Here is a 57,671-nt window from a genome sequence, read left to right on the forward strand (position 1 = left end):
CAAAGAAGTGCTTATTAATGCTGCAAAATCGTTATCTAGCCGTTTTAGCGAAAAAGTTGGAAGTATAAAATCGTGGGATTCTAAAAATCCAGATGATTTTTTGGTAATTATTGATAACATGATGAACCTAGAACTGCTTTTTTGGGCAACTAAAGAAACTGGTGATTCTAGTTATTATAAAATTGCCGTTGCACACGCAAATACCGCCATGAAAAATCATTTTCGCCCCGATTATAGCAGTTACCATGTGGTAAACTATAATCCTAAAACTGGCGAAGTTGTTCAAAAGCGTACCGCACAAGGTTATTCTGATTCCTCTGCATGGGCACGGGGCCAAGCGTGGGGGCTTTACGGTTATACCATGGTTTACCGCGAAACAAAAGATAAAAAGTATTTAGATCAAGCAAATCACATTGCCGAATTTATGCTCAATAACCCAAATATGCCGAAAGATTACATCCCCTATTGGGATTTTAACGCACCTAATATTCCAAATGCATATCGCGATGCATCGGCCGCTGCCGTTATGGCTTCGGGCTTGTTAGAACTTTACAAGTACAACACTGGCGCAAAAGCTAAAAAGTACTATACAGTAGCCGAAACGGTGATAAAAAACCTTTCTAGCCCAACCTACAAAGCAGAAATAGGTACAAACGGTGGTTTCATTTTAAAACACAGCGTAGGGCATTTCCCCGGAAATGGCCAAGTTGATGTACCACTTACGTATGCCGATTACTATTTTATTGAAGCCATGATGAGGTACAAAAATTAACAGCAAAAACACTATTAAAATGCTCGTGTTTTGGTGTGTGGTTGAATTTTTTGGCTAAAGCCTCTTTCATGTTCGATATAATCCCTTGGCTAATGTCAAGAGCTATGAGTTTTAATACTGCCGTCGGTTTTAACCGACGGTTTTTGTTAAAAATATTGGTGGCTTTAGCCAAATTTTTAAAATCGTTTTGTCTTAAAAATTAATAATTTACATCAAGCTTGTGTATATTTCCATAAAGTAGTTCGCTAAAGAGTCGAGTTAGTTTCTCGGATGTTGTTGTTGACACTTAAACATTTAAGAAACCCGATTATTTCTGATTGCGCACCATCCTGTTTCATCTGCCATAGAAGATTTTATTAAACCTTCTTCATCTACTATGCAGGACAGAGCAGGTTGCCCAATTTAAAACAGTTCATTACGTTTAGGCTTTAATGAAATGAGAAATTGTTCATGCTAAATTTTTCTCATTCAATAAAAACACTAACCATTTATCAATTGCGCAACATGATGCTTAAACAGTCTCTAAAACAACCTAAAAGCCGTTATTTTGGCAAATGCCGTAAAAATAGGTTAGTTTTTTATACTACAAATAAATAATTTAATCATTTAGGTAAAAGCGCTCAACGTACTACTTTAACAATATATCATTCAATATTTTCTAATTATGATAGTCAAATCCATCCGCAAAATCACTCCATTTCTTATAATACCTGTGTTAATATGTGGTTTAATTTCATGTAGCAAAAAAATTACGCCCGTTAAATTAGAAAACATTGCACAACTTTCTCCGTTAGAACGGGGTTTTGTAAACGTGCCAGATTCTATACAAACAAGTGTTTACTGGTATTGGATGTCTGATAATATTTCGAAAGAAGGCGTCGTAAAAGATTTACATGCAATGAAAAGTCAGGGCATAAACAGGGCTTTTATTGGCAACATTGGCTATCCAAGTACACCTTATGGAAAAGTTAAACTGTTTTCGGCAGAATGGTGGGATATTTTACACACGGCTTTAAAAACTGCTACCGAATTAAATATCGAGATTGGTATTTTCAACAGTCCGGGTTGGAGCCAATCTGGTGGGCCATGGATAAAACCTTCGCAGTCTATGCGCTACCTTGCTTCGTCAGAAACGCTGGTTAAAGGCGGTAAAAAAGTAACTATAAATTTGAACAAGCCAAATGGCGATTTTCAAGATGTACGCGTTACTGCTTTTAAAGCGCCTAAAAATTATGCACAGGATATCAACAGTTTAAAGCCTAAGTTAGTATCAAGCGTAGCGATTAATGATCTTAATAAATTAATTGATGGCGACCAAAATACCGAAATTGCTATTCCTGCTACTAAGCAATTGGATCTTGATTTTATTACGCAGAAAGATTATACAGCTAGAAGTTTAGTTATTTATCCGGCGCATAAAGAGGGTATGGCAAATGCCGAATTACAGGTGAAAGAAAAAGATGGCTATAGAACCATTAAGTCTTTTAAAATTGATAGGAGCAGGGCAAATTTAAATGTCGGTTTCGATCCTTATGGGCCAGTTGCAATTTCTTTTCCAGCTACATCTGGTACAAATTTTAGATTGGTTTTTACAAAAGCAACCGCAAATTTCGGTATAGCAGAAATAGTATTAAGTGCAACCCCACGTGTAGAAAGTTTTACCGAAAAAACTTTGGCTAAAATGTTTCAAACGCCACTTCCTTATTGGAACGAATATCAATGGAAACCTCAAGCAGTGGTAGATGAAAAAGATTTGATTATCGATCCAACTACAATGGTTGATATTTCCGACAAAATGAATGCCGATGGTACTTTAAATTGGGATGCGCCAAAAGGCGATTGGATTGTTTTGCGTTCGGGCATGTTGCCAACCAAGGTAGAAAACGGACCTGCATCGCCTGAAGGTGTGGGTTTAGAGGTAGATAAAATGAGTAAAGAACACGTTGCAAGTCATTTTGATGCATTTTTAGGTGAAATTATGCGACGTATTCCGGCAGAAGACCGCAAAACTTGGAAGGTTACTGTTGAGGATAGTTACGAAACCGGTGGGCAAAATTGGACAGATGGAATGCTAGCTAAGTTTAAAGCAAATTATGGTTATGATGCTTTGCCATATCTTCCTGTTATACGCGGTGAAGTTGTAGGTAGCCAAGAAATGTCCGATCGTTTTCTCTGGGATTTGAGAAGGTTTATCGCGGATAGGGTGGCTTATGATTATGTTGGAGGCTTGAGAGATATTAGCCATAAATACGGTTTGCATACTTGGTTAGAAAATTATGGCCATTGGGGTTTTCCGGGTGAGTTTTTACAATATGGAGGACAATCAGACGAAATTGCTGGCGAGTTTTGGAGTGAAGGTGAGTTGGGGAATATCGAAAATAGAGCGGCTTCGTCTGCAGCGCATATCTACGGAAAAAATAAGGTTTCTGCAGAATCTTTTACCGCAGGTGGCAAACCTTACATCCGCTATCCATATATGATGAAACAGCGTGGCGATCGCTTTTTTACCGAGGGGATAAACAATACGCTGCTACATGTTTATATAGAGCAACCATCTGATGATAAAGTGCCGGGAATTAATGCAAATTTTGGTAACGAATTTAATCGTCACAATACGTATTTTAATTATCTAAATTTATTTACAACGTATTTAAAACGCAGTAATTTTATGTTGCAACAAGGCAAATACATTGCCGATGCTGCTTATTTTATAGGTGAAGATGCACCAAAAATGACTGGCGTAACTGATCCGGCTTTGCCGAAAGGTTATTCGTTCGATTATATAAATGGCGAGGTAATTAAAGGTAGAGTTAAAGTTGTTAATGGTAAATTAGTATTGCCCGATGGAATGACTTACAGCGTTTTAGTACTACCGAAATTGGAAACAATGCGCCCAGAACTTTTGCAAAAAATAACGGAATTAGTGGCGCAAGGTGCTACAGTTTTAGGCCCTGCACCTTCCCGTTCGCCGAGTTTGGAAAATTATCCGCAAGCTGATGCAGAAATTAAAAAAATGGCTAAAAATTTATGGGGTGATGTTGATGGTGTAAATGTAAAATCAAGAGTTTACGGCAAGGGCAATATTATGTCTGGAATGGATATGCAACAGGTGTTTGATAAATTGAACGTCCTGCCAGATTTTAAAACGGAGAAAAATGATCCGGTTTTATACATCCATAGAAAAAGCGCAGAAGCCGATATTTATTTCGTGAGTAACCAATCTGAAGAAACAATAGCATTAAATCCTACATTTAATGTGGAAGGCAAACAACCAGAAATTTGGGATCCAGTTACTGGAACCACAAGAAACTTAACACAGTTTTCTATGTCAAATAAAGGCACGGCTATTCCATTAAAATTGGCGCCACTTCAAAGTGCTTTTATCGTTTTCAGAAAACCAATTTCTGCTACATCTGGTATGGGCGAAAACTTTCCCGAAGCAAAAACAATTGCAACAATTAGTTTGCCATGGTCGGTAACTTTTGATCAGAAAATGAGAGGTCCAAAAAATCCTGTTATTTTTAATGAGTTGATCGACTGGACTAAAAGTGCCAACGATAGCATTAAATATTATTCGGGAACTGCTGTTTATCAAAATACATTTAATGTGAGTGAAAGAAAAACCGATGAGCGTGTTTATCTTAATTTAACTGATGTTAAAGTAATGGCGAAACTAAAAGTTAATGGTGTAGATGTTGGTGGTGTTTGGACAGCGCCATGGCGTGTCGATATTACAAACGCAGTTAAAAAAGGGAAGAATACCGTAGAAATTTCGGTTGTTAATACATGGGTAAACAGATTAATCGGTGATAGTAAGTTGCCAGAAGCTGAAAGAAAAACATGGACAAGTTATCCATTATACAGTCCTGATAGTCCGCTACAGCCTGCAGGTTTAACGGGGCCTGTTACCGTTACAACAATAAAATATTAAAATGATGAGATTAAAAAAGCAATTAATTATAGTTTCTGCTTTAATGCTAACGCAAAGTGCATTTGTTTCAGCTCAAGCTGTTTTGCCTCCGGTTTTTAAAGCGGGCGATTATCATACCGAAAAAGATAACCGTGCTAAAGTTTACCTTACGCCTACGCGTATCGTTTGGCAATCAGATGAGAGTGGAAAGTATGTAAACAATGCGAAGAGACTTTTGCAAGCAGGTAACGGACAAGCAGAATTGGTAAATAAAGATTTAGTTGTTTTAAAAAACGATAAAGATCATAAAGCTAGTTTTTTATTAGATTTTGGCAAAGAAATACACGGTGGCTTACAGTTGGTTACTGGCATGATGAAAAAAAATGCACCAGTAAAAATACGGGTGCGTTTTGGCGAATCGGTAAGTGAAGCAATGGCTGAAATTGATACTTTAAAAGGTGCTACCAACGACCATGCGATAAGAGATTTTACGCTAAATGTGCCTTGGTTGGGCGAGCTTGAAATTGGAAATACAGGTTATAGGTTTGTACGAATCGATTTGGTTGATGACGATGCCGAACTCCTTTTAAAAGAAGTGCGGGCAATGTTTATTTTTCGCGATATTCCTTATTTAGGGTCTTTTAAAAGTAGCGATGAAAGGCTAAATAAAATTTGGCTAACCGGTGCCTACACCGTACAATTAAATATGCAACAATACCTTTGGGATGGCCCAAAAAGAGACCGTTTGGTTTGGGTAGGCGATATGCACCCTGAAGTAATGACCATTAATAATGTTTTCGGCTATAACGATGTGGTACCAAAAAGCTTAAACTTAATAAAAGATGTAACGCCTCTACCCGCTTGGATGAACGGAATTAGCTCGTATTCGATGTGGTGGGTGCGTATTCAACGAGAATTGTATCAATACCAAGGCAACCTCACTTACCTAAAACAGCAAAAGGATTATTTAGTACCGCTGTTAAACTTATTAATGAGCAAAGTTAAAAATGGCAGCGAAGATTTAGATGGCATGCGCTTTATGGATTGGCCAACTTTTGCGAATAAACCAGCTGTACACGCAGGCTTGCAAGCCATGATGGTGATGACACTTAACGATGGTGCACAATTATGTCGTGTTCTGGGCGAAATAAAAACTGCCGAGAAATGCGAAGTAACCGTTGCCGAAATGAGAAAACACATACCTGATGCTGTTGGCAATAAACAGGCGGCATCTTTATTGGCTTTGGCTAATTTATTGCCTGCAAAACAAGCCGATGAAATTATTTCTGTTGGCGATACCAAAGACTTTTCTACTTTTTATGGCTATTACATGCTCGAAGCAAAAGCAAAAGCGGGTAACTATCAGGGTGCAATAAATAATATTAGGGATTATTGGGGCGGAATGTTGGATATGGGTGCTACTACTTTTTGGGAAGATTTTGATTTGAACTGGATGAAAAATGCTGGTAGAATTGATGAATTACTTCCTGAAGGTAAAATAGATATTCACGCCAGCTACGGTGCGTACAGTTACAAAAAACTTCGCCATAGCTTATCGCACGGTTGGGCATCTGGGCCAACATCGTGGCTTACCGCACACGTTTTAGGCGTAGAAGTGATGGAGCCAGGCTGTAAAGTTTTAAAAATTGTGCCTCACTTGGGCGATTTAAAATTTGTTGAAGGTACTTTTCCAACGCCTTATGGTGTAGTCAAAATTAAACACACCAAACTTGCAAATGGTAAAATAGAATCAAAAATTGATGCACCAAAAGGCGTAAAAATTATTAGAGGATAAAATGAAAAGATTTTTGAGCGTATTTTTTTTGCTATTTGCTTGTTCAATACATTTACCGGTAAAATTATACGCTCAACAAACCTCTAAAAATATTATTTCATCGTCTGCTGCGGATACATGGATAGCGACCGACCAACTTGGCAGAACAACGCCAACTGGCAACGGAGTTAAAAAAGACAAATATGTAGGCATATTTTATTTCGTTTGGCAGGGCGCGCACGGTTACGATTTTGCAGGAAAAGGTTTACGGAAAGATGAAGGCGTAATTCAAAAATCGGGGCAGGATAGCATTAGTCCGTACGATATTAGCAAAATGTTGAAAGAAAACCCAACTAATCCTCAATATGGGCCAATCAACAGTTTTCATTATTGGGGCGAACCTTACTTTGGATATTATCTTCCAGATGATGAATGGATTATTAGAAAACATGCTCAAATGCTATCCGATGCTGGTGTAGATGTGATTATTATTGATGTTACAAATTCGTTTATCTACCTCCCACAGGTTACAAAAATAGCAACTATTTACAATAAAATGAGGGATGAAGGACTATCAACACCAAATATTGCTTTTATCGTTAACAGTAATCCACAAAAAACCGTAGAGCGGTTGTATAATAATATTTATGCCAAGGGCTTATTTAAAAACCTTTGGTTTTATTGGAAAGGTAAGCCTTTAATACTCGCACCGCCCGATAAGCAAACCCCAGAAATTAGAAGTTTTTTTAACATCCGCCAATCTTGGGCTTGGAGTAAAGGGCAAAAATGGTTTGGCGATGGGCAAGATAAGTGGACTTGGCTGGATCATACGCCACAAGCTTACGGTTGGCATGAAAATAAAGATAAGCCAGAAGAGATTAGTGTGAGCGTTGCAGAGCATCCTACAGCAAATATTGGGCGGAGTTTTAATAATGGTAAAGAGCCAGAAATTAAGCAGCCAGCCTTGGGCTTACATTTTGCCGAACAATGGAAACGTGCTTTAGAAGTTGACCCCGAATTTATTTTTGTTACCGGTTGGAATGAGTGGGTTGCCATGCGTTTTGACAACGGAAATGCTAAAACTTTTTTAGGAAAGCCAATAAAAAAAGGAGATACTTATTTTGTTGACTTATACAGCGATGAATACAGCAGAGATATCGAACCGATGATGGGTGGATTTGGAGACAACTATTATTATCAATTGGTTGATAACATCCGAAAATTTAAGGGAACTAGTGCAATTCCAATTTATAATCAGGTTGATGAAATTACTATCGATGGAGATTTTAAAGATTGGGATAAAGTTACAGCCACTTTCTATGATGATTTGGGAGATACCATTCATCGTAAACATCCAGGTTTTGGCCGAATTGAGGAGTATGTAAACAATACGGGTAGAAATGATATTGTATTGGCTAAAGTTGCTACCGATGCGAAATACATCTCATTTTATGTAGAAACGGCACAGCCGATTAAGGGTTATCGCACTCAAAATTGGATGAATTTATTTATTAGTGTTGATGGTAAGAATATGCCCAATTGGGAAGGCTATCAATATTTAGTAAATGGAAAACCGATTAATGATCGCTTAACTACAATGGCTAAAAGCTTGGGTGGTTGGAAATGGGGGGATTTAGAAAACGTATCCTTCAATTTTTCGGGTAATAAAATGGAAATAAAAATCCCTAGAAGCGCCTTAAACATTACTTCAAATAATTTTACTTTAGATTTTAAGTGGGCAGATAATGTGCCTGCAGAGAATGGTGCAATCAACTTTTTAGATAAAGGTGATGCTGCGCCAAATGCCCGATTCAATTATCGTTATATTCATCAATAAGTTAAAAACCATTAATTTTTATAAAGAAATGCATTTAAAAATATCGAAAAATTTATTGGCTATCGCCTTAATTTTATGTGGTTTAACCAGTGCAAATGCCCAATTAAAAGGCATTAATGGCGCTAAAATTATCCCTGCCGGCAATGCATGGGCAAAAAACTCGGTAAACACCGTAATTTTTAGAAGAAATTCTCTAGTAACTTTTAAAGAAACCCAATACATTGCTTATTACGATGAAAATAAGAATGTGGTTTTAGGTAAAAGAAACATCCATGATAAAAATTGGGAACTCAAAGTTACGCCATATAAAGGCGATGCAACTGATGCGCACAAATCCATTAGCATTATGGTTGATGGAGATGGCTATTTACACATGTCGTGGGGGTTACACGGTGGGCCATTTAATTACTGTAAAAGTGTAAGTCCGGGATCGTTGGAGCTTACACCGAAAATGAGCATGACAGGGTTTAAAGAAAAAAGCGTTACCTACCCAGAATTTTACCGTTTAGCAAATGGAAATTTGTTGTTTTTGTATAGAGATGGAGGCTCTGGTAACGGCAGTTTAATGTTAAACAGTTACGATCTTAAAACGAAAAAATGGTCAACAATTCAGGATGGGTGGATCAATGGGGAAGGCGCTCGGAGTCCGTATTGGCAAATGGTTATAGACCATAAAGGCGCAATTCAAATTTCGTGGGTGTGGAGAGAATCTGGCGATGTAGCAACCAACCACGATATGTGCTATGCAAAATCGGAAGATGAAGGCGTAACGTGGAAAAAAAGTACCGGAGAAAACTATAAATTGCCAATTACGGCAGCAACTGCTGAATATGCTTTAATTATCCCTCAAAAATCTGATTTAATAAATTCTACAGCAATTGCCGTTGATGAAAATAATAGCCCCTACACGGTAAGTTATTGGAAAAACAAAGATGATAGCATTCCACAGTATCGATTAATTTATAAAAAGGACAACGAGTGGAAAACACAGCAAATTTCGCAAAGAAAAATGCCTTTTAGTTTATCTGGTGGTGGTACAAAGCGGATTCCAATTTCAAGACCGCTGTTAATTGTAACTGAAAAGAATAATAAAAAACAAGTATATGTGTTTTTTAGAGATGAAGAGCGAGGCAATAAAGTGAGTGTAGCTTACAGTAAGGATGTTGATAGCGGAAAATGGAAATTTGAAAATTTGACCTGCACATCAGTAGGTTTATGGGAGCCAACTTACGATACAGAGTTGTGGAAAGACAAAAAAATACTAAATTTATTTGTAGAAAACGTAGAGCAGGGCGATGGCGAAACTACCAAAGAGCTAACGGGGCAAAAAGCCGCGGTTTTGGAATGGAAAATTAAATAATATGTTTAGAAGGAAATTTTTATCGTTTATGCCCGTAACATTGGCCACGAGTTTATTGTTGCCAAAGCATTTAATGGCGGGCGGAGCCGATGATAAAATGCAATCTGCTTTGAAATATAATTCTAGAGCATATTGGGTGGCCACGATGGTAAAAATTGCAGATCCTGTTTTAAATAATTTATCCCAAGGCACATTGAGGCAGAATATGCCCATTGAATTAAATCCTAATAATAAAGAAGATAGAGCTAAAACAACGCATTTAGAAGCCTTTGGCAGATTAATGGCAGGTATTGCACCTTGGTTAAACCTCGGTGCAGATGATACAGAAGAAGGTAAGTTAAGAGCTAAATACATCAAACTTACACACAAATGCCTTTCAGTTGCAACCGATCCTAAATCGCCCGATTTTATGGTTTTTACAGGAGGCAGTTACGACCAAGCTTTGGTTGACACAGCTTTTTTAGCACATGGTTTACTAAGAGGACGCAAACAATTATGGGATCCTTTGGCAAACGAAGTGAAGCAAAATATCATCACAGCGCTGAAATCTGCCAAAAAGATTATGCCCGGATATAACAATTGGTTGCTTTTTATGGCAATGGTTGAGGCTTTTTTAGTAGAAGTTGGCGCCGATGGCGATTTGATAAGAATCGATCTTGCCGTAAAAAAGCATATAGAATGGTATAAAGGTGATGGAATTTACGGCGACGGCGAGAATTTTCATTTCGATTATTACAATAGTTTTGTAATTCATCCCATGCTTTTGCAGGTGGTAGAAATATTGGTGAAGCATAAGGTACAAAATGATGCGTTTTACAAGCTAATTTTAAGTAGGGCTGTAAGATATGCTGCAATAGAAGAACGTTTAATTTCGCCCGAAGGAACTTTCCCTGCAATTGGCCGATCATTAACTTACCGTTTCGGTGCTATGCAATGTTTAAGCATGGTGGCGTTAATGAAACAACTGCCTGAAATGATTAAACCTGCCCAAGTAAGAAGTGCATTATCATTGGTAATTTCGAATATGATAGAGCCAACAGGTACATTTGATAAAAATGGTTGGTTGCAGATTGGTTTCGCGGGCCATCAGCCAGATATGGCCGAAAATTATATTTCAACAGGAAGTTTATATTTATGTAGCGTAGGTTTACTACCATTAGGCCTGCCAGAAACTGATTCCTTTTGGGTAGATGCACCTGCCGATTGGACTTCGAAAAAAGCTTGGTCGGGTGTTAATATCCCTACCGATCATTCTATTTAAGCTACCAGCAAACTTTGCAATTGTAGCTGCTTAACTAGTTTTCAATTATTTTTTGAAACTCATAAAGCCAATGTTTCGAAACAATTTGTTTCAATCTTCTATTTCTTATAAACCAAGTAACTTATATTTGGTTATAATCGATGCTATAAACGATACAAATAATGAAAATACTGCTAACGGGATCAACAGGGTATATTGCACAACGTTTATTGGTTGTTTTGCTCGAGCAAAAACATCAAATCATTTGTTGTGTAAGGGATAAAACCCGTTTCGATAAAACTAAATATGCAGGTTTTGATTTAGAAGTTATAGAAGTTGATTTTTTAAATAAAGAAAGCTTAAAAATTATCCCAAGTGATATAGATGTAGCCTATTATTTAATGCATTCTATGTCATCTTCCGAACAGGATTTTTTAGAAGCTGAAATTTCGACTGCCGATAACTTCAAAAATATTATAGAGCAAACCACCACCAAGCAGGTTATATTTTTAAGTGGAATTGTAAACAGCGAAAATCTATCTAAGCATTTACAATCGCGCTCCAATGTAGAAAATCGCTTAAAATCTGATAAATATGCGTTAACAACCCTGCGAGCCGGAATTATCGTAGGCTCTGGAAGCGCCAGTTTCGAAATTATTAGAGATATAGTTGAAAAATTGCCCGTTATGGTTGCGCCAAAATGGTTAAACACTAAATGCCAACCCATTGGGATAAGGGATGTACTCAGCTTCTTAAACGGCGTGCTTTTAAAAGAATTCACCTACAATAAAGCTTTCGATATTGGCGGGCCCGAAGTACTTAGTTATAAGGAAATGTTGTTGCGCTTTGCAAAAGTTCGTGGGTTAAAAAGATGGATTTTGATTGTACCAGTTATGACTCCAAAATTATCGTCATATTGGCTGTATTTTGTTACCTCAACATCTTTTACCTTAGCTAGTAATTTGGTTGAAAGTATGAAAATTGATGTAATTGCCGAGCCAAATAATTTGCAGGAAAAACTTGGTATTACGCCCATGGATTATGAACAAGCAATTAAATTAGCTTTTGGAAAAATCGAACAAAATCAGGTTATTTCGAGCTGGCGCGATGCCATGAATACGAGTGCATACCCCGATCACTTTACCAAATTAATTGAGGTGCCACAAGAAGGTTGTTTTAAAGATAAAAGATCAATGCAGGTAGAGAATCCAGAACGGGTTTTAAATAATATTTGGTCTATTGGTGGCGACACAGGTTGGTATTATGCCGATTGGTTATGGTCTATAAGAGGCTTGCTTGATAAATTTGTTGGCGGCGTGGGTTTACAACGTGGCCGAACCAATTCTAATTCGTTACAAACAGGCAGCGTGATCGATTTTTGGAGAGTTATTTTGGCAGATAAAAATGAAGGCCGACTTTTACTGTATGCAGAAATGAAATTACCAGGAGAAGCTTGGTTAGAATTTAAGGTTGACAAGGATAATGTATTAACGCAAACGGCTACTTTTAGACCATTAGGAATATCTGGCAGGTTATATTGGTATGCAGTTTTGCCTTTTCACGCTTTTATTTTTAATGGAATGATGCGGAATATTGCAAAGAATTAGAGGCATTTTCATCTATACCAAGTTTCTGAAGTTGAATCTAATTGTGAGCTTAAACTTAAAACGAATTCTCATATTTTTATATGAACGTACAAGAGTATCAAATTTTGATACTTATCAAATTTTGATAAGTTAATTTTATTATTTACTTTTTTAGCGCATTGGGGATACACTAATTATACATCCTTTAAACTCTAATTATGAATAAGACAAAGATACTAATTATTTAGGCTATGAAGATTAGGATTGTTGACGAGTATCTAGTTTTACTTGCGGAGAACAAAAATACTGGGGAAAAAAAAGTATCCAGAAGAAGTTGAGATTGGGTTCAGAAAGAGGATAGCTCAGATTAAGTATGCCAATGGTTCTACCGATTTAAGACAAATTAAATCTTTACATTTTGAAAAACTTAGAGAAAAAAGATACTTGGGAAAATATTTTATTAGAATAAATAAGGCATATAGAATCATATTTATAATAGCAAAGGAAGAGCGCCTAGAGGTAATGCAAATTGAAGAAATCAACAACCATTACAGTTAAATTAACGCCCGCTTCGCATTCAGTGTAGCGGTTTAACCAATTTATAAATGAATAATCAAATTTTTAATTTTAAAGGTGTTGAAATTGAGATTGAAGCCTTTCATCCGGGAGAGTTTTTATTGGAAGAAATCGAAGAAAGAGGAATTTTAAAAAAAGATTTGGCATTCGCTTTAGAAATTCTTCCGAATAACTTAAGCTTGCTTTTTGCGGGAAAAAGGAATATTTCAGCACAACTTGCACTAAAAATTAGTAAATTTTTGGGGACGAGTGCAGAATATTGGTACGGTATGCAGACTGCGTATGATTTACAAAAAGCAAGGTTGGAAGAAAAACAGAAAGAATATGCATAACGGCTGTTACAGTTTTTTTCTACAAACTGGTTCTATGTAATCAACATTAAAGTCGATAACATTAAACTTCTAAAAATTAAGCTTTTTATAATTCACCATTACCTCATCAAAACAGATTTTTAACCAAGGCGTATAATTATGCTCGTGTATAATTAAATCATTTTTTAAGTCTTCCATATTGATGTATTTAAACGAAGCTACTTCTTGCGTATTAATATTTGGCAAATCATCCGACAGGCCAAAAAACACATGGTCGTACTCGTTTTCAATTAATCCATTATCGAACTTTGCAAAGTATGAAAAACTAAAAATTGGTTTTAAATCGGCAACTAAATCCATTTCTTCTTTCAACCTTCTATTGGCAGCCTCGGTGTTTAATTCACCTGGGCGGGGATGACTGCAACAGCTATTTGTCCATTTTCCAGGCGAGTGATATTTATCTAAAGCCCGTTGTTGTAATAACAATTCGCCTTTGCTGTTAAAAATGAAAACCGAAAATGCCCTATGAAGTTTACCTTCTAAATGTGCACTCATTTTAGGCATAGTACCTATTGGCTCATCTTTTTCATTTACAATAATTACCTCTTCCTCTACCATAAGCTAACTTTTATTGTTTTTACCGATTTTTAAGCTGGTTAGTATTGAATTTTTATTTCTTTTAACTTATTTTACTTAAATGGTATTTGTTTTATACCTAATTATAGAATCAAACATCAGTGCAAATTTACGCGGATTGGATATTCTAATCCTTTCTGCCATCACTTTCTCGGCAGAACTACCCTTAATTTTGTTGAATAACTTTTTGTAATAAACATAAGCTAAATAAACGCCATTTTTTGCTGATGGAGGTAACTTTCTTATGCCAACTAGTGCTTGTCTAAATTCATCTTCGATTTCTTCTTCAATAATTCTCTTTTCAGTGTTAGAGAAACTCGATAAGTTTACATTTGGGAAATAGGTGCGACTAAGACTGTAAAAATCTGCGTTAACATCTCTCAAAAAGTTTACCTTTTGGAAAGCCGATCCTAATTGCATGGCCGAATCCTTTAGCTCATCGTATTGTTTTTTATTTCCATCGGTGAAAACCCTCAAACACATCAATCCAACTACTTGCGCCGAACCTAAAATATATTTATTGTATTTTTCTGGCGTGTATTCTTCTTGTTTTAAATCCATTTCCATACTGTCTAAAAACAATTCTATAAGTTCTCTTTCAATATGATACTTATTTACGACATGCTGAAAAGCATTTAAAACAGGATTAAGGCTAATTCCATCTTCTATGGCTTCAAAACAATCTCTTCGAAACCTAGAAAGTAAAAGTTCTTTGTTAAAATTATGAAAGCTATCTACAATTTCATCTGCCACCCTTACAAACCCGTATATGGAATAAATGGGTTGGCGCAGTTTTGGGTTTAAAAAATAAATGCCCAACGAAAAACTTGTGCTGTAGCGTTTTGTAATCATTTCGCTACATTGCGTAGATAACTTATCAAATATCTCTTTCATAATGTCTGGAAGTTAAATAGGTTGTTCATGTTGTAAATAATAGAAGTTTAAAATGATAGAAATCAGCTTCTTATAGTTTTTTTAATTTTGGTTGTTAATGGAGAATAAGTTAAGCATTTTCTGCTTTAATTATATACAAAACCACTTGAATTTAGTTTGTGAAAATCTTCCAGTTTAAGTAATAATCTAATCAAATCTATTTTTTCAGTCTCATTAAGTGGTTCAGTTACGTTGTTAGAGGCTTGCCTTATATTTGGAATGCTTTCTTCTAAAAGGCGTCTGCCTTTATCTGTAATGCTTATTATTCTATTTCTTTTATCCGCGTCTGTTGTTGCCTGTTCTGCCCAACCATTGTGGATTAATCTATTTACAATCTGTATTCCAGCCGATTTTTCGTGAATATTCAACTTAATTAATGCAGTTTTAGTCATGCTGCCTAAAGATGCCAAACTAATCAAATAGATAAAATCATCAGGCGTAGAAAACTCAGTTCCCGAAATGGCATCTTTTGCGTGCAGTTTTGCATACCTGTATAAATGTACAAGTGAAGTATTAATTACACTATCTGGCGATCTTCCATCAGATTTTCCACCCCAATCGGGTTCTGGAAGAGTAGGATGCCCTTTCTGCTTAAAATATTCATTCATCCATTGGGTAAAAGAATATACATCGGTGGTTCCACTATGCTTTTCGGCATCGTAAATTTTAATTAAATCAATTACTTCTTTAGTTAAATCGTAATACATAATTAATATTATTTATACAAATCTAATACATTATAGTATATTATTGTACTAATTAATGAAATTAAAATATATTACCTTGTAATAAAAGTGTTATAAAATACATTTTTGGGATTTATTGGTGTATTTAAGTACTTAAATTATACATATATGAAAAATCAAAATTTTATTCGCATATATTTGTACCTATTCTTATCCTCTAAATTTAATTCACTTGAAAATTCGCTACCCTCTAATTTTTGCATTTTTATTGATTTGCAATTTTGCAATTGCTCAACAAACTGGTGTAATTACCGGCACGGTACAAAATATAAATACCTCGGAAGTTATCTCTGGCGCTACTATTTCGTTAAATGGAATATCGGCTACGGCTTTAAGCGATAGTTCTGGCCGATTTAAACTAACCGTTCCTGTTGGTACCTACAAAGTCTCTGCGGGCTATATTGGGTATTCAACACAAATTAAATATAATATTGTGGTGGGCAGTGGTAGTCCACAAATTGTAAATTTCGAGCTGAGTACCGAATCCACAACGCTGAACGATGTTAGTGTAAGCTTTAGTAAAGGTAAATCTGCAATCGCTACCGATATGGTTACACCCTTATCTGTTCAACAACTTACTACGGAAGAAATAAAAAGGAGTCCGGGTGGTAATTTTGATGTATCGAAAGTAGTACAAACTTTGCCTGGTGTTGGGGTAAGTAATGGGGTAGGAGAGCGCAATGATATTATTATTAGAGGTGGCGCACCGAATGAAAACGTTTATTATTTAGATGGTATAGAAATTCCCGTGCTTAACCATTTTCAAACTCAAGGAAGCTCTGGCGGTGCACAAGGAATACTCAACGTATCTTTTATCGAGAGTTTAAAATTAAGTTCATCCGCTTTCGATGCCCGGTACGATAATCCGTTAGCATCTACATTTGTAATTAAGCAACGAGAAGGCAACCCCGATCGAATTGCGGGTAATGCTCGTGTAAGTTTTACAGAAACTGCATTAACTTTAGAAGGTCCAATATCAAAAAATACCACTTTCTTGGCATCTGCCAGAAAATCATATCTAAGCTTTTTGTTTAAGTTGATCGATTTGCCAATAAGACCAGATTTCGACGATTTTCAATATAAAATTACCCATAAATTTAATGCAAAAACGAAACTTACTGCAATTGGTTTAGGCGCAATAGATCGTTTTAGCTTTGCGCCAACAAAAAAATCGACGCTAGAAAATACGTATGTTTTACGCTCAACGCCTTACATAAACCAATGGAATTATACCGTAGGTTTTAATTTAAACCACCAAATTGAAAACGGTTTTTACAACTTTACATTAAGTAGAAATGTGTTTGATAACAGTTTAAATAAGTTTGAGGATGACAACCAAGACGAAAGTAAAAGAACACTAAAAGTTCAATCGCAAGAGATAGAGAATAAGTTTAGGTTTGATATTAACAAATTTGTAAACGGCTGGAAATTATCTACCGGCGTAATGGCTCAACTTGTTGATTATAAAGCCGAATTTTACAACAAAATTTCTGCTGAAGTGAAAGATGGAATGGGCAATGTGGTTGCGCCTCTAAAAGAGATCAGTTTTAATAACGATCAAAGTTTCTGGAAATATGGGGCATTTCTTCAGGCATCAAAAAATCTTTTTAATGAGAAATTGTTGCTTTCAGCTGGCATCCGTACTGATTTGAATACTTTTACAAATTCTGGTGATAACCCGTTTAAAACACTTTCCCCTCGTGTATCGCTAGCTTATCACATTAATCCAAAATGGGATATTAGTGCTTCGGTTGGCACCTATTTTAAAATTCCACCCTACACAATTTTAGGCTATTTGAATAATGCGGGTGTTGCAGTGAACAAAAACACCGAATATATTCAATCTACCCATTATGTTTTGGGCACGCAATTTTTGCCGAGAAATGATTTGAGATTTACTTTCGAAACCTATTACAAAAGGTACAATAATTATCCAGTTTCTTTGGCTAACGGAACATCTTTGGCCAATCAAGGTGCAGAATATGCCTCAGTTGGTAGCGAGCAAGTAGTTAGTACAGGAAATGGAGAAACCTACGGTTTTGAATTATTTGTACAACAAAAGTTGATTAAGAATTTTTTCTACGTAGCAAGTTACTCTTTCGTCGTAAGTAAATTCTCAGGCTTAAATCAACAGCTAATATCTTCCTCATGGGATAATAGAAATTTATTATCGCTTACGTTGGGTTACAAGTTAAAGCGAAACTGGGATTTGGGCTTGAAATACCGTTACTCAGGTGGTTCGCCTTACACACCGTTCGATTTACAGCTTTCGCAACAAAATTACGTGACAATTGGAACAGGCGTAGCCGATTATGGCAGATTAAATAGCGAGCGCTTAGCACCGTTTAGTCAGTTAGATTTTCGTGTTGATAAACGCATAAATTTTAGAAAAACTGCCTTAAATTTTTATGTAGATTTACAAAACATATTAAAAAATGAGAATGAAAATATGCCTAAATATACCTTTAAAAGAACGGATGATAATTCGGGCTTTTTAACAACCGATGGCATGCCTCTGCAAACAAATGGATCAAATGGAATACCCTTTATTTTGAATACGAAATCGGGTAATCTTATTCCTTCGTTTGGCGTGATATTTGAATTTTAAGGCCGAATATATTTAGGGGCTATTTTTAAAACAAAATGCAACTTGAATTCCTTTTTTAGGTGTTTGGTTTGTCTTATCGAATTTTAGAAACAATTAAATCATTATTATGAAAAAGATCTTTGCTATTTGTAATTTGTTAGCCTTAATTGCCACAATTGTAATTAATTATCTTTCTAACACGGGGGTTTTTAATGGCAATACCATGAAAACGGTTTCGGATAAATACTTTAATTATTTTACGCCTGCTGGTTACGCTTTTTCTATCTGGGGATTAATTTACCTACTATTAATTTGTTTCGTAGTTTATACGGGGCGTGTTTTGTTTAATAAAACTGCCGATGAAACGCTAAGCAAAATAGGATGGTGGTTCGTGCTTTCTTGTTTAGGAAACTCGCTTTGGGTTGTGGCTTGGCTGTATGATTATACAGGTTTATCGGTATTGATTATGTTGGTAATGCTCGTTGCGTTAGTTAAAATCGTTACTAATATTAGTGTTCAAACAGCAAGTTTAAAGCATTATGTGTTCGTGTATTTACCTTTTGCAATTTATCTAGGATGGATTTCTGTCGCTTTGGTTGCTTGCGTATCTGCTTACCTAACCAAAATTAACTGGGCAGGTTTTGGCATTTCAAAGATAGATTGGGCGATTGTAATGGTGCTTATAGCAGGTTTGATAAACATATTGATGATTTCTTGCAAAAATATAAAGGAGTTTGGAATGGTGGGAATTTGGGCGTTAATAGCTATTGGAGTTTCCAACACGCAGGAGCGTGCACCAATTGCTTTTGTTTATCTCTGTTATCTTGTTGCAGGTATTTTAGCTTTAGCTATTATTATTGGTTTTTTTAAGAGAAAGAGGGTCGATATTTAATTTGTGTTTACTGGCTTATATCCTCGTTTAGATAATTAGCTGTCTCAAATTGGTATTCTATCAATGTTTTTAAAAAATAGCTGGTGTTAACGATTGCAGTGGCATCCTTTTTTTCTTCAAAAAAAGATAAAACGTAAAGCGTGCCTGCCTATCGGCAGATAGGTTAAAACGCACAAATAAAAAATTAAATTATCAAAATTAGGTTGGTAAAGGCATTGGTACCTCTGTAAATAATGTTTTTAAATAGTCTGAGATAAAAAACCTGCTGAACTTTTTAGGCGCACAGCAGGTTTAAAATATTTAATGGCAAATACAGTTAATTAGAAAGCAAACTAAACTCAGCGCCGGTTGCAAAATCTCTTCCATTTTGCGAACTCAATGCTGTAAATCTTACAAATCTTGCCTTTACAGGTGTTGTTAGTTTTACAGTTTTGGCTTTAGCATTGTCTTCAAAATTTCCTGATGCGATACTTTCGCCCCAAGTTTTTCCATCCATACTCACTTGCAACTTATAGCCTTTTATGTTTCCATTGTTGCTATCTTGGCGAGGCGTATAGCTAAACCCAGCGATGGTTTTTATTTCGCCAGCATCAAAATCTATAAAATGTGGATATTTAGCCACTGTTACTGAGTACATGGTATGCCAAAATGTTGTTAAATCGTGATCTAGCAAATTCGTAGCTTCACCCTCATCGGTTTCTTCGCTAGAAGCAAAAACAACTTTTAATGGAATGGTTGTTATTTTGTTAAAGCTATTGTTAAACTTTAACTTTTTGTTATTTGCGTACCAAGCAGTAACAATACCACCGTCTTTTAATAAAAAAGGTTTCAAATATTCTTGTGTTTTACTTAAGCCGACTGTATAATAAATTTTGGCATCGGCATTTTCACTGCTGATGTTTACGGTTCCACTTTCATTTTGAGTTATTGCGATAGGTGCATCTCCCGAAGTACTAACATTTACCTTATTAGTTAGATCGTTATTTAGAATTGGCCTAATAATAAAACCTAAAGAATATGTGGTTGCTCTAACCCTATCTTTTTCTAATGGAGGACCTTGCCCACAGCTATTTCCACCTAAACCAGTAACAGCTGCATTCAAATATAAATGTGTACCCGTACTTTTTGGCAATTGATACGGATGCGGTGCCAAAGTAAGTGCCAATTCATCCCAAGGTAATGCAGAGGCGGCAAAATCATTTTTAGCAATAAATGCAACGCCGTTTCCACTTGCATTGGTAAGTGAACACCAACGTACTTCTTCTCTGTTGCCCGTACTTTGCGGTTTTGGCCAAGGTTCGAACATATTTGCCACTTTGCTTGTATATACTTCTATATTTTGCGCCGTTTTACGATCTGCATAGTTGTTTATCGGTCCTCTTCCATAGTAGCTGTAATTATCGTACGCCGCCGGTAGTTCCATTTTGTAGCCTATATGCGCCAATGCTAACCGTGGATTATTGGAGGATATGCTCGCAGAAAGTTCAATCGACCCATCTTTATAAATAGACCAAATTTGATTGGTTGTAAATTTGAAGTCATCAGTGCCAAATGGCTTATCTTTCTTCTCCTCTATAACGTAATGCCCAGATGAACCACCGCTGATGGTTGCGCCATTAGGTGCTTGCGATACCACAGTGAACGATAATACGACTGTTCCATCGGGTTTGGTATAATTAGTTGTTGAGGTTACCTTGTGTTTTAAATTATGAAGTCCGTTTAGGAACCATTGTTGGTATGCCCAGTTATCATTATCAACAGGTGCACGCAGTGCATCAAGTTTTGGTCCTTCACCATCTCTAATAATTATGTTTTCGCCATATTTAAGCGCATATAAACTTCCTGTTTTATTGTCGAATTTGGCTTCATAGCCATCGCCCTTAATAGCACTAAAATCGCCATCTTTCGTCAGTGTTGCTTTATCGCCTTGCGCAACCGATGCAATAGCAGGTTTGTTTGATGCTGATTTTACTTTCAACTGCTCTTCCATTTGGGAATAACCTTTTTTAGCCCAAGGCATATCCTCTTTTAATAAAAATTGAATCTTTACAAAATACTCTGATTGAGGATTAAGTGCCTTAGCATCAAATGGTAGCGTGTAATTAAATCTTTCGCGTGGCGCTACATCGTTTGATGCGCTGATATTGCCACTAATACGCTGTACGGCTTTTCCGTTTTCAAAAAGTGTCCATTTTATGTCGTAATTAGATAGCGAAGAAAAATAGTTTTTATTGAAAATTTCTATTTTCCTGTTAGCGCTGTCTGCCCATTTTACGCCAACATTTTGATACACTTTTTTAACTTCATAATATTGAGGTTTTGGTGTAAGATCGGCGAAAATTAAGCCATTCATCACAAACATACCGTCGTTGGGTTTGTCGCCAAAATCGCCACCGTAAGCTAAATATTTTTCGCCAGTGGTTTTATCGTACGAATACATTGCCTGGTCGATCCAATCCCAAATTGCACCGCCCATAAAGAAATTTGTAGATTCGATAGCTTTCCAATAGTCTATTAAATTTCCTGAGGCATTACCCATAGAATGTGCATATTCTGAAACATGAAAAGGATATTTTAATCCGGGAATTCCCTTAACTGCATCATTAATCCAGCCGATTGATGGATATTGATTGGAACCCATATCAACAATATCGTTATTTCTTTCATATTGTACAGGGCGAGAAAGATCTACTTTTTTAATAGCGTCGTAAGCGGCCACAAAGTTTTTTCCTGGGCCGGCTTCATTACCTAACGACCATATTACAATAGAAGGATGGTTAATGTGTGCATAAACCATTTCTAAATTTCTGGCTACGTGCGCATCTTTAAATTCTGGTACGTGAGAGAGTGACTCATCGCCATAATAGTATTCATGACTTTCGATATTGGCTTCATCCTCCAAATAAATACCATATTTATCGCATAAATAATACCAATAAGGGTCGTTAGAGTAGTGAGAAGTTCTAACGTGATTGATGTTGGCACGTTTCATTAAATTAATCTCTGCTTCCATTTGCGTGTGCGATACCACTTTCCCTGTAGTTGGATTAGTTTCGTGTCTGTTTACGCCTTTTAGTTTTACAGTTTTTCCATTAATGTAATAATATCTTCCAGCCAATCCAAACTCATCATCAGCAGCCTTTGTGTCTTTTATTTCTACTTTTCTAAAGCCAACTGGTGTAGAAATGATTTCGACGGTTTTACCCTTATTGTCTTTTAACGTAGCAACTAAAGTGTACATGTATGGCATCTCTGCCGACCATTTTTTCGGATTATTTATCGATACCTTTGCAGTTGCTGTAGATGCCGTATTTGCACTAACGTTTACGATACCTGAGCTAGAAGTGCTCTCAACTGGAGAATTCTCATCGCTAAATAATTTATTTTCGAATAGTGAATAACTTACTTTATAGCCTTTAACTTGTTTACCGCTCGTATTTAAAATCTCTGCGTTGATGTTTAGTGAACCGTTTTTATATGTTGCATCTAAATCAGGTATTGCAATGATGTTTCTGATGCTCACTTTCGGTTTTGATGTTAAATAAACAGACCTAAAAATCCCAGGTAGTCTAAACATATCCTGAGCCTCTAAAAACGAACCATCGGAGTTTCTGTAAACTTCTACTGCAATTTCGTTTTTACTGTTTTTATTTAAGTATTTAGAGATGTTGAATGCCGCTAAGTTTCTCGAGTTTTTAGAAAAACCAACATATTTTCCATTAACCCATAAATAAAAAAATGAGTCCACACCATCGAAATTTAAAAACACGTCTCGCCCATCCCAATTTGATGGAACCTCGAACGATTTGCGAAATGAACCTACTTCGTTTCTGTAAATATAGGTTGTCCAATCCTTTGGTGGGGTACGCATTACGCCACCTTTCCAATCGCCCACCTTTACGGTATGCTGAAAAATAACTCTTTGGTTTACATAAATTGGAACCCCATATTTTAGCGATCCATCTTTTTGAATGCCTAAAATATTCCAACTCATTGGCACCGGAACATCATCCCATTTGGAAACATCAAAAGTTGGATTGTAAAAATCTTTCGGCCGTTCATCAGGTGTTTTTACCCAATTAAATTTCCAAGTGCCATCAAGCGATTTATAATAATCACTACTGGTTGGCAATACTTTTCTAGCTTGATCGGTACTGCTAAAAGAAAAGAAGTAAGCGTGCGGAACCTCTTTGTTGAGCGATAAATCTTGAGGAGATTCCCACTCTTTGCCGGTTGGAGATTTCTCATCGCCATATTTAAAGCCACCTAAAGAAACGGTGCTCAGATTTTTTTGAGCAAATGTTTTAGTGCCTACCACTAAACAGATAAATACCGATAAGATTAAATATTTCTTAAACTTCATATTATTTGCGTGTTTGAACACGCAAAGTACAAAATTTAGTTTTAAATAGTTATAAGATTTTAGTTACGAAACACTTACCTGAAATTTATATAAATACGTAGGGTATGAAAATTTACCTATTGTTAAATGTATAGCGTGTTTTAGAAAATTTGATTTATAGTGATTTAAGAATCTCTTCTGCTACAGATTTTCCGCTTTTCATTGCTGCATTAATTGATCCATTAAGCGAATGATCGCCACAAATAAAACAATGGTCAGCAATTTTCATTTTATCAACGTTTATGCTGTTAACTACTGATTGATTATTTGGGAGTGCATAAGGTATGTTATATTTTGCGATCAACTTCCAATCTTTTGATTCAGGAAACCATTGTGCAAGTTCATTTCGAACAGTTGTTTCCAAATCAATTTGTGCGTCGATAGTGCCATCTTTAATGGAAACAGAAATTAAGGATTTACCAATCGGTGAATAATTTGGTGCAATATCATCCAAAAAAGCGATGTTATTAATAATTTGATCCGCATTTGCGTTAAGTGCGATTCTATCTGTATTTTCCTGCCTTTTTTCAACACTAAAATACAAAGTTAACGCACTTTTGCTTTTGGTAACCGAGGCCGTTAATTGATGAGGTTGAGGAATATTTACAGCATCCGTGGCGATTAAAATCGTTTTTGCGTCAAAAGTCTCTCCTAAATCAGTCAGCACTGATGTACCTTCTATTTTGGTAACACGCGTGTTGAGGAGTAATTCGTCTTTTGTTAAGTTTTCGCCCAATTGTTTGCTAATCATCCCCATGCCATAAACAGGTACTGCAGCGTCTCCTTCTCCAAACATTTTAAAAAGAAATTCAAACATTCGACTAGAGGTTTGCAATTTGCGCTCTAGAAATATACCTGTAAAAAACGGAGTAAAAAATTGCGCAATAAAATTTTCGCTAAAACCAAAATTTTTGAGGTAGGTTATTGTCTCAATTTCCTTTTTTAGAAAAATCTGATCTATGGATGTTAGCGATAACTTCACCTTCAAAAAAAGCAGTAGAAATTTGTCTTTTAAACTTCCAACAGGAGAAAATAGTGTAGTAAATAGAAGTTTCGGCTCTCTCAGCGGATCGCCGATTTTATAAATGGAATTTTTATTTAAAATTAAAGCGCCCGGTTTAAAGCGTTTTAAATCTAGTTTTTTATAATCCAACAGTTCTTTTGCTTCTGGATAAGCCGTTAGCAATACTTGGAAACCTCTATCTAAAATAAATCCATCTTTATAATCTGTTCTTACACGTCCGCCAACATCGTCAGAGGCTTCGATGAGCAGAATTTTTTTTCCCGCTTTTTTAAGAATTTTTGTTGCCGTTAAACCTGCTATTCCTGCACCAATAATGATTACGTCTAAATCGTTGGGTTTCATGCCTATCTTTTAAATTTTTCCATAATGGAGGGCTCCAAATTTGGTTTGGCATAATGCAGCCGTGCCACCAAATCTGCATTAAAATAAGCATCTAAGCCGGCAACGGTAACGGTTTTGGCTTTTTGATGATCAATATATCCATCGTTGCCAATTAAATTTTCACTCAATAAAATGTGGGCAATTTCACCTATAACCATAGTAGTGTTGTTCGCCTTTATTGGAATAACTTCGCAAAGTTTTAGGACAATTTTAACTGTAGATTCTGCTACAAAAGGCACTTCAAACTCGGGGATAAAAAACTCCGTTAAGCCACATTCTACAAATTCTGAACAGCCACTTGGGTAACGAGCACTTGTTTGGTGGGCTTTTTGATAAAAACTTTCGGTTACATTATTAAAGGTGTAAAGCCCTGTTCGCTCAATGTTTTTTAAGGTATCATGATGTGCTGAGTCTGGCCTAAAAATCATGCCCAATAATGCAGGCGATGCACCTAAATGAAATATAGAATTAAATATTCCTAAATTGCTATGGCCATTTTCGCTCATGGTGCCCACCAATTGCAAGCACTTAAAACCAGGCAAAGAATTGATCATCGTTGCACGATAACCTTTTTCCATTTCGCCTAATTCCTTATCCGAAATGTTCATCATTACATATTAGTTCTTAAAGTACTCATTCCGCCATCAACGCCAATCACTTGACCAGTAATCCAACTGCTTTCATCCGATAGGAGGAACGAAATTGCATTGCTTACATCTGCAGGTGTTCCAAATCTTCCAATTGGATGTCTTTTCGCTGCAGCTTCCTTTTTTTCTGGAGTATTTAAAAACTTTTCTGCCAAAGGCGTTTCTGTTAACGATGGCGCAACTACATTTACGCGAATTTTACTACTTGCCAACTCTGCTGCTAATGAAACTGCAAACCCTTCCAGCGCACTTTTGGCGGCTGCGGTACTGGCGTGAAAACCCATTCCGGTTTTTGCAGCTACAGAACTGATTAAGACAATGGATGCTCCGCCTGCGTTTTTGAGCGCTTTTAGCGCTTTTTGAATTACCATTGCAGCGCCAATTACGTTAAGTTTAAAATCTTCAGCCATTTCTTCTGCGGTAATTCTTGCAAAAGGCTTTAGGTTGATATTCCCAACCGAATACACTAAACCATGCAATTCATCGGGAAGAAATGAAGCCAATTCGTCTGTATTTTCCATTACGTCCAATGGCTGATATCGCACAGTTGACGGCCAATCCAAGCCCGCATTTCTAGATGCTGCATAAATATTGGCATTTTCACTTGTCAATAGTGTAGTCAGTTCAGCTCCAATACCAGAACTTGCACCAATTATCAAGATATTCTTATCTACGAAACTCATATTCCAACGTATCTTAAAAATTCATTTTTGGTTTCCATATTCAAAAACTTACCGCCAAAAGCAGTGGTTATGGTCGAACTATTTGCATCTCTAATGCCTCTCGATGATACACAGTGATGATTTGCGTCAATCATAACCGCAACATCTTCTGTGCCCATTACTTCTTTAATTTCTTCGCAAATTTGAATGGTTAATCTTTCTTGTACTTGTGGCCTCTGCGAGTAATATTGCACAATTCTATTTAATTTTGATAAGCCAATCACCGTTCCATTACTGATATACGCAACGTGTGCCTTGCCAGTAATTGGCACAAAATGATGCTCGCAATTGCTAAAAACGGCAATATTTTTTTCAACCAACATTTCATTGTATTGGTACTGATTTTCGAAAAGCGTAGGTTCTGGTTTATTATTGGGGTTTAACCCGCTGAAAATTTCCGTAACATACATTTTTGCAATTCTTTTTGGCGTGCCTTTCAAACTATCGCCAGTAAGATCTAAACCTAAAATATTTAAAATGCTAGTAAAATGATCTGTAATTAATGAAATCTTTGTTTCATCATCAATATCGAATGCGCTACTTTTTAAGGGTGTAGCAAAATCTTCAATTCTCAATTTTTTCTCGAAAATAGGAGGTTCCTGAATCATATATTTTTTTAGTATTATTTTGTATTAAAAAAGTATATAAATGTATAAAATATACTAATAATAAGAATTGCAGAAATTCATCTTAAAGTAATGTTTGTTAAAACGCAGAAAGTCGGCAAATTGCCGACTTTCTGTTTTGTTTTGATTGATCGAGAAAACTAATTTCCCCTGTATGTACTGTACCCAAACGGCGATAAAGTGATTGGCACATGGTAATGTTTTTCATTTTTAATTTCGAAAACAACTTCTATAAAAGGATAAAAGCTTTCTGTTTTTTTGGATTTAAAGTAATCAGCAACTAAAAAAGTCAACTTATAAATTCCTTTTTCCGATTTATTTTCTTCTAAAAAGTCTGGAATTCTTCCATTTTTATCTGTTTTCTTTTCGTCGATCATTGTCCATAAATTACTGGTTTTATCTAGTTTTTCTAATTTAACATTTACGCCAGGTGCAGGTAAACCCGTAGAAATATCGAGGATATGGCTAGATAATAAATACTTTGGGGTTTGCGCATAAGTGGTAAATGCTGCAAGTGTTACTAAAAGACTTAAAATTATTTTTTTCATGATGGTATTTTTTAATTTTGATTATTTTGTGGTAATTCCTGCTTCGGTAATAAATGCTGATCGGGCGATAAGATCATCGTTTTCTGCGCCACCACCACCAGACACACCTATTGCGCCAATTACAGTTTGATTATGGTAAATTGGTACGCCACCGCCCAATAGTAGTAATTCGGGTAAGTTGGCCAAGTTTTGCGTATCTGGATTCGCTTTTGCATTTCTACCCAATATTAAAGTTGCTGTTTTTGTAGAGGATGCTGTAAATGCCTTTCTGCGAGATGCCTCCGTATTATGCACACCAACCCCATCGCTTCTTAGCAAAACAATTGTTTGTCCGTTTGCGTCTAAAACGGCTACGCTAACCAATTTTTCCATCGATTTAGCTTTTTCAATTGCCAAATCTGCAAGTTTTAAGGCAGCTTTAAGCGTAAGTTGTTCCTTTTTTACAAGGAAAGTATCTGCCTTTAAATTAAGTTTTTCGTTATAGTCTGTTGAATTGATGTTTCCATAAGACAGAAATGGAAGAAATACCAAACACAGTAAGTTATATTTTAGTTTCATGTTTTTTTTTTAACAAAGGTAATGGGTGTAAAGTTTCAAAACGTTGACATAGGGCAGCGTTATCACAATTTTGCTTTAATTCTGCTTAATGTAGATGGAGAAATACCTAAATAAGATGCTGCCATTTTGTTCGAAATTCTCAATAACAATTTAGGTTGATTGTTGATTACCCACTTAACTTTCTCCATCGCATCAAACCCCTGAAAACCGTAAATCCTTTTCTGTGCCGTAATAAAACCCAGTTCTAAAATTTCCAAATAAATCCGGGCAAAAAAGCCATGTTTATCCACCATTTTAAAAAAATCGGCTCTGCTAATGGCAAGTAAATCACATTTTTCTAAAGATTGCAGGTATTCCATTGCAGGTTGCTGATCTATAAAGCTAGGTAGTGCAGTGCAAAAATTCCCTTCGAAACCAAAGTATCTTGATGATTCTTTGCCTTCAACATTTAATGTGTATAAGCGTAGCGAACCTTTTTCGATAAAATAATAGTATTTGCAAGTTTCTTCAAAATCGATAATGATTTGGTTTCTTTTGGTTTTAACGGGTTTAAAGCATGCCAATACTTCCTCAATAGCCATATCACTAGCGCCAATACAATTCTTCAATTTATCTTTTAATGTTCGCTTCATATTGTGTCATAACCAGTAATACAACCCTAATTTATCAATCCGATACATAAAAATAATTTATAGATAACATTTAATATATAAATAAAAATATATGATTCAATTTCTTCAAGTTTGCACGTCGATAAAAATATCTAAAATTTAAAATAATAAACTCATGAAACCCACAGCACACCCGTTAACAAATGCCTTGCCATCAAAGCAAAATTCGTTAGGTTATTTAAGCAAAATAATCAATATTACATTATGGTTATTATTTCTGGTCAATTTTATTTTTTTAGTAATTGATTACAATCATGCAGAAAAAGTTGATTTAAATTACTTCCATATTAACGGTTTTACACTTTTAATTTGGACTGTTGTAACCTTTTTTGGTGCAATAATTAGCAGTTTCAGCAAAAAATACCTAACAGGGTTTAGGTATGCAGAGCGATTTAGCATTTTAACTTTAGGTTTTATATTCTCGGTAATGGTTTTTGTAGCCAGCGACCATGTTTTGCCATTCATTCTTTCGTGGTTTGTGATGGGCTTTTTTATCTCTAGTTTAATTGGCATAGATAAAGAATGGGCCGAAGCGAAGCAAGCAGCTAAATTTGCGCAAAAATATTTTACGGCAAGTTCGTTGCTTTTAGCTATTGGGGTGTTGGCTTTAGCATACTCAAGTAACAATTATCGCATAAGTGGTATTTTGCCAGCGCTTCAAAATATGTCCTTTCCGGTACTTTTAATAGCAGCACTCTGCATTTTTGTAGCAGGTATTATTCAATCGGCAATTTATCCTTTTCACCGTTGGTTACTTTCTGCTATGACGGCGCCAACACCTGCATCTGCTTTAATGCACGCAGGTTTTGTTAACGGCGCTGGTATTTTGTTAACCATATTTGCTACACTGTTTTATGCAACCGGCACGCTTAATTTATTGTTCATTTTAGGTGGTATAACGGCAATAATTGCACAGTTTACAAAGTTGCTTCAAGTAGGGGTAAAGCAAAAATTGGCTTGTTCTACCATCGCCCAAATGGGTTTTATGATTATGCAATGCGGCTTAGGCTTTTTTAACGCAGCGGTGGTTCATTTAATTCTACATGGTTTTTATAAAGCATATCTTTTCTTATCGTCTGGCGAAAGTGTAGAAGCATCTGCACCTAAAGATTCGTTATCGCTAAGAATAAAACCTTTACAACTGGTATCGGTTATCGTTGCCGGAGTTTTAGGTGCTTGGTTATTTGTAGTGCTAACTGGCAAAGGTTTCGAGTTGAATAGCAGTATTTTTTTAACACTAATTGTAGCCATAACAGTAGGGCAAGCAACATATAATATTGTTAAAGAAAGCGCACTATCTAGCGTTCAAAAAATCTTTCTGCCCGCAATACTATTTTTTGTAGGGATTGGTTGCTACGCCTTGATGTACAATGCTGTAACTAAAGTAATGAGCGATATGCCAATGGTACATACCGCATCGCCACTTTCTTTTATCCAAATTCTTTTCGGAGTAATTTTCCTAATCGGCTTTTTTATCATGAAACTGGGCATTTACCGCAAAGTGTCTTGGGTTTATGTTAAGCTTTTAAATGATTCTCAACCAAATAAAAAAACAGTGCTAACTTATAATAATAACTAAATATGATCACTCAAGATTTTGTAAGCAAAATTGAGGAAGCATCCTCAATCATTGGAAAAACTTGGCCTCTTTATGGTTTTGTTACCTCCAACCCTTTGTCTGGATACGAACATCTATCTTTTCAGGAAGCTTTATTAGAAGCGAAAAACCATTTAGGATTTTCGGCTTTGCCACAAACTTATATGTTTCGCCAAGCTTGGGATAATGGTGAGATAGACCAAAACATTTTGAAAGATTTATTATTGTTAGCGAATTACAAGGAAGAACCAGCATTCTATTTGCAAAAAATGGATGTGGAAGTTGTTAAGCCTTCAAAAAATAAAAATCAAAAGCTAGATAGAATTTTATCTAAATGGTTGGGTGTTTTTTTAGATGAAGGAATGGCAGAGTGGGAAATGCCAAATAAACAGGATGGTTTTTTTAACGCGTGGAGAAAGTTAGCTTTATACGATAAGGAAATTGGATTAGCATCTATAAATCAAATCCCTAAAACAGCAAAAGATGCGCTTGATTCAGTGCTTGAAAAATATAAGGATCAAGATCATTTGGACATATTTAAGTTTCATTTGGCTGCTTTACCAGGATGGACAGGCTACATAAAATATCGTGTAGCAGAAAACACAGTTTGGCAACAAAAATACCCGATATCGTTAGAAGAGTATTTAGCAGTTCGTTTATTTATTGCAAAGCAAATTGATGCCGATATTTTTTCTGCAAAGCTTAAAATTGATCAAAATTTAGAGGTTGAAAATCTGAAATACATTTGGTTAGAAGCTTGGGAAAAAAGTTATCAAGGTAAATTAAGTGCCGATTTAGCTAAAAACTTAAAAAATATTGCCATTAAAACTGCTGATGAAAAATTAACAACTGCTCAATTGGTTTTCTGTATTGATACAAGATCCGAATTGCTAAGAAGACACATAGAGCAAAAAGGGAATTACGAAACTTTTGGATATGCTGGCTTTTTTGGCCTCGCCGCCGATTATCAAGATCTAAAAACGGGTATTGTCAGAAAATCTTGTCCACCAATTGTACCATCAGCCTATAAAATTTCTGAAAATGCAATTAAAGGTCAATCTGCATCGCTACAAAAGCTTCAACAAAAAAATGCAGATGCAAAATTTTTCTCTTTCCTTTCACAACGTTTAAAAAATATGTTGCCATCTGCATTTGGATATGTAGAAGGTACAGGCCTTTTTTACGGCATCTCAATGGTTTGGAGAACGTTAATGTCGTCTAAATTAAGCGATAAATTGGTCAGCAATGAAGGAATGGAAAATATATGTGAAACGCATATCGACTATCATAACAAACCTAAAAGCGAACAAGAATCTATCGCAATTGATGAAAAAGTGGGGATTGTAAAATCAGCTTTCGACCTTTTAGGCTGGAATAAATTTGCGCCATTAGTTGTTTTCGCTGGTCATGGTAGCCACTCTGCAAATAATCCATTTGGTTCTAGCTTAGATTGTGGCGCTTGTGCAGCTAGTCCGGGCAGACACAACGCAAGGATGCTGGCAAAACTGGCCAACTTACCCGAAGTAAGGGTTGCATTGAAAACGAAATTTAACATTAACATTCCTGCTGAAACACATTTTATTGGTGCTGAGCACAACACCACAACAGATGAAGTTACCTTGTTCGATGCGCAAAGTCCGGCAAGTCATAAATTACATATTGAGTTGTTAAAAACAGATTTATTAGCCGTGCAACATTCGGCAATTAGCGAGCGTTTAGGCTTAGAAAATGGTTTAGAAACGGCCGTTAAAAAATCGGGTAACTGGGCAGAAACCAGACCAGAGTGGGGCTTAGCTAAAAATGCAGGTTTTATTGTTGCGCCACGTAGCCTTACCAAAGATATGGACTTAGGAAATAGATGTTTTCTACATTCTTATAACTGGGAATTGGATGAAGGCGGGAAATTTTTAGAAGGTATTATGCAGGGGCCAATGGTGGTAACGCAGTGGATTAATAACCACTATTACTTCTCTACGGTAAACAACAACAAGTTTGGTGGAGGTTCTAAAATATCGCATAATGTGGCCGGTAAATTTGGCGTTTTTCAAGGCAATGGTGGCGATATTAAAATGGGATTACCGCTCCAATCTGTAAATATGCAAGATGAAGAAATGTTTCACCAACCGCTTAGGTTGTCGGTTGTTATTCAATCTCCGTTGGATAGAATTGATGAAATATTAAACAAGAATAGCAATTTAAGAGGTTTATTAGATAACAAGTGGATTTACTTAATGGTGATGGATCCATTATCGAACAATAGACTGCAAAAATATGAAAATAAAAATTGGGTGTTAACAGAAGATTACAGCGAGAATTTGGCAACAGCTGTTTAATCGACCAATAATGTATAAAAATTTTTTGGAGCTATTTAATGGGCGCAAGTTGGTTGTTGCAACAATGCACGGTAAGGAGCAAGTAATTGCGCCCATTTTAAAACAAGGCTTAGGTGTAGAAGTTATTGTGCCGAAGAATTTTAATACAGATATTTACGGCACTTTTTCAGGTGAAATTGAACGTAGTTTAAAGCCGTTGGAAGCAGCTAAAATTAAATGTATTGATGCTTGTAAACTTACAGGTTGTACTTTAGCCGTAGCCAGCGAAGGCTCTTTTGGGCAACACCCAGCTATGTTTTTTATGCCAGCCGATGATGAATTTATGGTTCTGTTGGATTTAGAAAACGACATTGTTATTAAAACAAGGTTGTTGAGTACAGAAACAAATTTTGCTGGAGATACATTTAACAATTGGGAAAGTATTGTAGAATTTGCCACCAATGCAAAATTCCCTTCCCATGGCTTAATTGTAAGAAAAGCTGCGCGTGAAAATGCTGATTTGGTGAAAGGAATTACAAAGTGGATTGATTTGGAAAAGCACTGTAAAAGCTTTTTGGCAACCTACGGAGAAGTATTTTTGGAAACCGATATGCGGGCAATGTTCAATCCATCCAGAATGGAAGTAATAGAAAAACTGACTTATAAATTGCTTAAAACCATTGCAAAACAATGCCCTAGTTGCAATTTACCCGGTTACGATGTTAAAAAAGCAATCGGCGGATTGAAATGTAGCAATTGTGGTTTGCCCACTAAAAGTATATTGGCTCATCAATATGAATGTGAAAAATGCGCGCATAAACATTTAGAATATTTTCCTAACGGAAATGAGGTGGAAGATCCACAATTTTGCGATTTTTGTAATCCGTAGTTTACAATAGTCAAAGTTTGTTAAAGTTAAAAATTAAATAAAATTGAACACAAATAAAGTAGAATTATCTAAAGGAATAGAAATTTTAAATAGCGATGGAATTATTGCTATTCCAACAGAAACTGTTTATGGTTTAGCCGGAAACGCATTTTCGGAAGTTGCTGTTTCTAAAATATTTGCGCTTAAAAAGCGTCCGCATAATAATCCTTTAATCGTACATATTGGTTCAATTATCGATTTAGATAACGTTGCTTTGGAAATACCAAAAAAAGCGTATGCACTGATGGAAGCTTTTTGGCCTGGACCTTTAACTTTAGTTTTAAAAAAACACCCAAATATTCCACATATAGTTACAGCAGGCAATGAAACTGTAGCCGTTAGGATGCCAAACCATGCAGTTGCCCTTGAGGTTTTAAATCAGCTAGATTTTCCTCTAGCAGCACCCAGCGCCAATAGGTTTGGAGGAATTAGCCCGACCAGTGCAGCGCATGTTGCAAACTCATTTGGTTTTGATGCGCCATTTATTTTAGATGGAGGAGAATGTGAACGTGGGTTAGAATCGACAATTGTAGGCTTCGATGGCGAAGAGCCAATTCTTTATCGCTATGGAAGCGTTTCGGCAGAAGATATTGAAAAAATTTGCGGCAAACTAAAAGTGCATAACAATGAAGAAGTAGCGCCACAAGCTTCAGGAATGCTATCTAAACATTATGCCCCAAAAACAAAAACTTTTTTGACCGATAAGTTAACCGAATTAGCAATTTCTTTCAAAGGTAAAAAAATAGGGCTATTGTTGTTTAGCAAAAAAATGGATCATATTAATTGCGAACATCAAGAGGTGCTTTCTGATCAAGGAGATTTGGCGGAAGCTGCTAAAAATTTATACGCTGCAATGCATAGGTTAGATAGTTTGGGTTTAGATTTTATTCTTGCAGAAGAATTTCCGAATGTAGGCATGGGCAAAACCATAAATGATCGATTACAACGGGCATCAAAATAGGATGTGGCGGAAAAACAATCACTTTGCTATATAATCTAAGTACCAACCGAATTTCTCATTAATAATTTTTGTTTTTTCTTGTTTTACATGTGCTAAAAACGCTGTTGCTACAGGCGAGAAACCTTTATTCTTTAACCAAATAAGGTTCCAAATAGAACTTAAAGGGAAGCCTTTTACGGGTATTATAACAAGTTCTCCGTTTAGTAATTCGTTTTTTATACCGATAAGAGGCATAATTGAATAACCTAAACCAGCTACAACGGCCTGCTTAACGGCTTCGTTTGATGTAAGCTCCATTTTCTTCTTCACATTTAGTTGATGCAGCGAAATAAATTTTTCCATAGTGTAACGCGTTCCTGAGCCTTCTTCGCGATAAATGATGGGCAATTCTTCTAAAATTGAATTTGGACTCTCATTCAGATTGTTGTCAATTTTTTCGCTTCCAATAAGGTAAAGTTTGTTTGGCATAAGTTCAATGCCTTCAACTTGTAGTTTTTCTGGTAAAACAGATACAAAAGCGAAATCTACCTCGTTTTTTTCCATACTTTCTATAACCTTAGTTTTGTTCGTTACATCCAATATAAGCTCAATGGATTGGTGTTTCTTCAAAAAATCCGACAGAAAATATGGAATAACATATTTTCCGGTAGAAACTACAGATAATTTTAATTTGCCACTCAATTGCCCTTTGTAAGCTTGTGTTTTATAATTTATGGCGTGTACTTCTGCAAGTATTTTTTCGGCAGCGATAGCAATTTCTCGTCCAAAATCAGTTACATATAGCTGTCTGCCAATTACTTCTGTAAGTGGAATTTCAAATTGATCTTGAAAGTTTTTTAGCTGAATGGAAACTGCTGGTTGCGTTAAGTGCAACTCTTCAGAGGCTTTAGTAATGCTTTTAGTTTGGGTAATTTTAACAAAAATATGGAGCTGATGTAAAGTGTAATTCATAAAAATAATTTATGGTTTCTATATCAAATATAAATGAAAATATATGAATTAAGTGATGCAAATTTGAACATTAAGATAACGGTTTGATTGGCGTTGTGGCTGCATCGTTTTACAACAAATTTATCAACTATTTAAAAAATGGAAAATATCAACAACTTCACCTTAATTCATGGAGATTTTAGCGTAAATGATGCAAAATCTTTGGTTTTAAGTTTCTACAATACTAAAATACTTTTTCACAATCAACAGCTGTCGAGAATTGCTTTAGGTATGCCAGGAGACGAAAAAGCGATAGAATTGAAAATTTTGGCACTTAAAAAAACAAGAGAAGATATTAAATTATTGCTTAACGATTCAAACTTGGAAAATCAATTTTTCGAAATCGATGGACACATCTCAATTAAAAAAATGAGCAAATAACCCTGCGCAATTTGCTAAGTTGTTCCTATCAAATAAATTAATAAAAATACACTCATCATAAAAATAAGTAGCGTGATTATTTTTATAAAAACTGTAGAGTTGTAATATACGCCTTGATCGAGTTGATTTTTTGTTTTATTGTATCGCAAAAATGAAAAAAGAATGGTTAATGCGCCTAAGCAAACCAACATAATTCCTATTTTTTGTGAATTTCCGGTTTGATGGACATTTGCTTTTGTGCCAAGTGCAAGCGCAATTTGTTTAATAAAAAGAGAAAACTTCACCACCACAAAACCGAAGCCCATAATGCCGATACTGGTCCTAATCCATGCCAAAAAGGTGCGTTCATTGGCCAAATGATCGGTTGCATTTGTTTTTTTAGGCAATAATTGAGAATCGTTTTCCATTAGGGTTTTGTAAATATAGGTTCGGGCCTAAAATAATCATTAATTATTATGGATGAACAATTGCCCAGCCTTCCGAAGATCTAATTATAATCTGTCCGTTGCCACTAGGTACAAACTCAATAAAATCGAACAACGTAGATTTTGAAATTTTTCTTTCTTTCAACGTATTTTCACATTGTAACAAATGAACACCTTTATCTCTCAATTTTTTCAGTTGGTTTTCAAAAATTCCTGTTTTATTGTAAACGGCAACTCCGGCTCCAAAAGCAATCAGTTCCATCGTTACATTATCCTTAAGTCTTGGGTCGTCTAACGCATTATTCATATTTCTTAGTGTCCCTGCAATGTGCTTTTCATCAGCAGTATTAATTACATACAAGGCTTTATAGGCTTTGTTATTCACATCAATTTTATGTTTAATTGGATCTTGAGCATGAACCGTTTTTAAGATAAAACATAACCCGAAAGCCAGGATTAGTGCGGTTAGTTTAATTTGAAATTTTATTAAATACATTATTGTTGTGATTAAATAAACTGTTTTGATTAATTGATAACGGTGGTAATTTTAAATTGTTTTGAGTATTGTGACCCACTTTCTAATCACTATTCTATTTTGTAACATCGATTCTACATCTATATTATCTTATCAATGCCAAATTTTATCTTTTTTCTTAATAAGTTTGAATCTATAACATGGATACACCATATTTACTTTTGGTTAATTAAATTTATCTCCTGATATGAAAATTACTTTCTTATTTATCTTTTCAATCTTTATATTCAGTACCTCGCTTTCTGCACAAACTAAACCTCGTGCATATACTTTGGCAGATACCTTGCGAGGAAGTATTACGCCTGAGCGTGCTTGGTGGGATGTACAACGCTATGAGTTGGATATAACGCCAGATTTTAATCAAAAATCGATATCGGGATCTAACGAAATCGTTTATAAGGTTGTTAAAAATAACGATGGTAAAACGCGTATGCAAATAGATCTTCAACCGCCTCTTATAATCGATAGTATGGTGTATAATGGAGCAACTAAATTAAACTTTGAGCATAAAGAAAGCGTTTGGTACGCTAGCGTGCCAGCTCAGCAGATCAATAAAACCAACAGTGTTAAAATATATTATCACGGTAAAGTTCATCAAGCGGTAAATGCGCCTTGGGATGGTGGATTTATTTTTGCAACCGATTCATTATCTCGCCCGTGGATGACAGTTGCTTGTCAAGGTTTAGGTGCGTCGGTTTGGTATCCTAATAAAGATCATCAAAGCGATGAACCTGATTTGGGTGCCTCAATTACGATGACGGTGCCAGATACTTTGGTGGCTGTTGGAAATGGTAGATTGGTTTTCAAAAAAGAGAACAAAAACGGCACAGCAACCTATAAATACAACGTAATTAATCCAATTAGCAATTATTGTATCATTCCTTATATTGGTAAATATGTAAATTTTAAAGGCGAATATGCGGGCGAAAAAGGTAAACTTGATTTAAATTATTGGGTACTCGATTATAACTTGAACAAGGCGAAAGATTATATGCCAGATCAGGTTACGAAAATGTTAAAAAGTATGGAGCATTGGTTTGGTCCTTATCCTTTTTATGAAGATGGTTATCAATTAATCGAAGCATCTCATACGGGTATGGAACATCAATCGGCGGTTTCTTACGGTAACCATTATAAATTTGGCTATCGTGGTAAAGATTTGCCAGGCAATGGGTTGGGTCTAAAATTTGATTTCATTATTATACATGAAAGTGGGCACGAGTGGTTTGGTAATAATATAACAACCAAAGATTTGGCCGATATGTGGGTGCATGAAAGTTTTACAAATTTTAGCGAAACGCTATTTGTTGATTATTATTTTGGCAAAAAAGCGGGCAACGAATATAATTTTGGGATAAGAAATATAGCTAACGATAAGCCTATTATAGCACCTTATGGTGTAAATGCGCAAGGTAGTGGCGATATGTACAATAAAGGCGGTAATATGCTCCAAGCCATAAGGCACAGTATGGATGATGACGAGCTTTTCCGATCTGTATTAAGAGGGCTCAACAAAACTTTTTATCATCAAACAGTTACCACTAAGCAAATTGAAGATTACTTTTCTAAAACTGCAAAGTTTAATTACAAGCAGGTGTTCGACCAATATTTAACAACCACGCAAATACCTACTTTACAATATTATACCAAAAATGGAATGGTTTATTATAGGTACACTACATGTTTGCCCGGTTTTAATTTACCACTTGTACTTGCCAAGGATGGTAAAAAAGTTAAACTTTTTCCAACTACCGAATGGAAACACATTAAAGAAGCTTTAGTAAGTGGGTTGATGGAAAAAAACGATATCATTTTTATGTATTATATAAAAGTTGAGCCAAAAAATTAAGTTTACATCGTTAATTCCGTATTGTTTAGTGTGTTAAAAATCAGTTAGTTATTGGTTTTGTAAAATATTATATGTTAAATTAATATCATATAGAAATTAGTCGAAAATTACCTCATTTTTAGCCAAAATTAGCTATTTTGAACATTATCTTAACTTAAGGTAGTCGTATTTTAACTAATAATGGATTAAATTTTGTTTTTTTCGGTTAATATTCTTACATTTCGAGTTGTAAACTAACCGAAATTGGCTATGAAAGTACTACCATTTACAATGCTTGTGCCCAATGATAAAAGTGTAATTTCTGAACATGTTCAGTTGCCATATTTTTATCAACATCTTCATAGGCACGATGAATGGCAAATTACCGCGATAGAAAAAGGAGAAGGAACGCTCCTTGCAGGCAGTGATATTCATTCTTTTAAAGCAGGCGATGTTTTTGTCATCGGTGCAAAACTTCCTCATTTATTTAAGAGTAGTCCCGAATGTTTTTTAGATCAAACTAACAAAATCAGTGCCTGCTCAATTTATTTTAACCCAAAAGGTATTTTAGCGTCACTTTTTGATTTGCCCGAAATGAAGTCTGGGAGTTCATTTTTAACTAAAAATAAATATGGATTTAAAGTGCCGGATGCGAGCGCTCCAAGCTTCACAAAAAAGATGCTCGATGTGCACTATGCTTCTGGCACGGGTACGCTTTTTACTTTTTTAAGCCTAATTAATGCATTGCAAGATATGGGCGATGGGCTTAAGCCACTTTGCTCTGATTTATATGCTGCAAACGTATCTGAAAATGAAGGCATGAGATTAAGTAAAATCATTAACTTCATTACCGAGAATTATAATAGCCAAATCACGTTAGAAGACGTAGCAAATACAGCTTTTATGACGCCACAGGCTTTTTGTAGGTACTTTAAAAAGCACACCGGCCATACCTTTGTTTCCTTTTTAAATGAAGTAAGAATTAACGATGCCTGTAAAAATTTAATCGCCGGAGGCAAAGAAGATTATATTTCTGGCGTGGCTTACAAATCGGGCTTTAATAGTGTAACTAATTTTAATAGAGTGTTTAAAAGTATTATCGGGCAATCTCCAAAAGCATATATCGATAATTACAACAATATAAGCAAAGTTACTTATGTGGGCGTGTAAAATGGCTGCTTAAGCTAATAACCTTAAACCAAGTCCTTTTATAAAGAATAAACCTTAAAACCTAATGCAAAAAATTGACAGCCACCAACATTTTTGGAAATTTGATCCAGTTAGAGACAGTTGGATTAATGAGGAAATGGAAGTCATTAAAAGAGATTTTCTTCCCGAAGATTTAATTCCGGCATTAACCGCTAATGAGGTAATTGGAACCGTGGTTGTGCAGTCTGATGTATCAGAAGAAGAAAACAAATTTCAGTTAAATAATGCCGACAATTTCGACTTTATTAAAGGCGTTGTTGGGTGGGTTGATTTTGAAAATGATAATCTCGAAGAAAGATTGGCATTTTACAGCCATTTTGAAAAGCTTAAAGGTTTTCGGCACATACTCCAAGGAGAATTGGCAAGAGACAAAATGTTACAGCCTAAATTTTTAAACGGCATTGGTTTGTTAGAAAAGTATAATTACACGTATGATTTACTTGTGCTCCCCGATCAGTTACAGTATCTACCAAAGTTGTTAGCCGCCTTTCCAAATCAAAAATTTGTAATTGATCATTTAGCAAAACCAAATATTTTAAATAAAGAGATTGACAGATGGAGTGATGACATGAAAAAAGTTGCAGCATTTGAGAATGTCCATTGCAAAATTTCTGGTATGGTAACCGAAACTGATGTTCAGAATTGGAAAAAAGACGACTTTGAGCCGTATATGGATGCTGTAGTTGATTCTTTTGGAATCGAACGTTTAATGTTCGGCTCTGATTGGCCAGTATGCCTGCTTGCAGCATCTTATGATGAGGTAGTAGAAATAACAACAAGTTATTTTTCTAACTTCTCTAAGGAAGCACAAAACAAATTTTTCGCTCAAAATGCAACAGCATTTTATAATCTTTAATTTAAGCATATAATTGTTATCAAAATATTGTTAAACTCATCAAAATGAAGCCAATTTTAAGAAAAGCAATTCCTGAGGTAGAAGATTCATTTATTGTTAGAAGAGACATTGGAGACAAAATGATAAACAACTGGCACTACCATACAGAATGCGAGATTGTTTACATTAAAAAAAGTGCTGGTACATGGATTGTTGGAGACTATGAGGGTAAGTTTGAAAGTGGTGATTTAATATTATTGGGTTCTGGTATTCCACATTCTTACCAACACGAAGAAAAATATATTAAAAACAATTCTGATGAAACCGGTGAAGCATTGGTTACGATTTTCTCACCTCAAATATTTGGCGATTCTTTTTTAAACCTCCCAGAATCTAGAGAAATAAAAGATTTGTTAGCACTCAGTAAAAGAGGAGTTAAAATTAAAAATGCTGCAAAAAAAGAGGTTGTTAAACTTATTGAGGAGATAGGTTGTGCAAAAAAAGGCAGAAAATTAATTGCGCTATTAGATATTCTGCAATGCATTACAGAGAGTAATGATTATGAGTTATTGGCAACTGAAGGATATTCAGTTCAGAAAGAAAATACAAATAATGCCAAACTGAATGCAGTTATTGATTATACCTATTCCAATTACCACAACCAAATCACTATTGAAGAAGTAGCGGTTTTAATAAATTTAAGCGTCCATTCTTTCTGTAGATTTTTTAAAGATAAAACAAAGAAAACCTACATCCAGTTTTTAATGGAAGTTAGAATAGGTAAAGCCTGTAAATACCTGCTCGAGCACGATATGAGTTCGGCAGAGGTGGGTTACATTTGCGGTTACAACAGCATATCTCATTTTAACCATCAATTTAAAGTGATGAAAAATAAATCGCCTTTGGCTTTTAAGAAAAGCTACATGGGCCTATTGGCCAAATAATGTAATTCGTTTTTAATGGAATTTGCAAGTTACAAAAACCTAATGCCAAGTTAAAATAGATTGAATTAAAAAGAAACACACAAATCAAAATTATAAGTACACTATCAGAAATTAAATTATGAATTCATTAAAAGTAAAAGTTTTATTAGTCTTTATGTTCTTCGGCTTTCAAAGTTTTGCCCAAGAACTTTTTCAACCTAACTGGAAATCGCTTAAAACCTATACAGTACCCGATTGGTTTAGAGATGCAAAATTTGGTATTTTTATACATTGGGGCGTTTATTCGGTGCCGGCTTATGGTGGCGGTGGTATTTTTGGCGAATGGTACGGGAATGATATGTATCAAAAAGGATCTGCTGCATATAAGCACCATATTGAAACGTATGGTACGCAAGATAAGTTTGGATATAAAGACTTTATTCCAATGTTTAAAGGCGAAAAATTTGATGCGGATGCTTGGGCTAAACTATTTAAAAAGGCAGGTGCTAAATATGTAGTTCCAGTTGCAGAACACCATGACGGTTTTGCAATGTACGATACAAAGCTTTCTAAATGGAACTCGGTAAATATGGGTCCAAAGCGTGATGTTATTGGAGAGTTGTCAACCTCAATACGCAAAGAAGGAATGATTTTCGGTCTTTCTTCTCACAGGGCAGAACATTGGTATTTTTACCATAATGGCCGTGATATTAAATCCGATGTTAACGATCCAAAATTTGACGATTTATATGGCCCTGCTGCTACGGGCGAAGATTCGTTATCAACTACAAAAATTAGCCCGGTATTTTTAAACGATTGGTTGCTAAGAAATACAGAATTGGTAGATAAATACAAACCGCAATTATTTTGGTTCGATTGGTGGTTGGATAACCCTAGCTTTCAGCCGTATCTTAAAAGTTTTGCAGCTTACTATTACAATGCTGGCATAGCTATGAATAAAGGTGTAGTACTTAACTATAAAAATACTGCTTTTCCAGATAGTGCTGCGGTAATAGATTTTGAACGGGATGGAGATACCAAAATTAGCAAGTTGCCTTGGCAGTCTGATGATTCGGTAGGGGATAGGTCTTGGGGATATATAGAAGACGATCATTACAAAACACCACAATTTTTAATCGATGGATTGATAGATATTGTAAGTAAGAATGGTAATCTATTGCTAAATATAGGGCCAAAAGCAGATGGTACCATTCCAGAAGTACAGCAACACTTGTTGTTGGAGATGGGAAAATGGTTGGATGTTAACGGAGAGGCAATTTACGGTACTCGACCATGGAAAATATTTGGAGAGGGGCCAGGAATGATTGCTGCTGCAGAAAAAGCGAAGCAAAATGCTGATAGCTACAAGCCAGAAGAAAAAGAATTTACAGCACAAGATTTTAGATTTACTACGAAAGGCGATGATATTTTTGCAATTGCACTTAAAATCCCAACGGGAAAAATTATTTTAAAATCATTTGGTAAAACACAACTAAAAAAGAAAGTTACAGCAATAAAACTTTTAGGAAGTAGCAAAGATTTAAAGTGGAAACAAACTAATGATGCGTTGGTGATTGATGCAGTCGGTGTTTATCCATCAGAATATGCAGCATCATTTCAAGTTGCTGTGAAATAATTTTACAGTGATCAGCAAATATTGTTTTCAATAGTAAACACACTTTGAAATTGACTAAAATAACAACGATTAAATTACAAACTAATCAATAAAACATGAAAAAAATAGCCAATTTCATAGTGTGTTTCTTTTTTATTTTCTTTGGGAATACATCTTTTGTATTGGGTCAAAAACTTGCATCGCCAGAGAGAGGATTTATAAGTTCCAAACCCGGTAAAAATTGGGAAGAAGGGCTAATTAGTGGAAACGGTACAATCGGCGTAAACGTTTTGAGCAAGCCACTAAATGACATTATTATTTTTAGTCATGCTAAATTGTTTTTGCCAATTAGAAATCCGGTAATGCCGCCAGATAATGGGGCAAGAATTTGGGAGATCAGAAATCTAATCGATAGGGGTTTATATAAACAAGCCACCGAGTTGGCTGCGCAATTTTCTGGTCAAGAAGATTTTTATGGACCCGACCCATTTGTACCTGCATTCGACATGAATATTAATATGAGCGTTGCCGGATTAGTTAAAGATTATGTGCGTGCTGTAAATTTCGAAACTGGCGAGGCTAAAGTGCAGTGGGTAGATGATAGAGGGAGGTTTGAAAGAAAAATATTTGCTTCTCGTGCAGATAGTTTGGTGGTTTTAGAATTAACGGGACCTAAAGGTGCACTTAATTTTTCATTCAACTTAAACTCCACAAAGCCAGATAGTTCTCTTGGTAAAGAAACATTAAAGTACTCCGAAAATAACTTTAAAGAGTATATAAGCAATGTAAAGCAACAAGTTAACCAAAACACTTTTATATATTCAAATAGTTTTTCAAAAGCATATCCTGGTAGTGTGCATGCCTTAGAGGGTATTGCAGAAGTAGTTTACAATAACGGAGCGTTAGCGCAGGATGGAAATTCAATCAAAATTTCAGGTGCAGATCGGGTATTGATTTTTATCAACATCGGTCTTTTATATAATCCAGCAAAATCACAACAAACAACCATCACTAATAAAATGTCTGCCTTATCAACAGATTATGATGTTTTGGTTAAGCGACATGCTGCAATTCATGGAAAAATATTCAACCGGATGAAATTGGATCTTGGTGGCGGGCAAGATAGAAAACTTACCTCCGAAGAGCTCATCAATAAATCATCGGTAGAAAACACAAACATGGCGCTTATCGAAAAAGAGTTTGATGCCGGGCGCTATAATATTCTTAGTTGTATGGGCGATAGGCCACCTGCTTTGGGTGGTATTTGGGGGGGCACGTATTCGCCAGCTTGGTCTGGAGATTATACGCATAACGGAAATGTTCCTTCGGCAATATCTAGCGTACTAATGGGCAATATGCCCGAATTAATGAGCGCATACACCAATTATATGGAATCGATAACCCATTATTTGGAAATTAACGCAAAAAATATGTTCGGTGCTCGAGGGATAGTTCTCCCTTCACGATCATCTACAACTGCTTTCAATAATGCATTAGCTAATGATTTTGCTGGTGGATTTTGGGTGGCCGGTGCGGCTTGGGCTTCTCACTACTTTTACGATTACTACCGTTACACTGGCGATAAAAAATTTCTTAAAGAACATGCACTTCCGTTCATGGAAAAATCTGTCTTGTTTTTTGAAGATTATCTTTACTTAGGGCCTGATGGAAAATACATCTTCTCGCCAACGCAGTCGCCAGAAAATACACCAAAAAATTCCGACTCGCAAGGGTCTTTCAATGCAACAATGGATATGGCTGCTGCTTCAGAGCTTATTCACAACACAATAATTGCCTCGCAAATAGCAGGCGTTAATGCTGATAAAATTGACAAGTGGAAAGCTATGCTTAAGAAAATGCCAGATTATATGCTTACTGATAATGGTATTATAAAAGAATGGTTAACGCCAAAGCTAGATAACAACGACGACCATAGGCATTCTTCGCAACTGTACGCACTTTATGATGGTATTCCAGCAGAGATAGAAAACAGTCCAAGGTTGATGACAGCCTTTAAAAAAAGTATCGAACAAAAATTAACCGCGCATTGGAGAAATAACAAAGTGAGTGAAATGTCGTTCGGTATTGTTCAGCTTGGGCAGGCGTCTGCAAGCCTTGGAGAAAAGGAGTTGGCTTACGAGTGTCTTCGTTATTTGGTAAACCGGTTTTGGCTTGGTAATATGGCTTCTATGCACAATTATCGTCGTTTATTTAATATGGATGTAAGTGGTGGCATGCCATCTGTAATGATTAAAATGTTGGCATTTGCCGATGATGGACGACTAAAAATTCTACCAGCGCTGCCAACAGAATTATCTAAAGGTTCTATAGAAGGTGTACTTTGCCGAGGACAAATAGAAATAGAAAAATTAAGTTGGGATCAGAAATCAATAACAGTAAAAATGAAATCGCAGATAGATCAAACAATCAGTCTGGTATTGCCATCTACCATAAAAAATATTACTTCGAAAAATAATGCAGTCGATATTAAAGCTGATAAAGATAATAGTAAACGCATCCACTTGCCAGCGATGAAAACTGTTGAGTTAAACATCAATCTAAAATAAGTGAAAAACTTTATAAACGTTTTAGCACTGCGATTTTTAAAATATATTTCAACACAAAAAACACACAAAAAAATATAAAATGAAAAAAATGTTTACTCATTTTTGGTCCGACTATCAATATCCGCCAGCAGTTTTAGTTAATTCGCATCAAAGTGCAACGCGTAATAATTTCCAATTACAAAGCGAAAGCAGTGTAGAAAATGTAAAAATCGGATTAGCTAAGTTTGTATTTACTTTAATTGTTTTGCTGTTTGTTAATCAATTTTGTAATGCACAAACTACACTAAATATAAAAAAAGACGCTCATTACACCCCTTCATTTTCTTTTGGAAACAAAATACTTTTAGAAACACCAAAAGAAGGTTTGTGGGCAATTGCAACAGGCTGGGAAAACGATTGGAGTACCGATTGGCATTATGCTCAGCCAGATAGTATGGTAAAAGAAGGAGATTGGACTATCCTCTTCGGTAAAATAAAACTCCCTAACGGCACTTGGCATTTAAGAGATGCATACCACAAAGAAGGTGATAAAATTAAGTGTATTAGGCGATTTGAGTGGCATAGCAATACGGAATTAGATAAAGTTACGCTAGCAATTAGATGGGCATTACCAACCTATACCGAAAAAGTATTTATGCCAGGAATTATGCATTATGGTAATCCTTCTGGATATAAAGATTGTGCTACTTGTGTGGCAACTTTTAACAAAGATGTTGCGCCTGATGCGCTGTTTGAAGAACACAGATTCTCAATGCCGTTCGTATCTGCAGAATTAATGGCTGGCAAAAAAAACTATGGCGTTTCTATACATTCTTTGCCTACGCAAGTGCCTTATGCAAATATTCGCGATCAATGGTGGTCGATGGGGGTGAGTGCTAGAAATAACACAACTGAATTAGAATTGCTATCTGGTCCTACCGCAATGAATGGTAAAAAAAGTGTAGTTAAAGCGATTTGGAATGAAGCACTTCCTTACAACAATACTTGGTTAAACATTAAACCTAACGCCATTATAGAAAAGACTTTCTATATTGAAGTCCACCCTTCGCCACAAGTTGGTTTTGCCTTTAAAAAAGCAATGGATACCAACATAGATATATTTAAGCCCTTTAATAGTGAGGATATGCCTTCTTTTAAAGAGATTATCGATTTGAAATATCAATTTGCAAATACCAGGTGGTTTCAAGATAGTAAGAGTGCTGGTTTTGGTATGTACAGATTTGACGCCAATAATCCTGCTTATGTAATGGGATGGTGCGGCCAAGCAGCTTCGTTAGGATTTGCATTGCAGGAACTAAAACCGATATTAAAAGATAAGAGGATTGATAATCAAGTGCAGCGTTCTTTAGATTTTTTAGCTACCTCTCCATTTAATAAAGATGGTTTTATGCAAAATTTTGTCGTTGCAGACAATAAATGGTCTAATCAAGACAATGTTTCTCAAGGGCAAGCCATGTATAATTTTGCTAAAGCAATTGAATCAGCAAGAAAAAACAAAAATTACAAAATTGCCAATTGGGAAACTTTTTTAAAGAAGGCATCCGACATACAAGCTAAAAGAATCCTTGCTGCAGATTGGAGGCCTATTTCTACAAATGAAGCATTTTTTATAGCGCCATTAACTTTGGCGTCAAAAATGTTTATGAATAAGCAATATGCTTTAGCAGCAAGAAAAGCGGCCGATCATTATGCTATGCGTCATATTTCTATGAAAGAACCATATTGGGGAGGAACTTTAGATGCAAGCTGTGAAGATAAAGAAGGCGCGTGGGCTGCTTTTCAAGGTTTTATGGCGATGTATGAGCTTACAAAAGAACAGAAATATTTAGATTACGCCACGCATGCAGGTTACGTTACATTTAGTTACATGGTAGATTGGGACATTACCATGCCTGCTTCTAGATTGGGTGACCATTACTTCAAATCGAGAGGTTGGACTGTAGTTTCTGCACAAAACCAGCATTTAGATGCTTTCGGCGTATTTTTTACACCTGAACTTTACAAGTTGGGTAAATACTTAAAAGATGAAAGATTACAAAAGATGGCTTTATTAATGTTTCGTTCTTGTGGACAAATGATCGACCCTTTTGGTTCTCATGGTGAACAAATTCAACAAACTAACTATGCTCAAGCAGGTGATTTAACTAATGTTTATAATTTTAGAGGCGGTTATGTAGAGCAGTGGACGGTATTCTGGTTAACGGCTCATTTTCTAAATGCCGCCGCACGTTTCAATGAAATTGACCCGCAAATTATTCAAAATCCGAGTTTTAAAAATTTTTAAATTAAATTTTAATCTCAGGTGGATAACTGTTTTATTGAAAATAATTCTTCATTGGCATTACATTTAGACTTTTCGTCATGCTGTCCCGAATTTTTCGGGATCAACATCTTTCCTGCTATAAAGACACTGAACTAAATTTAGAGTGAAGATCGTTCTAACCCAAAAAGTGCATTTAGGCTCTCGAAAGTAATATCGCATTTCGAGCGCCTATTATTAGTTAAAAGATGCACCCAGCGTTTGGATAACCCAATTGGTAATTTAATAAAATTATCAGTTGGGTTTTTCATTTTCTGAAGGTTTTTTTAAATTTATAGCAATGCTAAATACTCAATTTCATTACCAACATGGTGAGAAAAGTAGTTTCGATTAAATTCTTTCGTACGAAATGTAATTAGCCAATTGTGTTAAAAAAAGTTAAAATTTTTGAGGTGAAAATTTGTTTTTATGGTCTAAAAAATTTAAATTTAAACCTCCAAATGACTAACATCTCTCAATTAAAGAAGCTAGTGGTGAATTCTGCTAGTTCAATTGTTAATTTTATTCAGTCCATATATTCATATAAATTATAATTATAGCAGCAAAATTTTAAAAATATAGGTCGCTTTAAATTAAATTGTGATAAGGGTGTTTGCGATAACGCATTTTTCTAATTTAGCTTATATGATTTAACTGCTATTTAGATTAACAAAAGCAAGTGTAAATTAAATTGGCGCTTAACAGTGAAAGTCGTAACGTTAAATAGAATTAGTGAGGGATATTGCTCATTTCAAGGCATTTAAACCAAGCTAGTGTGCAGTTGTTAAATAGATTGTAATTTGGGTTTTACCGAGGTGAAAAACAATGAAATTAAACCAATTAATAAACGGAAACGGTAAACACAGTAGTGACAGTAAATGTTTGCGCTAATGCAAGATGGATTAATAATACTTACAAATAATTAACAAACAACCAGTAAAATCTCATTTTTGGGTAAAATTTGGTAAATTTTAGTTAAAATATGTTAAAAATGCACGATCCAAAAATCGCAATTTAGAGGTATTGAAATATGTGTTCGAAGACAGTTGACTAATCGTTGTGTTAGTTTAATAATTAGAATCCATTTTAAATAAAAAAAAATCAAAAAGTGAGTGGGACTTACTAACTAAAACCCATAAAACACTTTAACTTTTTGAAAATTTGATGAAAAAAGTGCCAAATAGTTTTTCATCGATATAAACAACCAAACAACACGCTTGCAGTAAGTAGAAAGTTTTCTGCTTGCTTAAAGCATATAAATATTGATACACAATTAAAATTAAAATATTGAAAAGACTTTACAATCTACTATTCTCGGGATTTTTAACTTCTTTGTGTGTCATAATAGCCTCCTGTTCCTTTACAATAGGCGTTTCTGAAAATTAAATATTTAACAAAGATTAAAAATGGTTAAACTTTCTTCTACTGTTAGTATTGTATTTTTTTTATTGCTTTTTGGGCTTTCAAATGCTCAAGCCAATAACAATTATACAAATACGTTAACTTTTAAGCATCTTGTTCTTCAGCAGGATACCAGCAAAAAGGATTCTACGAAAAAATCTGTAACAATAGATACTATTGGACAGATGGTACGTGCGTCTCAAAAATTCAAAACCGTTCGCGATACAATTAATGTAAGAACTTCCGCTCCGGTTCCAAATTTGTCTTTACAGCAAATTATCAAAGGCAACTTAGCTGGTGTGTACGTTCAAGAATCAAACGGAGAGCCGGGTACTGAGCAAAGTATCATTGTTCAGGGTGCTTCCAACATCATGTTCTCTAAAAAAGATAATTACGCATTGCAACCGGCTATTTATTTAAACGGTGTGCCTTTAGTTGCGGAGAATCCTTTCGCTTTTGATGTGCAACGATATGACTATAATAGAATTGGTCCAGCAACAAACCTACTTTCTCAAATCGATATTGATAATATACAGTCAATAGCAGTTGTTAAAGATCCGTTTGAACTAGCCAAACTTGGTCCAAACGCAGCAAACGGTGCAATTTACATCACCACCAAAAATGCTAGAGATGGTAAAAGAGACATTAGTTTAAATTCTTATTTTGGTTTTGTAACCGCACCAAGTACCAGTACTGTTAATGGTGTTTACGAAAATAATTTCAGAAAGCCTTTTTATCAAAAATATGCTACTGAAGAAAATTATGCAAATTCTGCCTCTTATTTAAAGGATTCTACCAATACAGCATATTTTGGTCCTTCTAATTGGAACAAACAATATTATAGTAGTTCACCAACCTTCTCGGCTGATTTGGGTATAACCGGTGGTAACGATAGGGCTAATTTCCGCTTCTATGGTGCAGGCACTAAAAATGCTGGAAATGCTGATAAAACGAGCATAGATCGCTACAATTTATTTTTCGGTATTAACATGGCGCCATTCTCATGGCTTACCGTGTCTAGTTCCGTTAATGCTGTGCGTTTAGATAGAACAAGAAATAAAAGTTTAAGAGATCGGTTCGCAGAATCAAGATATATTCCTGATTTAACTAGTCCGCTAGCTCCAAACGCAGATAATTATAGTGCATTCCTTAATGAAACGGATAAAGACGTAGATATTAATAAAACTTCGATTGTTAATGGAAACATTTCATTGCGTGCAACGGTGGGTCCAGTTATTTTATCTTCAAGCTTAATGGTTGATTATAACGAAGGCATTAGAGATTATTTTATTCCATCAACATTACAAGCAGGAGTAAGTTATATTTCAAACTATTTTGGTTTCAGTCAACGTGTTTTAGTAAACAATACGGCAGAATACACTTACAAATTTAACGATAATAACAAAATAGATTTTGGCTTGGGTCAAAGTATTCAAGGAGATACCTATAAGTATAATTATACTAGAGCTTATAACGGTCCAAATGATTTCGTTAAAATACTCAAAGTAGAAGGAGATCCCACAAAAGATAATTATTTAAATACCTATTCTAATTCTGAATTTTATATTTTTAGATATATTGACAAAGAACGTAACAATCTATTTTCTGTAAATGCATCGGCAAAATACAGTTATAAAGATGTACTTACGGTTAGTGCATTAGTAAGAAGAGATGGTTCATCAAACGGTCAGCCAGATAGTAGATGGGTAACTACACCTGCTTTTAATGCAACTTATAATTTGAAGAGTCAATTTCTTAAAGATTCAAAAACTATAAACGAATTAAGCCTTAGCGCCGGATGGGGAAGAACTTTAAGACTTTTTCAAGATGATAAGTTTGCTGCTGGTCCACAGTATAAATCGGAAAGCGGATGGTTTGAAGAACCAACAATACCAGGTTATGGTGGTATTCTTGGTATAAACAGACCATATAGCAGTGGTTTTATCGGCTATGGCATTTCACTTCCTTATGCAGATCGTACAAATATTAGTTTATCAGGATCATTCTTAAATGGACGTATAACAGGTGGATTATCTGTTTACAATAGAAACGATAAAAATCAAGTAATTGGCATTCCTGTTCCTGTAGAAACGGGTTACAGTCAAAATTACCAATCTGGTTTAGATGTTAACAATAAAGGGATAGAATTAAGCGCAAATGCTTTGGTTATTAATAGACCAAAGGCTTTGAGTTGGAGCACCAGCATCAATGCCAGTTACAATAAAAATAAGGTTGTTGCGCTACCAGGCGGCTTACAAGAACTTACTGTTGGAACTGATAGAATTACAGTTGGTCAATCATTAGGCAGTTACTGGTTATATACTAACCAAGGCATTTATAACAATCAAAGTGAAATACCAGCTGGACGAAATTTCAATGGCATTGCGATTAAAGTTGGCGATCCTAACTGGAAAGATTATAACGGCGACAATAGAATTGATGAGAAAGATAAAGTATCAACAGGTGATAGAGCACCAAAGGTAGTTGGCGGATGGGGTAACTCATTAACCTATAAAAACTTCGATCTAAATTTTAATTTAATTTTCGCATTAGGGCAGAAAGCAATTAATCAATACCAAGCTTCAAGATACGATTTCGTAAATAGCGAGGCTGGTAACGACATCAACTCAGTAAAGGAAATTCAATCATGGCAAATTTTTGATAATCAAAAAAACTATCCAATTTATAATCCTTGGAGTTCTGTTGATGCTTATAGAGCGGATCAAGATCTATTTTTGGAAGATGCATCTTATTTGAAGTTAAGATCTTTAACCTTAGGTTATGATTTTGGAAAATCAAATATTTTCAAGAAAAGCGGAACACCATTTAGAAAGGCATTTTTATACGTAACCGCAATGAATGTATTTACGATAACTAAGTTTTCTGGGCAGGATCCGGAGTTGGTTAATTACAATGGTATATACGATGGTGCGAACCTGCCTATACCAAGAACTTTTGTTTTAGGATTTAAATTGGATTTGTAAAACAACACACAATTATTGATATGAAATACTCAAACGATATAAATAAAATCTCCAAAATAATCACATTAGTCCTTATTGTGGGTGTTATAACATTTGGTAATCTTTCTTGTAAAAAAATAGATGATGAAAAATCAACTAGGTTAGCTACAGAAAGTACAAACTGGAAAACTTTTGAAGACTCACGAGCCAATTTGCTGTCAATCTATGGCTTATTGCGTTCGGCAACCGTAGCAGATAATGCGCATTGGTTAATGGGAGATCTTCGCAAAGGAGATTTTACGGCAACCACTAGGTCGGATTTAAAGGCCATCATCAATGGTGATTTAAAAGCAGAATCGCCTGTTGTAAACAGAATAACAAATTGGCGTGCTTTCTATGCAGCCATTAATGCAGCAAGTTTATTTATTGAGCGCTCAAGCGAGATTGTAAAATTAGACCCAAGATACACACCACTAAACAACAATGTAGATATTGCACAAGCAAGAATGTTACGCGCATTTGCTTATTTTTACATGGTTAGAATTTGGGGCGATGTGCCACTTGTAACTTCATCTCATGATGGGCAATTTATTACGCCACCTAGAACAAACCAAGCTACAGTATTATCTTATTGCACTAATGAGCTATTGGCAGCAGCTAAAGTTGTGCCGTTTAGATATGGCGGTACCGATCCAATTTTACCAGGATTGTACTATGGTGTGCCATGGAATGGTTGGAACGGTATTATATTTGGAAGGTTATCAGCCTACATATTATTGGCGCACGTAGCAGCATGGCAGGGTGATTATTTGAACGTAGAGAATTATGCTAAATTTGTTATGGACAATGTGCCAACGCAATCTGGTGTTGATGAGGCTTTCAATTTAGAGTACATTGATATGGGTAACTTAACAGAAAATGTTCCTAATAGCCCTTTTGCTTTCAAACGCGCTACATTAATGGTAGGCTTTCCTTTCGAACAAACAACAGGATTGTCAACCGCAAATGGGCATATAGAACAACTAACCTTAGCTAAACCCTATGTGCCTAAAGAGATACCGGAAATGTTTGTAACTAAAGACAGCATATTAAAGATTTTTACCTCGCCTTTAGATTTACGTTTTAGTATAGACCCATCAACGGGAAATTACAGAACAAACTACTTTTATAACTTCCAATCACAACGCCCAATTTTTAATAAAATTAAATGTTTTGGATCGAGTATCACCCGCAGTGATTACATGCTTTTTAGTTCTTCGCTGGTTTTTTCTCGCTTAGAAGAAATCACATTGTTAAGGGCTGAAGCATTAGCCGTATTGAATAAGACAAGTGATGCCATTGCGTACCTTAATCAAGCTTCAGCGCTAAGAGGGATTTCTTACGCACCAGCTCCAGGTCAAAATACGCCAGAAAATGCAATTGATGCAATTTTCGCTGAAAGAAGAAGAGAACTTATGGGCGAAGGTTGGAGATGGTACGATATTGTTAGATACAACAGGATCAAAAAATCAAACGGCATATTTATAACAAAAGGAAATACACCGCTAACGTTCGCACAGTTTGAAGCGCAAGGTGGTATTTACTGGCCTGTTTCTAGAGATGTAATCAGTGCTAATCCTTCAATAACACAATATCCATACTGGCAGTAGTTAATTAATCAGAAGATACAATGAAAAAAAATCAATATTTTATAAAAACATTTACACTCTGTGCAATGATACTGTTTTTTGCAGGGTGTAAAAAGAAATCTATTTACGAAGATTACGTGAATACAACGCAGAGTTTTAACGGTTCAGCTATGGCCTACTTACAGGCGCAGCCTAAAGGCACTTTCGATTCACTTTTGTTGGTCATTAATCGATTTCCAAACTTGAAAGATTCGTTAACGAACCAAAAAGTAACCTTGTTTGCACCGGTGGATAAAAGTTTTCAAGCATCCATTAAATACCTGAATATACAAAGAAAATCAGAAGGTAAAACGCCAATTTATTTGTCATCTGCTAGCGACGTTGATCTTTATTTTATGGTTAGCCAGTACATCATCAGGGGCGTTAAAACAGCCGATGATTTTTCATCTAAGCCAGATGGTGCTGATGTAGTTTCTATATCGAGTAATTATACAATGCATGTAGATTATAGAAAACTGAGTGCATCGGGTTTTGTTGGCGGTGGCGCGGCTTCGCTTGATTTTAGCGATAGCTACGGCTCTTTACTTAGGGCCGATTGGACAACAGCAACTACAGATGCAATTAATATAAAAACAACGAATGCAACTATCAATATTTTAAGTCCGTTGCACAATTTTGGGTTTGATAGGTTTATATACTTATTAGATAAATAGAATATGAAAAATATGAAAAATAAACAAATACTCTTTTTTTCATTGTTGGGTGCAACGTTAAGTTTTGCATCATGTAAAAAGAATTTGCCCGACAATAGGCTGTCCTTAGCGGACAATACGTTATATGTGCAACAAAATTTTCAGCCGGTATTGGGTAGGAATACATTGTTTGCCAATATTGTTCAATACGGAAGCTCTAGTAGGCCTTTAGATTTTAAGATTATTAATTTTAGAACTTTTGCTGGCGATCCTGCGGATGAATTGAATAAAATTTATCCAGTTTCAGTTTGGAAAAAGGCTTATGATGGTACAGAAAAATCTCTTGCAGAAATCGACGAAAAGAGAGCGATAGAAAATCATCCATTATTCGAAATTCGTCCTCATTCTGGAGAACTTTTAATGTGGGCGGCTGCAAACTCTAACACCTTAAAAACACAGCCAGATTCTGGTTATGTGTTCGATATAGAGATGTCAAACAGTGGCGGGAGGAAATACTTCCAAAATTTTAGATTGATGCCATTAAAAGAAAGAGATTTCGAACCTTCATATCTAGATCCTGTTTTAGGTCAGGGTACTTCTACTTCTGTTTTCCCGTCCGCAGTTAATATTGTTGGCGAAAGAACCGGTCAAAATCTAGGTGGCTCAGTTCGGGTACTTTTTAACAAAGTAGGCAATGGTAGAAGTATTACTTTCAAATTTATAGATACGTTATCACAGGTGATTGATCCAAATAAGTTTGCAACTACAGATTGGAAAAACCTAGTTCATGGTTTCAATATGGTTAAAACAAACACATCGGTAAAGTTCGATGTAGCATATCCAATTCCACTTACCGATTATCCAACTAGATACACAACAGTTTTTGGTGGTCAAGCCACTTCTGTTTTCAAGTTCGAGCGAAAAGGTTTTGGCGACGTATTGGAAAAGAATTTCGTAGCACTTAATTATAATATTTATAAACAAGGCGACTGGGAAGTTACAATTTGGTTTACAGGGGAAAAACCAAAATTTGACAACGACTAATAAAGATAAAGGAATCTAAACCAAAATTATTTCCAATGAAGCATTTTTACATAGCTGTTTTACTAGTTTTCGGAATACAAAGCTTAGCATTCGCACAGCAACAAATTATTGTTACTGGTACTGTTATAGACAAATCCGACAGACTAAAATCAACACTTCCAGACGTAAGTATTCTGGAAGGAACCAAGGTATTAGGTCAGACTGACCGCTTTGGTAAATTTAGAGTAACAGCCTCATCAACAGGCAAATTAACCTTCAAATATGTGGGTTACAAATCAGTTACCATTCCAATTAATAATAGAACACAAATAACTGTGTCTATTGAAGCTGATAACACCACTTTAAAACAAGTTGAAGTGAGTTCTGCTGGGTATCGCGCAACATCAAAAACGTTATCAACTGGTTCAAGTGTGGTAATCTCTGGTAAAGAACTCCAGGGACAGCCGGCTGGCGATGTAATGTCGCTTTTGCAAGGTAAAGTTCCAGGTTTAAATATTCAAAATAACACAGGTGCACCAGGCTTTAGAGGATCGGTTACCATACGTGGTATTTCTAATATTGGTATTTCTGGCTCAGGTAACTCCACTTATTTGTCACCAACTTCACCGTTATATGTAATTGATGGTGTACCGGTTGATGATAATACAAACTATTCTTACGGTTTTCAACAAGCTGGCCCAGGTACGTCTCCAGCCTCTCAAATACCACCAGAAGATATTGAGAATGTAGAGGTACTAAAAGACGCAGCAGCGACTGCACTTTACGGCTCTAGAGGTGCTTACGGTGTAATTTTAATTACCACCAAAAGGGGTAATTCTAAAGTGCCAGTTGTAAGGTATAATGGTGCGGCATTTGTGTCAACTGTGCCTCAATTAAGATCTGTTATTGGTGGTAGAGCTGAGTCTCTTTTTAAAATCAATACCATCCTACAGAACGATTCAACGCAGATTCATGCCCTTGGTTTAATTAATGATACTCCATTTTTAGCGGATAGTTTGAACGCCTACTGGAATAATTCAACAAATTGGCAATCATATTTTTACCGCACTACGTACAATCAAAACCATAATTTGAATGTATCTGGGGGTGATGTGGCTTTTAATTACAAAGTTTTACTCGGTGCATTCGATCAAAAAGGTATTCAAACCAATACAGGTTATTCTCGTTACAACTTGAATATGAATATGATTTTCAATCCATCTAGAAAATTTAGGTTAACTGCGCAACTGAACAATTCCATTCAGAAACAGCAAACGGGAAGTGGTAATGGTTTAATTAATGGAAACGTTGGCGGCACAGGTGCTCAATCTTCACTTCTACCTCCGCCATCTTTATTTTCAGCAGCAAATGGATTTTTGGCGCAACAAGTTACAGAAAATGATGGCAAAGTATTAAATACGTTTGCAACCGTTGTTGCCGATTACGAAGTTTTAAATAATCTTAAACTTAGTAGTACATTAAACTACACTTCAATTACAAGTACCAAAGATAATTTTTCGCCAGCTGTACTTAACGGCGATCAATCTCAATTTTATACTTATAATGATAAAAGTACTAAGCTTTATAACAGAACGCAGTTGCTTTACACGTATTCAATTAAAGAAGATGGTGAAGATGCACACAACTTTACAGCATTTGCTTTTACAGAAGTTAACGCTAACTTGTTTAAAGCTGATGCAATTTTAAATCAACGTGGTGTAAACGATCAATTACGTGGCCCAATCGTTAATATTAACAACTACTATACCTCGTTAGGCGGAACAATAGATTATAATGATTTTAGGTCCGTTGCTTTTGCG

Annotated in this window: 42 protein-coding genes (2 of these 42 cut by a window edge); 27 read left to right on the plus strand and 15 right to left on the minus strand. The window is 35.6% G+C overall.

All coding sequences use genetic code 11. The annotated features are described in order from the left end of the window. From EZJ43_RS09255 to EZJ43_RS09295, 8 genes are all read left to right on the plus strand, one after another. Positions 1 to 772: the 3' portion of a glycoside hydrolase family 88 protein gene (locus EZJ43_RS09255; protein WP_207924603.1), read on the plus strand. It extends 440 nt beyond the left edge of the window; the window shows 772 of its 1,212 coding nt (coding positions 441–1,212); the start codon falls outside the window, past its left edge; the stop codon is at positions 770 to 772. Positions 773 to 1,436: 664 nt separating this feature from the next. Beyond that, the gene (locus tag EZJ43_RS09260; protein WP_133262428.1) at positions 1,437 to 4,703 is read left to right on the plus strand and encodes a glycosyl hydrolase; all 3,267 of its coding nucleotides are present in this window, start codon (positions 1,437 to 1,439) and stop codon (positions 4,701 to 4,703) included. 1 nt (position 4,704) lies between these two features. Further along, positions 4,705 to 6,477, plus strand: a complete 1,773-nt coding sequence (locus EZJ43_RS09265) for an alpha-L-rhamnosidase-related protein (RefSeq protein WP_243718075.1) — start codon at positions 4,705 to 4,707, stop codon at positions 6,475 to 6,477. A 1-nt stretch (position 6,478) separates the two neighbouring features. After that, a complete protein-coding gene (locus EZJ43_RS09270; protein WP_165953122.1) occupies positions 6,479 to 8,293 on the plus strand; it encodes a glycoside hydrolase family 71/99 protein in 1,815 nt (604 codons plus the stop codon). Between the two features lie 28 nt (positions 8,294 to 8,321). After that, the gene (locus tag EZJ43_RS09275; RefSeq protein WP_133262430.1) at positions 8,322 to 9,653 is read left to right on the plus strand and encodes a BNR repeat-containing protein; all 1,332 of its coding nucleotides are present in this window, start codon (positions 8,322 to 8,324) and stop codon (positions 9,651 to 9,653) included. Between the two features lies 1 nt (position 9,654). Further along, positions 9,655 to 10,914 carry a DUF2264 domain-containing protein gene (locus EZJ43_RS09280; protein ID WP_133262431.1) on the plus strand — a complete coding sequence of 420 codons (1,260 nt, stop codon included), beginning with the start codon at positions 9,655 to 9,657 and terminating at the stop codon, positions 10,912 to 10,914. Positions 10,915 to 11,075: 161 nt separating this feature from the next. Continuing rightward, complete coding sequence (locus tag EZJ43_RS09285) at positions 11,076 to 12,500, plus strand: SDR family oxidoreductase (RefSeq protein ID WP_133262432.1); 1,425 nt, start codon at positions 11,076 to 11,078, stop codon at positions 12,498 to 12,500. A 584-nt stretch (positions 12,501 to 13,084) separates the two neighbouring features. After that, complete coding sequence (locus tag EZJ43_RS09295; protein WP_133262434.1) at positions 13,085 to 13,387, plus strand: HigA family addiction module antitoxin; 303 nt, start codon at positions 13,085 to 13,087, stop codon at positions 13,385 to 13,387. Between the two features lie 69 nt (positions 13,388 to 13,456). Here the strand turns inward: EZJ43_RS09295 and idi are convergent, their stop codons facing one another. The 3 genes from idi to EZJ43_RS09310 all read right to left on the minus strand — a co-directional run bounded on the left by idi (position 13,457) and on the right by EZJ43_RS09310 (position 15,642). Continuing rightward, positions 13,457 to 13,984 (minus strand): isopentenyl-diphosphate Delta-isomerase, encoded by a 528-nt coding sequence (gene idi / locus EZJ43_RS09300; protein WP_133262435.1) that lies wholly within the window; start codon positions 13,982 to 13,984, stop codon positions 13,457 to 13,459. A gap of 75 nt (positions 13,985 to 14,059) precedes the next feature. Next, a complete protein-coding gene (locus EZJ43_RS09305) occupies positions 14,060 to 14,896 on the minus strand; it encodes a phytoene/squalene synthase family protein (RefSeq protein WP_133262436.1) in 837 nt (278 codons plus the stop codon). A 125-nt stretch (positions 14,897 to 15,021) separates the two neighbouring features. Next, positions 15,022 to 15,642 (minus strand): MarR family winged helix-turn-helix transcriptional regulator, encoded by a 621-nt coding sequence (locus tag EZJ43_RS09310; RefSeq protein ID WP_133262437.1) that lies wholly within the window; start codon positions 15,640 to 15,642, stop codon positions 15,022 to 15,024. A gap of 211 nt (positions 15,643 to 15,853) precedes the next feature. On the opposite strand from EZJ43_RS09310, the gene EZJ43_RS09315 reads away from it, so the two are divergent. Both EZJ43_RS09315 and EZJ43_RS09320 read left to right on the plus strand, forming a co-directional pair. Next, positions 15,854 to 18,289: a TonB-dependent receptor gene (locus EZJ43_RS09315; RefSeq protein WP_133262438.1), complete on the plus strand. Its 2,436-nt coding sequence runs from the start codon at positions 15,854 to 15,856 to the stop codon at positions 18,287 to 18,289. A 106-nt stretch (positions 18,290 to 18,395) separates the two neighbouring features. After that, positions 18,396 to 19,160 (plus strand): tryptophan-rich sensory protein, encoded by a 765-nt coding sequence (locus tag EZJ43_RS09320; RefSeq protein WP_133262439.1) that lies wholly within the window; start codon positions 18,396 to 18,398, stop codon positions 19,158 to 19,160. Positions 19,161 to 19,476: 316 nt separating this feature from the next. Here EZJ43_RS09320 and EZJ43_RS09325 read toward each other — a convergent pair whose 3' ends face one another. The 8 genes from EZJ43_RS09325 to EZJ43_RS09360 form a co-directional block, all read right to left on the minus strand. Beyond that, on the minus strand, positions 19,477 to 23,523 hold the full coding sequence (locus EZJ43_RS09325; protein ID WP_133262440.1) for a glycoside hydrolase family 2 TIM barrel-domain containing protein: 4,047 nt from the start codon (positions 23,521 to 23,523) through the stop codon (positions 19,477 to 19,479). Positions 23,524 to 23,677: 154 nt separating this feature from the next. Then, the gene (locus EZJ43_RS09330) at positions 23,678 to 24,928 is read right to left on the minus strand and encodes an NAD(P)/FAD-dependent oxidoreductase (RefSeq protein ID WP_133262441.1); all 1,251 of its coding nucleotides are present in this window, start codon (positions 24,926 to 24,928) and stop codon (positions 23,678 to 23,680) included. A gap of 2 nt (positions 24,929 to 24,930) precedes the next feature. After that, positions 24,931 to 25,578 (minus strand): flavin reductase family protein, encoded by a 648-nt coding sequence (locus EZJ43_RS09335; RefSeq protein WP_133262442.1) that lies wholly within the window; start codon positions 25,576 to 25,578, stop codon positions 24,931 to 24,933. Next, entirely contained in the window at positions 25,578 to 26,297 is a 720-nt protein-coding gene (locus tag EZJ43_RS09340) for an SDR family NAD(P)-dependent oxidoreductase (RefSeq protein WP_133262443.1), read from the minus strand. Before EZJ43_RS09340 ends, EZJ43_RS09335 begins: the two co-directional genes overlap by 1 nt. After that, positions 26,294 to 26,944 (minus strand): GTP cyclohydrolase I FolE, encoded by a 651-nt coding sequence (gene folE / locus EZJ43_RS09345; RefSeq protein WP_133262444.1) that lies wholly within the window; start codon positions 26,942 to 26,944, stop codon positions 26,294 to 26,296. The genes EZJ43_RS09340 and folE overlap by 4 nt, the downstream gene beginning before the upstream one ends. A 158-nt stretch (positions 26,945 to 27,102) precedes the next feature. After that, positions 27,103 to 27,510 carry a hydroxyisourate hydrolase gene (gene uraH, locus EZJ43_RS09350; protein ID WP_133262445.1) on the minus strand — a complete coding sequence of 136 codons (408 nt, stop codon included), beginning with the start codon at positions 27,508 to 27,510 and terminating at the stop codon, positions 27,103 to 27,105. A 21-nt stretch (positions 27,511 to 27,531) separates the two neighbouring features. Next, positions 27,532 to 28,068, minus strand: a complete 537-nt coding sequence (locus tag EZJ43_RS09355; protein WP_133262446.1) for a heme-binding protein — start codon at positions 28,066 to 28,068, stop codon at positions 27,532 to 27,534. Positions 28,069 to 28,130: 62 nt separating this feature from the next. Beyond that, positions 28,131 to 28,700 carry a Crp/Fnr family transcriptional regulator gene (locus EZJ43_RS09360; protein ID WP_133262447.1) on the minus strand — a complete coding sequence of 190 codons (570 nt, stop codon included), beginning with the start codon at positions 28,698 to 28,700 and terminating at the stop codon, positions 28,131 to 28,133. A gap of 154 nt (positions 28,701 to 28,854) precedes the next feature. Here EZJ43_RS09360 and EZJ43_RS09365 point away from each other — a divergent pair, with 154 nt between their 5' ends. From EZJ43_RS09365 to EZJ43_RS09380, 4 genes are read left to right on the plus strand one after another with little or no spacing between them, the layout of a single operon-like run. After that, on the plus strand, positions 28,855 to 30,318 hold the full coding sequence (locus EZJ43_RS09365; RefSeq protein WP_133262448.1) for a proton-conducting transporter transmembrane domain-containing protein: 1,464 nt from the start codon (positions 28,855 to 28,857) through the stop codon (positions 30,316 to 30,318). A 2-nt stretch (positions 30,319 to 30,320) separates the two neighbouring features. Beyond that, positions 30,321 to 32,669: a DUF2309 domain-containing protein gene (locus EZJ43_RS09370; protein WP_133262449.1), complete on the plus strand. Its 2,349-nt coding sequence runs from the start codon at positions 30,321 to 30,323 to the stop codon at positions 32,667 to 32,669. 10 nt (positions 32,670 to 32,679) lie between these two features. Then, a complete protein-coding gene (locus tag EZJ43_RS09375) occupies positions 32,680 to 33,537 on the plus strand; it encodes a DUF6671 family protein (RefSeq protein ID WP_133262450.1) in 858 nt (285 codons plus the stop codon). A 43-nt stretch (positions 33,538 to 33,580) separates the two neighbouring features. Further along, a complete protein-coding gene (locus tag EZJ43_RS09380; RefSeq protein ID WP_133262451.1) occupies positions 33,581 to 34,537 on the plus strand; it encodes an L-threonylcarbamoyladenylate synthase in 957 nt (318 codons plus the stop codon). An 18-nt stretch (positions 34,538 to 34,555) separates the two neighbouring features. Here the strand turns inward: EZJ43_RS09380 and EZJ43_RS09385 are convergent, their stop codons facing one another. Further along, a complete protein-coding gene (locus EZJ43_RS09385; RefSeq protein WP_133262452.1) occupies positions 34,556 to 35,488 on the minus strand; it encodes a LysR family transcriptional regulator in 933 nt (310 codons plus the stop codon). Positions 35,489 to 35,626: 138 nt separating this feature from the next. Between EZJ43_RS09385 and EZJ43_RS09390 the strand changes: the two genes are divergently transcribed. Continuing rightward, a complete protein-coding gene (locus tag EZJ43_RS09390) occupies positions 35,627 to 35,908 on the plus strand; it encodes a hypothetical protein (RefSeq protein ID WP_133262453.1) in 282 nt (93 codons plus the stop codon). A 14-nt stretch (positions 35,909 to 35,922) separates the two neighbouring features. Here EZJ43_RS09390 and EZJ43_RS09395 read toward each other — a convergent pair whose 3' ends face one another. Both EZJ43_RS09395 and EZJ43_RS09400 read right to left on the minus strand, forming a co-directional pair. Then, positions 35,923 to 36,315: a YidH family protein gene (locus tag EZJ43_RS09395; protein WP_133262454.1), complete on the minus strand. Its 393-nt coding sequence runs from the start codon at positions 36,313 to 36,315 to the stop codon at positions 35,923 to 35,925. 46 nt (positions 36,316 to 36,361) lie between these two features. Next, on the minus strand, positions 36,362 to 36,829 hold the full coding sequence (locus EZJ43_RS09400) for a DsrE family protein (protein ID WP_133262455.1): 468 nt from the start codon (positions 36,827 to 36,829) through the stop codon (positions 36,362 to 36,364). A 226-nt stretch (positions 36,830 to 37,055) separates the two neighbouring features. On the opposite strand from EZJ43_RS09400, the gene EZJ43_RS09405 reads away from it, so the two are divergent. The 7 genes from EZJ43_RS09405 to EZJ43_RS09435 all read left to right on the plus strand — a co-directional run bounded on the left by EZJ43_RS09405 (position 37,056) and on the right by EZJ43_RS09435 (position 48,129). Continuing rightward, positions 37,056 to 38,717, plus strand: coding sequence for a M1 family metallopeptidase (locus tag EZJ43_RS09405; RefSeq protein ID WP_133262456.1), 1,662 nt, complete (start codon positions 37,056 to 37,058; stop codon positions 38,715 to 38,717). A gap of 249 nt (positions 38,718 to 38,966) precedes the next feature. Further along, a complete protein-coding gene (locus EZJ43_RS09410) occupies positions 38,967 to 39,866 on the plus strand; it encodes an AraC family transcriptional regulator (protein WP_133262457.1) in 900 nt (299 codons plus the stop codon). Positions 39,867 to 39,930: 64 nt separating this feature from the next. Beyond that, on the plus strand, positions 39,931 to 40,761 hold the full coding sequence (locus tag EZJ43_RS09415; protein WP_133262458.1) for an amidohydrolase family protein: 831 nt from the start codon (positions 39,931 to 39,933) through the stop codon (positions 40,759 to 40,761). A gap of 44 nt (positions 40,762 to 40,805) precedes the next feature. Continuing rightward, the gene (locus EZJ43_RS09420; RefSeq protein ID WP_133262459.1) at positions 40,806 to 41,684 is read left to right on the plus strand and encodes an AraC family transcriptional regulator; all 879 of its coding nucleotides are present in this window, start codon (positions 40,806 to 40,808) and stop codon (positions 41,682 to 41,684) included. Between the two features lie 118 nt (positions 41,685 to 41,802). Beyond that, complete coding sequence (locus tag EZJ43_RS09425) at positions 41,803 to 43,299, plus strand: alpha-L-fucosidase (protein WP_207924604.1); 1,497 nt, start codon at positions 41,803 to 41,805, stop codon at positions 43,297 to 43,299. 95 nt (positions 43,300 to 43,394) lie between these two features. Then, the gene (locus EZJ43_RS09430; RefSeq protein ID WP_133262460.1) at positions 43,395 to 45,845 is read left to right on the plus strand and encodes a glycosyl hydrolase family 95 catalytic domain-containing protein; all 2,451 of its coding nucleotides are present in this window, start codon (positions 43,395 to 43,397) and stop codon (positions 45,843 to 45,845) included. 79 nt (positions 45,846 to 45,924) lie between these two features. Continuing rightward, a complete protein-coding gene (locus EZJ43_RS09435; RefSeq protein ID WP_165953123.1) occupies positions 45,925 to 48,129 on the plus strand; it encodes a hypothetical protein in 2,205 nt (734 codons plus the stop codon). Between the two features lie 137 nt (positions 48,130 to 48,266). Here the strand turns inward: EZJ43_RS09435 and EZJ43_RS17100 are convergent, their stop codons facing one another. Continuing rightward, a complete protein-coding gene (locus EZJ43_RS17100; protein ID WP_165953124.1) occupies positions 48,267 to 48,416 on the minus strand; it encodes a hypothetical protein in 150 nt (49 codons plus the stop codon). A 1,134-nt stretch (positions 48,417 to 49,550) separates the two neighbouring features. On the opposite strand from EZJ43_RS17100, the gene EZJ43_RS09440 reads away from it, so the two are divergent. The 5 genes in view from EZJ43_RS09440 to EZJ43_RS09460 are tightly spaced (at most 35 nt apart) and all read left to right on the plus strand, a layout consistent with a single transcriptional unit that may run on beyond the window. Further along, positions 49,551 to 52,529, plus strand: coding sequence for a TonB-dependent receptor plug domain-containing protein (locus tag EZJ43_RS09440; protein WP_133262462.1), 2,979 nt, complete (start codon positions 49,551 to 49,553; stop codon positions 52,527 to 52,529). A gap of 20 nt (positions 52,530 to 52,549) precedes the next feature. Next, a complete protein-coding gene (locus EZJ43_RS09445; protein WP_133262463.1) occupies positions 52,550 to 54,157 on the plus strand; it encodes a RagB/SusD family nutrient uptake outer membrane protein in 1,608 nt (535 codons plus the stop codon). Positions 54,158 to 54,177: 20 nt separating this feature from the next. After that, entirely contained in the window at positions 54,178 to 54,849 is a 672-nt protein-coding gene (locus EZJ43_RS09450; RefSeq protein WP_165953125.1) for a hypothetical protein, read from the plus strand. Between the two features lie 3 nt (positions 54,850 to 54,852). Then, a complete protein-coding gene (locus tag EZJ43_RS09455) occupies positions 54,853 to 55,872 on the plus strand; it encodes a DUF5007 domain-containing protein (RefSeq protein WP_133262465.1) in 1,020 nt (339 codons plus the stop codon). Between the two features lie 35 nt (positions 55,873 to 55,907). Continuing rightward, on the plus strand, positions 55,908 to 57,671 hold the 5' portion of the coding sequence (locus EZJ43_RS09460; protein WP_133262466.1) for a SusC/RagA family TonB-linked outer membrane protein. 1,404 nt of this gene lie beyond the right edge of the window; 1,764 of the gene's 3,168 nt are visible here — the first part of the coding sequence; it begins with the start codon at positions 55,908 to 55,910; its stop codon lies off the right edge, out of view.

The sequence above is a fragment of the Pedobacter changchengzhani genome (assembly GCF_004354365.1).
In the GTDB taxonomy this organism is placed as follows: domain Bacteria; phylum Bacteroidota; class Bacteroidia; order Sphingobacteriales; family Sphingobacteriaceae; genus Pedobacter; species Pedobacter changchengzhani.

Coding starts and splice junctions, on each gene's coding strand:
- EZJ43_RS09260 (WP_133262428.1), top strand. CDS start 1,437: ATGATAGTCAAATCCATCCGCAAAATCACTCCATTTCTTATAATACCT.
- EZJ43_RS09265 (WP_243718075.1), top strand. CDS start 4,705: ATGATGAGATTAAAAAAGCAATTAATTATAGTTTCTGCTTTAATGCTA.
- EZJ43_RS09270 (WP_165953122.1), top strand. CDS start 6,479: ATGAAAAGATTTTTGAGCGTATTTTTTTTGCTATTTGCTTGTTCAATA.
- EZJ43_RS09275 (WP_133262430.1), top strand. CDS start 8,322: ATGCATTTAAAAATATCGAAAAATTTATTGGCTATCGCCTTAATTTTA.
- EZJ43_RS09280 (WP_133262431.1), top strand. CDS start 9,655: ATGTTTAGAAGGAAATTTTTATCGTTTATGCCCGTAACATTGGCCACG.
- EZJ43_RS09285 (WP_133262432.1), top strand. CDS start 11,076: ATGAAAATACTGCTAACGGGATCAACAGGGTATATTGCACAACGTTTA.
- EZJ43_RS09295 (WP_133262434.1), top strand. CDS start 13,085: ATGAATAATCAAATTTTTAATTTTAAAGGTGTTGAAATTGAGATTGAA.
- idi (WP_133262435.1), bottom strand. CDS start 13,984: ATGGTAGAGGAAGAGGTAATTATTGTAAATGAAAAAGATGAGCCAATA.
- EZJ43_RS09305 (WP_133262436.1), bottom strand. CDS start 14,896: ATGAAAGAGATATTTGATAAGTTATCTACGCAATGTAGCGAAATGATT.
- EZJ43_RS09310 (WP_133262437.1), bottom strand. CDS start 15,642: ATGTATTACGATTTAACTAAAGAAGTAATTGATTTAATTAAAATTTAC.
- EZJ43_RS09320 (WP_133262439.1), top strand. CDS start 18,396: ATGAAAAAGATCTTTGCTATTTGTAATTTGTTAGCCTTAATTGCCACA.
- EZJ43_RS09325 (WP_133262440.1), bottom strand. CDS start 23,523: ATGAAGTTTAAGAAATATTTAATCTTATCGGTATTTATCTGTTTAGTG.
- EZJ43_RS09330 (WP_133262441.1), bottom strand. CDS start 24,928: ATGAAACCCAACGATTTAGACGTAATCATTATTGGTGCAGGAATAGCA.
- EZJ43_RS09335 (WP_133262442.1), bottom strand. CDS start 25,578: ATGATGAACATTTCGGATAAGGAATTAGGCGAAATGGAAAAAGGTTAT.
- EZJ43_RS09340 (WP_133262443.1), bottom strand. CDS start 26,297: ATGAGTTTCGTAGATAAGAATATCTTGATAATTGGTGCAAGTTCTGGT.
- folE (WP_133262444.1), bottom strand. CDS start 26,944: ATGATTCAGGAACCTCCTATTTTCGAGAAAAAATTGAGAATTGAAGAT.
- uraH (WP_133262445.1), bottom strand. CDS start 27,510: ATGAAAAAAATAATTTTAAGTCTTTTAGTAACACTTGCAGCATTTACC.
- EZJ43_RS09355 (WP_133262446.1), bottom strand. CDS start 28,068: ATGAAACTAAAATATAACTTACTGTGTTTGGTATTTCTTCCATTTCTG.
- EZJ43_RS09360 (WP_133262447.1), bottom strand. CDS start 28,700: ATGAAGCGAACATTAAAAGATAAATTGAAGAATTGTATTGGCGCTAGT.
- EZJ43_RS09365 (WP_133262448.1), top strand. CDS start 28,855: ATGAAACCCACAGCACACCCGTTAACAAATGCCTTGCCATCAAAGCAA.
- EZJ43_RS09370 (WP_133262449.1), top strand. CDS start 30,321: ATGATCACTCAAGATTTTGTAAGCAAAATTGAGGAAGCATCCTCAATC.
- EZJ43_RS09375 (WP_133262450.1), top strand. CDS start 32,680: ATGTATAAAAATTTTTTGGAGCTATTTAATGGGCGCAAGTTGGTTGTT.
- EZJ43_RS09385 (WP_133262452.1), bottom strand. CDS start 35,488: ATGAATTACACTTTACATCAGCTCCATATTTTTGTTAAAATTACCCAA.
- EZJ43_RS09390 (WP_133262453.1), top strand. CDS start 35,627: ATGGAAAATATCAACAACTTCACCTTAATTCATGGAGATTTTAGCGTA.
- EZJ43_RS09395 (WP_133262454.1), bottom strand. CDS start 36,315: ATGGAAAACGATTCTCAATTATTGCCTAAAAAAACAAATGCAACCGAT.
- EZJ43_RS09400 (WP_133262455.1), bottom strand. CDS start 36,829: ATGTATTTAATAAAATTTCAAATTAAACTAACCGCACTAATCCTGGCT.
- EZJ43_RS09405 (WP_133262456.1), top strand. CDS start 37,056: ATGAAAATTACTTTCTTATTTATCTTTTCAATCTTTATATTCAGTACC.
- EZJ43_RS09410 (WP_133262457.1), top strand. CDS start 38,967: ATGAAAGTACTACCATTTACAATGCTTGTGCCCAATGATAAAAGTGTA.
- EZJ43_RS09415 (WP_133262458.1), top strand. CDS start 39,931: ATGCAAAAAATTGACAGCCACCAACATTTTTGGAAATTTGATCCAGTT.
- EZJ43_RS09420 (WP_133262459.1), top strand. CDS start 40,806: ATGAAGCCAATTTTAAGAAAAGCAATTCCTGAGGTAGAAGATTCATTT.
- EZJ43_RS09425 (WP_207924604.1), top strand. CDS start 41,803: ATGAATTCATTAAAAGTAAAAGTTTTATTAGTCTTTATGTTCTTCGGC.
- EZJ43_RS09430 (WP_133262460.1), top strand. CDS start 43,395: ATGAAAAAAATAGCCAATTTCATAGTGTGTTTCTTTTTTATTTTCTTT.
- EZJ43_RS09435 (WP_165953123.1), top strand. CDS start 45,925: ATGAAAAAAATGTTTACTCATTTTTGGTCCGACTATCAATATCCGCCA.
- EZJ43_RS17100 (WP_165953124.1), bottom strand. CDS start 48,416: ATGAAAAACCCAACTGATAATTTTATTAAATTACCAATTGGGTTATCC.
- EZJ43_RS09440 (WP_133262462.1), top strand. CDS start 49,551: ATGGTTAAACTTTCTTCTACTGTTAGTATTGTATTTTTTTTATTGCTT.
- EZJ43_RS09445 (WP_133262463.1), top strand. CDS start 52,550: ATGAAATACTCAAACGATATAAATAAAATCTCCAAAATAATCACATTA.
- EZJ43_RS09450 (WP_165953125.1), top strand. CDS start 54,178: ATGAAAAAAAATCAATATTTTATAAAAACATTTACACTCTGTGCAATG.
- EZJ43_RS09455 (WP_133262465.1), top strand. CDS start 54,853: ATGAAAAATATGAAAAATAAACAAATACTCTTTTTTTCATTGTTGGGT.